This window comes from Pseudomonas sp. ERMR1:02 (genome assembly GCF_002277815.1).
In the GTDB taxonomy this organism is placed as follows: Bacteria; Pseudomonadota; Gammaproteobacteria; order Pseudomonadales; family Pseudomonadaceae; genus Aquipseudomonas.
In genome coordinates this window covers 115343-173013 of sequence record NZ_NKJI01000010.1, presented here as the reverse complement: position 1 = coordinate 173013, position 57671 = coordinate 115343, and the positions used below count along the sequence as shown (strand labels likewise).

The 57671-nt window shown below is 59.6% G+C and carries 43 protein-coding genes and 12 pseudogenes (2 of these 55 running past the window's edge); 35 read left to right on the top strand and 20 right to left on the bottom strand.

Going from position 1 to position 57671, the window contains the following annotated elements:
* The 3 genes and pseudogenes from CES87_RS19050 to CES87_RS19040 form a co-directional block, all read left to right on the top strand.
* Positions 1-552: the 3' portion of an ATP-dependent DNA helicase gene (locus CES87_RS19050; RefSeq protein ID WP_128607321.1), read on the top strand. 1728 nt of this gene lie to the left of the window's left edge; the window shows 552 of its 2280 coding nt (coding positions 1729-2280); its start codon lies off the left edge, out of view; the stop codon is at positions 550-552.
* Between the two features lie 128 nt (positions 553-680).
* Positions 681-1582, top strand: a pseudogene (locus CES87_RS19045) (zeta toxin family protein).
* A gap of 98 nt (positions 1583-1680) precedes the next feature.
* Positions 1681-3596: pseudogene (locus tag CES87_RS19040) on the top strand (PAS domain S-box protein).
* On the opposite strand, the pseudogene CES87_RS19035 reads toward CES87_RS19040, so the two are convergent.
* From CES87_RS19035 to CES87_RS34420, 4 genes and pseudogenes are all read right to left on the bottom strand, one after another.
* Positions 3574-4935: pseudogene (locus CES87_RS19035) on the bottom strand (cation:proton antiporter). The pseudogenes CES87_RS19040 and CES87_RS19035 overlap by 23 nt on opposite strands.
* Before the next feature lie 119 nt (positions 4936-5054).
* A pseudogene (locus CES87_RS19030) lies at positions 5055-5911 on the bottom strand (SDR family oxidoreductase).
* A gap of 133 nt (positions 5912-6044) precedes the next feature.
* Positions 6045-6476 (bottom strand): aminotransferase class I/II-fold pyridoxal phosphate-dependent enzyme, encoded by a 432-nt coding sequence (locus CES87_RS34425; RefSeq protein ID WP_371858229.1) that lies wholly within the window; start codon positions 6474-6476, stop codon positions 6045-6047.
* The gene (locus tag CES87_RS34420) at positions 6473-7195 is read right to left on the bottom strand and encodes an aminotransferase class I/II-fold pyridoxal phosphate-dependent enzyme (RefSeq protein ID WP_371858228.1); all 723 of its coding nucleotides are present in this window, start codon (positions 7193-7195) and stop codon (positions 6473-6475) included. The genes CES87_RS34425 and CES87_RS34420 overlap by 4 nt, the downstream gene beginning before the upstream one ends.
* Positions 7196-8035: 840 nt before the next feature.
* Between CES87_RS34420 and CES87_RS34070 the strand changes: the two genes are divergently transcribed.
* The 5 genes and pseudogenes from CES87_RS34070 to CES87_RS19000 form a co-directional block, all read left to right on the top strand.
* Positions 8036-10051 (top strand): aminotransferase class I/II-fold pyridoxal phosphate-dependent enzyme, encoded by a 2016-nt coding sequence (locus CES87_RS34070; RefSeq protein ID WP_128607320.1) that lies wholly within the window; start codon positions 8036-8038, stop codon positions 10049-10051.
* Between the two features lie 25 nt (positions 10052-10076).
* Positions 10077-10859, top strand: a complete 783-nt coding sequence (locus CES87_RS19015; RefSeq protein ID WP_128607319.1) for a transporter substrate-binding domain-containing protein — start codon at positions 10077-10079, stop codon at positions 10857-10859.
* Positions 10860-11009: 150 nt separating this feature from the next.
* Positions 11010-11722 (top strand): annotated as a pseudogene (locus tag CES87_RS19010) (ABC transporter permease).
* Positions 11723-11740: 18 nt separating this feature from the next.
* The gene (locus CES87_RS19005) at positions 11741-12439 is read left to right on the top strand and encodes an ABC transporter permease (RefSeq protein WP_128607318.1); all 699 of its coding nucleotides are present in this window, start codon (positions 11741-11743) and stop codon (positions 12437-12439) included.
* Positions 12436-13257: pseudogene (locus tag CES87_RS19000) on the top strand (DMT family transporter); the annotation flags it as partial. The gene CES87_RS19005 and the pseudogene CES87_RS19000, both read left to right, overlap by 4 nt.
* A 45-nt stretch (positions 13258-13302) precedes the next feature.
* Here CES87_RS19000 and CES87_RS33320 read toward each other — a convergent pair.
* Positions 13303-13434, bottom strand: coding sequence for a TetR family transcriptional regulator C-terminal domain-containing protein (locus tag CES87_RS33320; RefSeq protein ID WP_256590989.1), 132 nt, complete (start codon positions 13432-13434; stop codon positions 13303-13305).
* A gap of 124 nt (positions 13435-13558) precedes the next feature.
* Here CES87_RS33320 and CES87_RS18995 point away from each other — a divergent pair.
* The 5 genes and pseudogenes from CES87_RS18995 (at position 13559) to CES87_RS18970 (ending at position 17475) form a co-directional block, all read left to right on the top strand.
* Positions 13559-14574, top strand: a pseudogene (locus tag CES87_RS18995) (succinylglutamate desuccinylase/aspartoacylase family protein).
* 313 nt (positions 14575-14887) lie between these two features.
* The gene (locus CES87_RS18985; RefSeq protein WP_128607315.1) at positions 14888-15538 is read left to right on the top strand and encodes a hypothetical protein; all 651 of its coding nucleotides are present in this window, start codon (positions 14888-14890) and stop codon (positions 15536-15538) included.
* A complete protein-coding gene (locus CES87_RS18980) occupies positions 15538-15966 on the top strand; it encodes a phage holin family protein (RefSeq protein ID WP_128607314.1) in 429 nt (142 codons plus the stop codon). The genes CES87_RS18985 and CES87_RS18980 overlap by 1 nt, the downstream gene beginning before the upstream one ends.
* Positions 15963-16786, top strand: a pseudogene (locus CES87_RS18975) (DUF3618 domain-containing protein). Before CES87_RS18980 ends, CES87_RS18975 begins: the two are co-directional and overlap by 4 nt.
* 383 nt (positions 16787-17169) lie before the next feature.
* Positions 17170-17475, top strand: a complete 306-nt coding sequence (locus tag CES87_RS18970; RefSeq protein WP_128607313.1) for a panthothenate synthetase — start codon at positions 17170-17172, stop codon at positions 17473-17475.
* 126 nt (positions 17476-17601) lie between these two features.
* Here CES87_RS18970 and CES87_RS18965 read toward each other — a convergent pair whose 3' ends face one another.
* From CES87_RS18965 to CES87_RS18955, 5 genes are all read right to left on the bottom strand, one after another.
* Positions 17602-18015 (bottom strand): cupin domain-containing protein, encoded by a 414-nt coding sequence (locus CES87_RS18965; protein ID WP_128607312.1) that lies wholly within the window; start codon positions 18013-18015, stop codon positions 17602-17604.
* Between the two features lie 257 nt (positions 18016-18272).
* On the bottom strand, positions 18273-18992 hold the full coding sequence (locus CES87_RS32660) for an amidohydrolase family protein (protein ID WP_256590977.1): 720 nt from the start codon (positions 18990-18992) through the stop codon (positions 18273-18275).
* Positions 18907-19098 (bottom strand): hypothetical protein, encoded by a 192-nt coding sequence (locus CES87_RS34415; RefSeq protein ID WP_371858230.1) that lies wholly within the window; start codon positions 19096-19098, stop codon positions 18907-18909. Before CES87_RS34415 ends, CES87_RS32660 begins: the two co-directional genes overlap by 86 nt.
* A 68-nt stretch (positions 19099-19166) precedes the next feature.
* Positions 19167-19385 carry a hypothetical protein gene (locus CES87_RS32650; protein WP_218196333.1) on the bottom strand — a complete coding sequence of 73 codons (219 nt, stop codon included), beginning with the start codon at positions 19383-19385 and terminating at the stop codon, positions 19167-19169.
* Between the two features lie 265 nt (positions 19386-19650).
* The gene (locus CES87_RS18955) at positions 19651-20034 is read right to left on the bottom strand and encodes a VOC family protein (RefSeq protein WP_128607311.1); all 384 of its coding nucleotides are present in this window, start codon (positions 20032-20034) and stop codon (positions 19651-19653) included.
* 560 nt (positions 20035-20594) lie between these two features.
* On the opposite strand from CES87_RS18955, the gene CES87_RS18950 reads away from it, so the two are divergent.
* From CES87_RS18950 to CES87_RS18935, 4 genes and pseudogenes are all read left to right on the top strand, one after another.
* Complete coding sequence (locus CES87_RS18950) at positions 20595-21632, top strand: isopenicillin N synthase family oxygenase (protein WP_128607310.1); 1038 nt, start codon at positions 20595-20597, stop codon at positions 21630-21632.
* A gap of 28 nt (positions 21633-21660) precedes the next feature.
* Positions 21661-22485 (top strand): MetQ/NlpA family ABC transporter substrate-binding protein, encoded by an 825-nt coding sequence (locus CES87_RS18945; RefSeq protein WP_128607309.1) that lies wholly within the window; start codon positions 21661-21663, stop codon positions 22483-22485.
* Positions 22482-23459, top strand: coding sequence for a methionine ABC transporter ATP-binding protein (locus CES87_RS18940; RefSeq protein ID WP_128607308.1), 978 nt, complete (start codon positions 22482-22484; stop codon positions 23457-23459). Before CES87_RS18945 ends, CES87_RS18940 begins: the two co-directional genes overlap by 4 nt.
* Positions 23456-24126 (top strand): annotated as a pseudogene (locus tag CES87_RS18935) (methionine ABC transporter permease). The gene CES87_RS18940 and the pseudogene CES87_RS18935 overlap by 4 nt, the downstream one beginning before the upstream one ends.
* Positions 24127-24291: 165 nt before the next feature.
* Here the strand turns inward: CES87_RS18935 and CES87_RS18930 are convergent.
* The gene (locus CES87_RS18930; RefSeq protein ID WP_128607307.1) at positions 24292-25152 is read right to left on the bottom strand and encodes a LysR substrate-binding domain-containing protein; all 861 of its coding nucleotides are present in this window, start codon (positions 25150-25152) and stop codon (positions 24292-24294) included.
* A 253-nt stretch (positions 25153-25405) separates the two neighbouring features.
* Here CES87_RS18930 and CES87_RS18925 point away from each other — a divergent pair, with 253 nt between their 5' ends.
* The 15 genes and pseudogenes from CES87_RS18925 (at position 25406) to CES87_RS18855 (ending at position 43131) form a co-directional block, all read left to right on the top strand.
* Positions 25406-26248 (top strand): transporter substrate-binding domain-containing protein, encoded by an 843-nt coding sequence (locus CES87_RS18925; RefSeq protein WP_128607306.1) that lies wholly within the window; start codon positions 25406-25408, stop codon positions 26246-26248.
* A 91-nt stretch (positions 26249-26339) separates the two neighbouring features.
* Positions 26340-27074: an amino acid ABC transporter permease gene (locus CES87_RS18920; protein ID WP_128607305.1), complete on the top strand. Its 735-nt coding sequence runs from the start codon at positions 26340-26342 to the stop codon at positions 27072-27074.
* The gene (locus CES87_RS18915) at positions 27064-27852 is read left to right on the top strand and encodes an amino acid ABC transporter permease (RefSeq protein WP_128607304.1); all 789 of its coding nucleotides are present in this window, start codon (positions 27064-27066) and stop codon (positions 27850-27852) included. The genes CES87_RS18920 and CES87_RS18915 overlap by 11 nt, the downstream gene beginning before the upstream one ends.
* Positions 27839-28675, top strand: coding sequence for an amino acid ABC transporter ATP-binding protein (locus CES87_RS18910; RefSeq protein WP_128607303.1), 837 nt, complete (start codon positions 27839-27841; stop codon positions 28673-28675). Before CES87_RS18915 ends, CES87_RS18910 begins: the two co-directional genes overlap by 14 nt.
* Before the next feature lie 17 nt (positions 28676-28692).
* On the top strand, positions 28693-29289 hold the full coding sequence (locus tag CES87_RS18905) for a cysteine dioxygenase (protein WP_128607302.1): 597 nt from the start codon (positions 28693-28695) through the stop codon (positions 29287-29289).
* Between the two features lie 88 nt (positions 29290-29377).
* Positions 29378-32134, top strand: coding sequence for a cystathionine beta-lyase (gene metC, locus CES87_RS18900; RefSeq protein ID WP_128607301.1), 2757 nt, complete (start codon positions 29378-29380; stop codon positions 32132-32134).
* Positions 32135-32422: 288 nt separating this feature from the next.
* On the top strand, positions 32423-33379 hold the full coding sequence (locus CES87_RS18895) for an ABC transporter substrate-binding protein (RefSeq protein ID WP_128607300.1): 957 nt from the start codon (positions 32423-32425) through the stop codon (positions 33377-33379).
* Positions 33380-33432: 53 nt separating this feature from the next.
* Complete coding sequence (locus CES87_RS18890; RefSeq protein WP_128607299.1) at positions 33433-34758, top strand: LLM class flavin-dependent oxidoreductase; 1326 nt, start codon at positions 33433-33435, stop codon at positions 34756-34758.
* A gap of 180 nt (positions 34759-34938) precedes the next feature.
* Positions 34939-35457, top strand: coding sequence for a hypothetical protein (locus tag CES87_RS18885; RefSeq protein WP_256590975.1), 519 nt, complete (start codon positions 34939-34941; stop codon positions 35455-35457).
* 286 nt (positions 35458-35743) lie between these two features.
* Positions 35744-37267, top strand: a complete 1524-nt coding sequence (locus tag CES87_RS18880; RefSeq protein ID WP_128607298.1) for a CoA-acylating methylmalonate-semialdehyde dehydrogenase — start codon at positions 35744-35746, stop codon at positions 37265-37267.
* A 77-nt stretch (positions 37268-37344) separates the two neighbouring features.
* Positions 37345-37980 carry a TetR/AcrR family transcriptional regulator gene (locus CES87_RS18875; RefSeq protein WP_128607356.1) on the top strand — a complete coding sequence of 212 codons (636 nt, stop codon included), beginning with the start codon at positions 37345-37347 and terminating at the stop codon, positions 37978-37980.
* Between the two features lie 83 nt (positions 37981-38063).
* Positions 38064-39730 (top strand): annotated as a pseudogene (locus CES87_RS18870) (GMC family oxidoreductase).
* A gap of 24 nt (positions 39731-39754) precedes the next feature.
* Positions 39755-40996: a CaiB/BaiF CoA-transferase family protein gene (locus tag CES87_RS18865; protein WP_128607297.1), complete on the top strand. Its 1242-nt coding sequence runs from the start codon at positions 39755-39757 to the stop codon at positions 40994-40996.
* 49 nt (positions 40997-41045) lie between these two features.
* The gene (locus CES87_RS18860) at positions 41046-41915 is read left to right on the top strand and encodes an enoyl-CoA hydratase (RefSeq protein ID WP_128607296.1); all 870 of its coding nucleotides are present in this window, start codon (positions 41046-41048) and stop codon (positions 41913-41915) included.
* Positions 41916-42180: 265 nt separating this feature from the next.
* Positions 42181-43131: a LysR family transcriptional regulator gene (locus tag CES87_RS18855; RefSeq protein WP_128607295.1), complete on the top strand. Its 951-nt coding sequence runs from the start codon at positions 42181-42183 to the stop codon at positions 43129-43131.
* Between the two features lie 205 nt (positions 43132-43336).
* Here CES87_RS18855 and CES87_RS18850 read toward each other — a convergent pair whose 3' ends face one another.
* The 9 genes and pseudogenes from CES87_RS18850 to CES87_RS18810 form a co-directional block, all read right to left on the bottom strand.
* A complete protein-coding gene (locus CES87_RS18850) occupies positions 43337-44113 on the bottom strand; it encodes an SDR family NAD(P)-dependent oxidoreductase (RefSeq protein WP_128607294.1) in 777 nt (258 codons plus the stop codon).
* Complete coding sequence (locus CES87_RS18845) at positions 44113-45297, bottom strand: acetyl-CoA C-acyltransferase (protein WP_128607293.1); 1185 nt, start codon at positions 45295-45297, stop codon at positions 44113-44115. The genes CES87_RS18850 and CES87_RS18845 overlap by 1 nt, the downstream gene beginning before the upstream one ends.
* A 163-nt stretch (positions 45298-45460) precedes the next feature.
* Positions 45461-47571 (bottom strand): annotated as a pseudogene (locus CES87_RS18840) (3-hydroxyacyl-CoA dehydrogenase NAD-binding domain-containing protein).
* Positions 47572-47728: 157 nt separating this feature from the next.
* Positions 47729-49531 (bottom strand): acyl-CoA dehydrogenase, encoded by a 1803-nt coding sequence (locus CES87_RS18835; RefSeq protein WP_128607292.1) that lies wholly within the window; start codon positions 49529-49531, stop codon positions 47729-47731.
* A gap of 234 nt (positions 49532-49765) precedes the next feature.
* The gene (locus CES87_RS18830) at positions 49766-51364 is read right to left on the bottom strand and encodes an arylsulfatase (RefSeq protein WP_178081449.1); all 1599 of its coding nucleotides are present in this window, start codon (positions 51362-51364) and stop codon (positions 49766-49768) included.
* A gap of 40 nt (positions 51365-51404) precedes the next feature.
* Entirely contained in the window at positions 51405-52307 is a 903-nt protein-coding gene (locus CES87_RS18825) for an SDR family oxidoreductase (RefSeq protein WP_128607291.1), read from the bottom strand.
* Complete coding sequence (locus tag CES87_RS18820; protein ID WP_128607290.1) at positions 52304-52744, bottom strand: thioesterase family protein; 441 nt, start codon at positions 52742-52744, stop codon at positions 52304-52306. The genes CES87_RS18825 and CES87_RS18820 overlap by 4 nt, the downstream gene beginning before the upstream one ends.
* Before the next feature lie 4 nt (positions 52745-52748).
* Positions 52749-54032 (bottom strand): histidinol dehydrogenase, encoded by a 1284-nt coding sequence (gene hisD / locus CES87_RS18815; RefSeq protein WP_128607289.1) that lies wholly within the window; start codon positions 54030-54032, stop codon positions 52749-52751.
* A 33-nt stretch (positions 54033-54065) separates the two neighbouring features.
* Positions 54066-55309, bottom strand: a pseudogene (locus tag CES87_RS18810) (MFS transporter).
* 327 nt (positions 55310-55636) lie between these two features.
* On the opposite strand from CES87_RS18810, the gene CES87_RS34410 reads away from it, so the two are divergent.
* From CES87_RS34410 to CES87_RS18800, 3 genes are all read left to right on the top strand, one after another.
* Positions 55637-55846: a hypothetical protein gene (locus CES87_RS34410; RefSeq protein ID WP_322784192.1), complete on the top strand. Its 210-nt coding sequence runs from the start codon at positions 55637-55639 to the stop codon at positions 55844-55846.
* Positions 55847-55947: 101 nt separating this feature from the next.
* Positions 55948-56286 (top strand): hypothetical protein, encoded by a 339-nt coding sequence (locus CES87_RS34405; protein ID WP_322784191.1) that lies wholly within the window; start codon positions 55948-55950, stop codon positions 56284-56286.
* Between the two features lie 171 nt (positions 56287-56457).
* Positions 56458-57671, top strand: the 5' portion of a protein-coding gene (locus CES87_RS18800) for a hypothetical protein (protein WP_128607288.1). The gene runs 217 nt beyond the window's last position; 1214 of the gene's 1431 nt are visible here — the first part of the coding sequence; its start codon is at positions 56458-56460; the stop codon falls past the right edge of the window.

Here is a 57671-nt window from a genome sequence, read left to right as displayed (position 1 = left end):
GTCGCGCCGATTGTCGAGTTGATCGCCAACCAGTTCAGCCAGCGCCCCGGCAACTACCTGGCATTTTTCAGCAGCTTTGATTATTTGCAGCAAGTGGCCCAGTTGCTGGCCGAACGACATCCACACATCAACCTGTGGTCGCAATCGCGTGGCATGGCAGAAGCGCAACGTCAGCAGTTTCTCGATCAATTCACCGAAGGCGGCGAGGGCATTGGCTTCGCGGTGCTGGGAGGGGCATTCGGCGAAGGCATCGACTTGCCCGGTGCGCGGCTGATCGGCGCGTTCATCGCCACCCTGGGGCTGGCGCAGTTCAACCCGGTCAATGAGCAGCTGAAACGGCGCATGGCTGCGATTTTCGGCGCCGGCTACGACTACACCTACCTGTTTCCCGGCGTGCAGAAAGTGGTACAGGCCGCGGGGCGGGTGATTCGCACGCAACAGGACCAAGGTGTGGTGATGTTGATCGATGACCGCTTTGGCGATAGCAAAGTCAGGCAATTGTTGCCGCGTTGGTGGTCGATTGAACCGACGCTTTTTCATTCCGCGACGTAGGATTTTTTACTTTATAAAACAAAAACATACCTTGTTGTAATCGTCGATTTGACCATTTGGCGAAAGAACACTTTATTGAAAGGGCTGGATATTACTTTCACCCAGCTCTTTGATAAGGAAATCAAGGTATGACAGAAGCATCGACTTACAGCTACACCGAAGCGGACGTGACCAAAGCGTTCGAAGAGATCATTGCGACGCTATTCGCCGGAAAAACGCCTGAAAGCCCGCCAAAGCTATTGATCACTGCCGGGTTGCAAGGCTCAGGTAAAACGTACTTGCTGGAAAAAAGCCTGCTGCCCTCAGGGCGCTATGCCAATTATGTTCGCCTGTACTTGCCGGATTACCGGAAAAAACACCCGCAGTACGACGACATGATCAAGCTCGGCGTGTTCCATGCCTACGAGCACACCGAAACCTTCATCAGGGCACTCGGCACGAAAATCTTCACCGAGGCACTCACACGCAAATGCAACATCATCATGGAGTGCGCATTCGACAGCATTGATTTTGCCGCGATTGCGACTTTCGCCCCCAGCTATCGACTGGAAGCCCATATCGTGGGCTGCAATCAGGCGTTCGCTCACCTGTCGAGCATCAAAGAGCGCTGAAAAGCCTGGAACAAAAGGAGCTGGAACGGTTTGTCAGCGCCTCGGCGCTGGAATCGAGCATGAGCAATGCCCAAGCCATCATTCTCGCGTTCGAAACCGCCGCCAAGGCAGTCAGCGGTTCACAGATCTATTTGTATGAACGCGGCCTGGGGGGATTGAAAGAGCGGACCTTGCGAGCCCACAGCACCTATACCAGAGACAGCAAAGGCGAGCTTACGGTCGAATCGACCGGTGGGCCTTATTCGTACAGTGCCTATAACGCCATCATCAACAATCACATCTACTCCATGGATGAGCGCGACGAAATGGTCAAGGAGTGTCATCTGGCGCTGCTGAAAACCGGCACATATGACAAACAGATTCCCGACTTCGTCTACAACGACCTGCACGCCTATATCGTCAAATACGTATACCGTTAACACCGGGCAGCGATAATTGTCAGGCAAACTGCCGAAGTGCTTTCCAATTTGGCAGTTTGTCGCATACTCCTGAAAAGCAATCCTGACGCGAGAACTCAATGAGCGAGGATCGAACCAAAGTGGTCGGGAGCGAGGAAACACGCTTTCGCCTGCTGATCGATGCGGTGGTCGATTATGCGATCTACATGATTGACCCCAATGGCATCATTTCCAGCTGGAACGCCGGCGCCAGGCGTTTCAAGGGTTATGAGGAAGCCGAAATACTCGGTCATCATTTCTCGCAGTTTTACACTGAAGAGGATCGCCGTGCCGGACTGCCCCAAAAGGCACTGGACACGGCGCTTCACGAAGGACGCTTCGAAGGCGAGGGCTGGCGTGTGCGCAAGGACGGCACGCATTTCTGGTGCCATGTGGTGATCGATCCGATTCGCGACCCCTCAGGCACGTTGCTTGGGTTTGCCAAGATCACCCGCGACCTGACCGACCGTAAAATGGCCGAAGAAACCTCAAGCAAAGCGAACAGCAATTCCGCTTGCTGGTGCAAAGCGTCACCGATTACGCCATCTGCATGCTCGCCCCGGATGGACGCGTGTCCAACTGGAACCCGGGGGCTCAGCGCATCAAGGGCTATTTACCCGAAGAAGTCATCGGCCAGCACTTCTCGATTTTTTACACCCCGGAGGACCGGGCAGCCGGCGAACCGCAACGCACGCTCGATATTGCGGTTCGCGAAGGGCGCTTCGAAACAAGGCCTGGCGCCTGCGCAAGGACGGAACCCGGTTTCTCGCCCATGTAGTGGTAGACCCGATCTGGGGTGACACCGGCATGTTGCTCGGATTCGCCAAGATCACTCGTGATATCACTGAAGCGGCGCAAGCGCAGCAGGCGCTTGAGCAAACCCGCGAGGCGCTGTTCCAGGCTCAGAAAATGCAGGCCATCGGTCAACTCAGTGGTGGGATTGCCCACGACTTCAACAACTTGCTGACCGTCATCCTTGGCAATCTGGAAATTGTCCGCAAACGCATGGCAGACGATCCGCGCCTGACCCGTTTACTGGACAACGCCACCCAGGGCGCCCAGCGCGGAGTGTCCCTGACCCAACGCATGCTGGCGTTTGCCCGGCGCCAGGAACTCAAGGCAGAACCTGTGCACATCCCGCGCTGGTACAAGGCATCACTGGTCTCCTGCGCAGTTCGCTTGGGCCTTCGGTAAAATCGAAACCAGTTTTCGCCAGAACCCGAGCCGGTCATGGCCGACGTCAATCAGCTTGAACTGGCGGTTCTCAACCTGGCGACCAATGCCCGTGATGCGATGCCCGATGGCGGGAAAATCGTGCTGGGCACCCGCACCGAGGTCATTCTCGATCAGCCCCGTTCGAAATTGGCGCCAGGGCGTTACGTGTGCCTGACCATCACTGACACCGGTGAAGGCATGGATGACACGACGCTCGCTTCGGCGATGGACCCGTTTTTCACCACCAAGGGCGTCGGTAAAGGGACGGGCCTGGGGTTGTCGATGGTGCATGGTTTTATCGAACAGATGGCGGGCGTTTCGTACTCAAAAGCGAGAAAGGCAAAGGCACCTGCGCCGAACTCTGGTTGCCCGTCGCCAAGGCAGGTTTGGTAACCGAGTTCCCTGTTGCAAAGCCGGCAGCCCCGCAGGTTCCGCGGCTGAACGTGTTGGTGGTGGATGATGACAGCCTTGTGCTGACCAGTACTTGCCTGTTGCTGGAAGACCTGGGACACCGGGTAAGTATCGCGGAGTCCGGTACGAAGGCGTTGCAGATGCTTCAAGGTGAACAACACTTCGACTTGGTCATCACCGATATGGCCATGCCGCAAATGAACGGGGCGCATCTGGCACAGGCCATCCGAATCCTAATGCCAACCCTGCCGATCATCCTCGCGACGGGTTATGCAGAACGCATCGATGGCTTTGCAGCGGGATTGCCGCGATTGTCCAAACCTTTTACTCAAACAATCTGGTGGAAGTCATTGCCGTGGCGCTGAAGTGAGTAGACGGTTGTGCTGCTCATACCGCGCCAGCATCGGCTGGTGCTAATGCCGTGCAGCAGAATGCTCAGAGCCACCACCGACAACGTGATGTCGGTGCACAGGCTGGCTACCGTTGTCGGGAGATCATGGTTCAAGGCGTAGAACAGATAGTAAAAGCTACCGATACCGCGAATCCCGAACCAGCCGATCAACAGTCGTTGCCGGCCGTTGAGCAAACTGCCCCAAGGCACCAGCCCGACGCTCAGGGGGCGAATCACGCAGAACAGCACCAGGGCAATCGCCAGCGCGCGCCAGTCCCAGTGCCCAACCAATACCACCCCGAGCAAGGTCACCAGAAATACCTCCATGGCCCGCTCGACCAGACTGCCAAAGGACAGCATGTCGCCGATCATGATACCGGCAGCGACCTGCGTGTCTTCCAGGTTTCCACATCGCCATGCACGGCATTGTCAGGTTCGACATTCTGGTGACCGACCACTGCTTGAACCAGATGCTCGGCCGGCGGCTGCGAGTATCCCGTTGATTTGACCTCTGCTACACGCAAGCCCAGGCCAGCGGCGAATACCGACAGAAAGCCATAGCCTTGAACCGACTCGGCCGCCACATACGCCAGCGCAATAAGTGCGAACGTCAGGTATCGTTAGGGGAAAGGGTACTGTCGGCATTGCGGATGCGCATCGACAGGGTTACGCGCCCGATGCCGCGTCCCATGCAGTAACCGATCAGCAAACCGGCTGGCACTGCCCACAACAGACGCTTGAGCGCCCACTCATCAAGCCAGGCGCTGGACGAACCCGCACCATGTTGCAAAAACAGTAAACCAAGGATGACGAATGGAAACGCGATGCCGTCGTTGAGGCCGGCCTCGCCGGAGAGCCCGAAGCGTACCGGGTCATCGTCCTGTGCGTCGTTGACCTGCACCAGCGAAGCCAGCACCGGGTCGGTGGGCGCCAGAATCGCGCCGATCAATAGCGATGGCCCCCACGCGAGGTCGAAGGCGTAATGCAATAAAAGACAGACGCCAATGATGCTCAGAAGCATCACTGGCCCCGCTAACCCGAACGCCACCCGCCACTTGCGATCCTTGAATGGCAGTCGCAACTTCAGCCCACAGACAAACAGGGAGAAAAGCACCGCGACTTCCGTCAGGTGCTCCATCCACAATGCCGCTTCTTTCACATCCAGTTTGAGCCAGCCAATGCCCGCCGGGCCAATGACCACGCCCAGTGCCAAACACACGGCCGAGGTGGTCACCGGCATCCAGCGCAGGTAAGAGGAGGTAAGCGCCAGCGTTAGCAGCACGGCGCCCAGCACCGCGACCCAGGCAACGAAGCTCATAGCTGCAAAGGTGCGGACATGGACGATCTCCAGATATCGAAGAGCCCGCCATGGCTGGGCCATAAGGTATGGAGCGAGGTACCTGTCGACAGGTTCCATTTTTCAGCGGCTTACCGTGATCAAAGGATCGGCTTGCCTCCGGTCACGCCAAAGCGCTGGCCGGTGATGTAGCTGCCCTCATCCGATGCCAGCAGCACATAGATCGGTGCTACTTCGACGGGTTGGCCCGGACGACCGAGCGGGGTGTTGCCTCCGAAGTTCTGTACCGTTTCCTCTGGCATGGTCGAGACAATCAGGGGTGTCCAGATTGGCCCCGGTGCCACGCTGTTCACGCGGATGTTCTTCGGCCCGAGCATTTGCGCCAGGCCGGCGGTGAAGTTGGCGATCGCGCCTTTGGTCGTGGCGTAGGCGAGCAGGGTGGGGTTGGGCATGTCCGAATTGACCGAACTGGTGTTGATAATCGAGCTGCCCGGTTCATGTGTTTCAACGCAGCCTGGCAGATCCTGAAAATGGCCGTGATGTTCACGTCGAAGGTCATCACCCACTCTTCGTCGGAGATGTCTTCGAGGGTCTGGTGGGTCATCTGGAACGCAGCGTTGTTGACCAGGACGTCGATGCGACCGAAGCGCTCGACAGTTTTTTCTACCAGTGCCTGGCAATGCACCTTGTGCGCCAGGTCACCGGGCAGCAGCAGGCATTGCCGGCCCGCCTGTTTGACCCAACGGGCGGTTTCCTCGGCATCTTCCTGTTCATCGAGGTAGGCAATGGCGACATCGGCGCCTTCACGGGCGAAGGCGATGGCGACCGCACGGCCAATACCGCTGTCGCCACCGGTGATCAGGGCAATCTTGCCCTCCAGACGTCCCGAGCCCTTGTAGCTTTGCTCGCCGCAGTCGGGATAAGGGTCCATTTTCCGTTGCGAGCCGGGGACAGGCTGGTGTTGTTTGGGGAAGGGTGGTCTTGGATAGTCGGTCATCATTAATCTCCGGGCTCAAGGGTAAGGAGTCAAAGGGTTGACCCCGGTGTTTTGTCTTGAGTTCGGTTGGATTTCGATGACCTACGCGATCCCCTGTAACGTGCTCCTACAGGGGATTTGTGTGGTTATCTTGTCAAGCCTTGAGGTTTCGCAAGCTACGCTCCATCCGGGCAATTCCTTCCTCCAGCAGCGATCGTGGGCAACCGAAGTTCAGGCGCACGAACTGGTTGCAGTCATCGCCAAAATCCAGGCCTGGGCTCAAGCCGACCTTGGCCTGTTCGAGGAAAAACTGCTGCGGGTTCGCAAGGCCCAGCGCCGTGCAGTCGAGCCATGCCAGATAAGTACTTTGCGGCACATTCATGGTGATGCCCGGCAAGCGGGTGCGCACCGCGTCGACCAGATAATCGCGGTTGCTCTGCAGGTAGGCGCTCAGTTCTGCCAGCCAGGCGCCCGCTTCGCTGTAAGCGACACGGGTGGCTTCCAGGCCCAGCGGGTTGACGCTGTCGACCATGCCGCAACGGGCGTGGTTGACCCGCTCGCGCAGGTGGCGATCCTGAATGATCATGAACGAGGTTTCAGCCCGGCAATATTGTAGGCCTTGCTGGCCGACATCAGGGTGATGGTGCGTTGGGCGATTTGCGGGCTCAGGGCCGCCATCGGAATGTGTTTGCGACCATCGAAGCACAGTTCGGCATGGATCTCGTCGGAGATGATCCAGGCGTCATGCTCCAGGCAGATGTCGGCGATGGCTTGCAGTTCTTCCCGAGGGAAAGCCTTGCCCAGTGGGTTGTGTGGATTGCTCAGCAGCAGGGCGCCGCCACCTTGCAGTGACTGGCTCAGGGTATCCAGCGGCGTGGCATAGGTACCGTCTGGTTGGGTGTCGAAATTCAGCTCGACTTTGTGCAGGCCCCAATGACCCGGCGCATGGCGCAGCGGCGGGTAGTTCGGGACCTGCACCACGACATTCTGTTGTGGTTGGACCAGCGCCTTCAGCGCCATGTTGAAGCCTGACTCGACCCCGGCAGGAAGATCAGTTCTTGCGGCTCGACGCGCCAGGCGTACTTGTCCAGAGTCGGCAACGATGGCTTCTCGCAGGTTGTCCGGGGCCACGCTGTAGCCGACCATCGGGTGTTCCAGACGCTTTTGCAGGGCCTGGATGATCATCGGCGGCGCGGCGAAATCCATGTCGGCGACCCACATCGGCAACACGTCGGCCGGGTACCGGCTCCATTTGGTGCTGCCGGTGTTGTGGCGGTCGAACACCTGATCAAAATCGAAAGTCATGCGCGGTCTCGTAACGGCAGGGATGGTTATGACGCCATGATAATCGCCAACCCCCTGTGGGAGCGAGCTTGCTCGCGAAGGACTAAGACACCGCAGTTTTTCAGAAAGGGCAGCAGGCGCATATTTGGATCGGGTGTATATCCATTCGGTGCCTTGCTCCGGTCCTGCTCCGTGGGCCCGCCGCGTAGAACCCCACTCGGCCTCTCGGGCAAGAAGATCAAAAGCCAGATCAAAAGCGAGGCGGCCTGACAGCCGACCTGATTTCGCGGATGTATTCGTACCCTGTATTCGTACCCCTGTAGGAGCGAGCCTGCTCGCGAAAAACGTCCAGACAACGCGGTCATTCAGACAGGGCGCGTTTTCGTTGACGTCCATCGCGAGCAGGCTCGCTCCTACAGGGGGAATGCGTTCATTCAAGATCAGGTCGGCTGTCAGGCCGCCTCGTTTGTTTTTGATCCGGGCGCCCCGTTAAACCACGATGGCCGGAGTGAGGGCATGCCGAGCCTAGGCGAGGCACCGAGTGGTGGGGCAAGAGCCCTTGGTTACTTAGGGCCGGGCGGCGTTCCGTTTTTCCAAGTGACCCGCTGTAAAAGCGGAACCATTAGCAGCCATTACCGCAACAACGGATCCACCCCAATCCAATCCCCATTAGCTGCCAGTTTGTTCAAACGACCAGATGAACAAAAACGCCGCGACTATCGCAAAAACGACCTGTTTACGCTGAACGCGAACCTTCATCAGTTTTCTGTTGAACGAGTGTTCAGCTTGGACTATGTTCGTTCCACCTTCTCTCCCGGCTGGTTGCGGGCTTGCGTTTCTTCATTCGAACGAGGCACTGGCATGCGGTTTTCACCCTTTGTTGAGCGGATCTCAGGTCAAGGCGTTGCCGCCTGGGATATTCACTACGCGGCGTTTGAAGCGCGACACCGGGGCGAGGATGTGATCATTCTTAGTGTCGGCGATCCAGACTTCCCTACGCCCGACTTCATCACCGATGCCGCCATCCAGGCGCTACGCGAAGGTGACACTCACTACACCGAAATCGCTGGTCGCCGGGCCTTGCGTGAAGCCATTGCCGCGCGTTACGGCAAGCTGTTCGACCGCGAGCTGCAAGCAGAAAACGTGATCACCGTGGCCGGGGCGCAGAACGCCTTGTTCGCCACCTCGATGTGCCTGTTGAGTGCCGGCGACGAGGTGATTGCTCTCGATCCGATGTATGTGACCTACGAGGCGACCCTGAAGGCTTCCGGCGCCACTCTGGTGCGGGTGGCGTGCTCGGCGGACGATGATTTCCGCGTCGATGCTGCCGTGCTGGCCAAAGCCATCACGCCGCGGACCAAGGCGATTTTCCTGTCCAACCCCAATAACCCCACCGGCGTTGTGCTCAACGGCGAAGAGCTGCAAGCCATCGCTGATCTGGCCATCGCCCATGACCTGTGGGTGGTGGTCGACGAAGTTTATGAAAGCCTGACATTCGAGCGCGACCACTTAAGCCTGGCGGCCTTGCCGGGCATGGCCGAGCGTTGCGTGGTGATCGGCAGCCTGTCTAAATCCCATGCCATGACCGGTTGGCGTATCGGCTGGATTGTCGCTGATCCGACTCTGATCGCCCATGCTGAAACCCTGGTGTTGAGCATGCTTTACGGCCTGCCAGGGTTTGTCATGGAAGCTGCGCTCAAAGCCGTGCAAGCCCACGATGAAGTGAGTCACGGCATGCGCGATATCTATCGCCGTCGTCGCGATCTGGTGGTGGCGGGGCTGTCGGACTGCCCGGGAATTTGTGTGCTCAAGCCCGACGCCGGCATGTTTGTGCTGGTGGACGTACGCGGTACGGGGCTGACTTCGCTGGAGTTCGCCTGGCGTCTGTTGCGTGAGGCGAGGGTATCGGTGCTCGATGCCGCTGCTTTCGGCGAACCGGCCCAGGGTTTTGTGCGGTTGTCCTTCACCCTCGGTGAAGAGCGACTGGCCGAGGCTTGTCAGCGTATTCGCGATTTTGTCCTAGTGCTCAAGGGCGAAGTGCCCAGCCTTGTAAAGAGCCCCGTCATCAGCCGCGTCACCAGTGAAGCGACAGTCGCACCGAGCGCGGCCCGGACCATGATCGAGGTCGATCAACTGCACAAACGCTTCGGCAATATCGAGGTGCTCAAGGGCGTGTCCCTGACTGCCCGCGAAGGCGAGGTGATCTCGCTGATCGGCGCCAGCGGCTCGGGCAAAAGTACCTTGCTGCGCTGCATCAACATGCTCGAAGTGCCAGACCAGGGGCGCATTCTGGTGGACGGTGAAAGCATTCACCTTAACCAGAATCGTCCCGGCGCACCGCTGGTGTCGGATGCCAAGCAGCTTGTACGCATAAGATCGAGCCTGGGCATGGTGTTCCAGAACTTCAACCTCTGGCCCCATCGCACGGTGCTCGAAAACCTGATCGAAGCGCCGACCCAGGTCTTGCGTGAAAGCAAAGCGGAAGCCACTGAACGGGCCGAAGCCTTGCTCGAACGCGTCGGGCTTGCAGCCAAGCGCAACGAATACCCGGCGTTTCTCTCCGGGGGACAGCAACAACGGGTGGCCATCGCCCGGGCCCTGGCCATGCGGCCCAAGGTCATGCTGTTCGATGAACCCACCTCGGCACTCGACCCGGAACTGGTCGGCGAAGTGCTGCGGGTGATCCGCTCTCTCGCCGAAGAAGGCCGGACCATGATCCTGGTGACCCATGAAATGGCCTTCGCACGTGATGTCTCTTCCAAAGTCGCCTTTTTGCATCAAGGGCTGATTGAGGAAACCGGTTCGCCGGACGAAGTGTTCGTACACCCACGCAGCGAGCGTTGCCGACAATTCGTCAACGCTCATCAGACTCGCTAAAAACAACAAAAGACGGGGAAAAAACATGGGAAATCGACGTTTGGCAAACTGGATCACCGGCGCGGCCTGCGTAATGCTGGCCGGCATGAGTGCGGCCCAAGCCCAACCGATCAGGTTCGCAGTCGCAGCCGAACCCTATCCGCCTTACACCGAGAAACAGGCCAACGGTGAATGGAAGGGCTTTGAAGTCGACCTGATCCACAAGCTGTGCAGCGAAATGAAAGCCGATTGCGAGATCAAGGAAGTGGCGTGGGACGGGATCATTCCGTCGCTGCTGGCGAAGAAGATCGACGTGATTTTCTCCTCGATGTCGGTGACCGAAGAGCGGGAGAAACAAATCGCCTTCAGCAAGGCTTACTACGACTCGGTGATTGCGATTGTCGGTCCGAAGGACGCTTCCGTTAAAAAATACCCTGACGACCTCAAGGGCAAGACCATCGGCGTGCAGAACTCGACGGTCAGCGCCAGCTACCTGAAGACCTACTACGAAAAAATCGCCGACGTTAAGTATTACGACACTCAGGACTCGGCCAACGCCGACCTGATTGCCGGCCGCATCGACTTGATGATGGCCGACGGCACGGCGATGGCGGCCTTCGTCAAGACCCCGGACGCAAAAGACCTGGCCTACCTTGGCGCTGTGCCGTACGACCCGATCTTTGGCAAGGGCGTCGGCGCCGGTTTGCGCAAGGACGACGCCGCACTCAAGGCAAAACTCGACAAGGCCATCCAGGAACTGCTGGCGAGCAAGGACTATGACGACCTGTCCCAGAGCTACTTCGGTACCAGCGTGAAGCCGACGTTCTAATGACCTGAACGCAAATCCTCTGTAGGAGCGAGCTCGCTCGCGATGTACGTCAACGATGACGCGGGAGCCTGAATGAACGCGGCGTCCAAACGACCATCGCGAGCGAGCTCGCTCCTACAGGGGCCGGCGGTGTCTTTACTGGAGACTGAAATGCCAGCAATGTTCGATTTGATCAATTTCAGCGAACAAGGATGGGGCGCAGCGCTGCTCAAGGGGCTTTGGATGACCCTGCAGATATCGGCCGGGGCCTTTGTGGTCGGGCTGGCCATCGGTTTGGTGGTGGCCTGCCTGAAGTTGGGCGCGCCAAAACCGATTGCCGCATTGGCCCGCGGTTACACCACGCTCTTCCGGGCGGTTCCGGAGTTGCTGCTGATTCTGTTGCTGTATTACGTCGGCTCCATGCTGCTCAACTCGTTGATGGCCTCGCTCGGCTACGACGTGTTGAACGTCAGCGGTCCGCTGGCGGCCATTGTGGTGCTGGGCTGGTGCAGGGCGCCTACGCGTCGGAGATTTTCCGCGCGGCGATCCAGGCCATTCCCTTTGGCCAGATCGAAGCGGCCAAAGCCTTCGGCCTGCACGGCTTCGCCCTGTTCCGCCGCGTCACGCTGCCGATCATGGCGCCGTACGCGATGGCGGGGATGGCCAACCTGTGGATCAACCTGATCAAGGACAGTGCCCTGATCAGCGTGGTCGGCACCAACGAGCTGCTGTACACCGCCAAGCAAGGCGCGGGCTCGACGCGTCACTACCTGTTGTTCTACCTCACGGCCGCCGCGCTGTATTACGCAGTGACGCTGGTGTCCAACTATTTGTCGGGACGGCTGGAGCGACGCATTCGTCGCTGGATGCCTCTTGCTGACTAAACCGGCCGAGTGAATGAAATGATTCCAGCGTGGATACTTGAATACATGTCGCTCTTGGTCCGAGGGCTGCAAACGACTATCGCCATTCTGTTGATTTCCAGCGTGCTGGGGTTCGTGTTGGCGATATTGGTGGCACTGGCGCGAATCTCGAAGAATAGGGTGATCGCCAAGGTCAGCCTGTTCTATACCAGCGTGACGCGCGGTACACCGTTGCTGATCCAGATCTACATCTTCTACTACGGCCTTGGCAGCCTGTTCGCGCAGTTTCCGCTGATACGCGGCAGTTTTTTCTGGCCGTACCTGCGTGATGGCTACTGGTACATCGTCTTCGCCCTGGTGATTTCGGTGGGTGCCTATGTTGGCGAAGTGCTTCGCGGCGGCCTGCTGGCCGTGCCCAAAGGCGAAATGGAAGCGGCTTCGGCATTCGGCATGACCCCGCGCCAGTCCCTGTTGCGGGTGCGTTTGCCTCGGGCGTTGCGATTGCTGTTGCCGACCCTGGCCGGGGAAACCGTGATGCTCCTCAAATCCACGGCACTGGCCTCGACCATCGCGGTGATCGACCTGTTGGGCGCGGCCAACGTGGTGCGGGCGCAGACCCTGCAAGTGTATGAGCCGTTGCTGCTGGTAGCCGGTGTGTACGTTTGCCTGACTTTCCTGATCGAGGCGTTGTTCGCCTTTGCCGAACGCCGCGGTACCCCAGTGCGCAGGTCCGCATGATGAACAAGTCACAGGTTGACCGCTCGCTGCAAGGCATTGGCCTGTGCACTTTGGGCTATGCGTTCCTGTCTTTGCAGGACGCGGGCATCAAGTGGCTGGTGGCCGATTATTCGGTGTTCACCATCCTGTTCTGGCGCGCCCTTGTGGTGGTGTTCGCGGTGTTGCTGGCGGGGCGCCTGCAGTTGGTTCGGCGTGCCTGGCGCTCGCCCAGTCGACGTTTACTGGTGGTGCGCGGCTTGCTTTCGATTGCCGCGTGGCTGCTGTATTACACGGCGGCCCGTGACCTGACTCTGGCAGAAATGACCACCCTGTATTTTTCGGCACCGATCATGGTGACGATACTGGCGACGGCGATTCTCAAGGAGCGTGTCACCGGTTGGCAGTGGTTCGCCCTGATCATCGGTTTTGTCGGTGTGGTGATTGCCTGTCGCCCCAGTAACATGGCCGAGCCATTGCCGATTGTCCTGACATTGCTGGCGGCGATGTTCTGGGCGTTCACCTATATCCAGCTGCGTCAGGTGGATGACCAGACCTCGGTGCTGGAGCAGATGCTGATCACCAACGTGGTGTTTGTCATCTGCATGGCGGTGGCGTTGCCCTGGACCCACACTCCGACCCCGATGCCTGCATGGTTGGGCATGCTCGGCGCAGGGTTGATGGGCGGTATCGGGCAGTTTCTGTTGTTCGCCAGTTTCCGGCGGGCCACCGCGACGGTGCTGGCGCCGTTCGAGTACACCGGGCTGATCTGGGCGTTTCTGTTGTCGAGCCTGATCTGGGGCACGCTGATGGATGTGTCGCTGATTATCGGCGCCGGCCTGATCGCGGTCAGTGGCACCCTGGCGATGATCTTCGGTCGGCATCCGTCACAGGACGTCGTCGGTGCCGAATGCTCCGTGTCGCAGTCCCTTTATCCAGCAGCGGCAGATGTGCACGCCGTTGGCCGGGCTGAAGGTCCCGGGGTTCAGGCACCACTCGATCCAGAGACCGTCGAGCATCGCTGATAGACCGATGGCGGCGAGGCGGGTGTCGTCGATCGTGAAACCTTAGTTAACAGACGTTCAATCTCCAGTCTCGACAGCTACGACGTTTTTTTAACAGTCATGAGGGGAGGGCACACACATGGTGCAGGATGTTTCGTTCAACGTTCGTAACAATAACGGCGACACCGTACAGGTCGGTGCCTGGCGCTTCGAGGGCGAAGGCCACGGGCCGAAAGTGCATTTGCAGGCCGGGGTACACGCCGATGAAATCGCCGGGATGCTGGTCCTGCACCTGTTGATGCAACGCCTTCAGGTGGCGCAGGCGCAGGGTCGGCTCAAGGGCAGCGTGACCGTGGTGCCACAAGCCAACCCCCTGGGGATCGGGCAGTTTCGCCAGGGGCGGATTCTCGGCCGATATCACGACGCGACCGGACAGAACTTCAACCGCGGGTTCGACCAGTCGGCCGCGATGGAAACACCCTCAACCGTCGTCCAGCAGTGGCAACAAAAACTGGTGCAACTGGCCGCACCGGCAGATGTGATGCTCGACCTGCACACCGATGACGAAGCGCTGCCCTACCTCTACGTGCACCGCAGCTTCTGGCCCGTGGCCGCGAACTGGCGGCGGCGATGAAGATGGACGTGGCGATCATCTGGGACGACGGCGACGATGGCTCCTTCGAGGAAACCATCATTGCGCCGTGGCAGCGCGCTGGTACGACCGACCAGCACATGGCCGCGACCCTGGAACTGCGCGGGCAGGGCGACGTCAATGATCGATTCGCCGAACAGGATGCCGAGGGGCTGTATGCCTGGCTGTGCGGATATGGGGCGATCGCGGAAGCGGTGACGCCGGCTGACTGGCCCGTCGAGGCTGTGGAAATGGGCCACATGGAAACCATTATTGCGCCGCAGGCTGGGGTGCTGATCTTTGAAAAGGAGTTGGGCGATCTCGTCGAAGAAGGGCAGCGCTTTGCGCGAATCCTGCGACGCCCGGGTGATCCGGCTTCCGAGGTGGTGTTGTATACCGAGCAAACGGGACGGTTGGTCACACGCTATCGGGATCGATTGATTCCTCAAGGAATGGGGGTGGCGAAATTCACCGGTAGTCGTCTGTCGCGGAACTGGTGCGGCGGGTTGCTGGACCCGAACTAGGACTTACGGCGTACACGTGTTGATCGTTCCCACGCTCTGCGTGGGAATGCATCCCGTGACGCTCCGCGTCACCGTAGCGCAAGGCTGAAGTTCCTGCGTCGTCAGCGGAACGCGGAGCGTCCCTGGTGGCATTCCCACGCAGAGCGTGGGAACGATCAGTACAGCAAAAATCGGTCGCACGTCGGATTAATTTCACTGCTCATCATCCCTTTTGAACTCCCTATAAGTCAGTTCCGTCCTCTCCTATGAGGGGCTCAGGGCAAAATGCTGCGAAGTCCCATGACGCGTTTTCAACCAGAAGGCGAGGGAAGACATGAATACTTCAGACAGCATGGCCGGGAATGGAGTTGACAATCCAAACGCCGGCAAACCCGAGCAGGACTTTCAACATCTCAAGGATGACGTGACCGAAGCACTCGGCGGCGCAAGGCAGCAGGCGGATGCGCAGTTCGGTCAATACCGTGACACCGCAGCAGACCAGATCGAGGCCTTGGCGAAGGGCGCAAAGTCTTTTGTTTCCGAGCTCGAAGACAAGGACACGATTGGCATGTCCGACTATCTCACTGACATGGCGGAGTCGATGACCGGGCTCGCAGGCAATCTGCGCGGAAAAACCGCCGAACAGCTGCTGCATGATGCCGCCGACCTGGCTCGCAGCAACCCGACGCTGTTCATTGCTGGAAGCATTGCGTTGGGCTTCGGTCTATCGCGGTTTCTGAAAGCAGGCAGCACTCCCGCTGCGAATGTCGGTGCGGCGAGCGATCCGGCGGCGAGCAGTTCCATGCCTCCTGCAGGTGGTTTTGGCGCCCATCGCCCTTACGAATCCTCCATTGCCCCGCACACTGATCCGAATCCGGGTTTGGCCACCGGCATCACGCCTGCCTCGCCAAATGGGCACGACCATCCCTCCGACTTCGCCAGCCCATCGACGCCGGCTTCACCCAACGTCAAAGGAGATCTGTGATGAACAGAGACGATATAGAACTGCCGGGATCAAGACCGGTATCGATGCCTGATGACGCTTCGGTCGTTGGCCTGCTGCGACAATTGTCCCGTGAGGTTCCCGCGCTGTTCACCAAAGAGCTGGCGCTGGCCAAAGCCGAGCTTCAGACCAGTCTCACGACGCTCAAAGCCGGCATTGCTGCGGTCGCGGGCGGTGCGATTGTGCTGTTGGCGGGCTTCATCATTCTGTTGATGTCCGCCGTCTATGGGTTGAGCACCGTCATGGCGCCCTGGCTGGCCGCCCTGATCGTGGGGGTGGTCGTAGTGATCATCGGTTTCGCCATGCTGCAATCGGGCAAAAAACAGTTCGAGCCGTCCCACCTCAAGCCTGACCGGACTTTGGACGCTTTGAATAAAGACCAGGCAGCGCTGCGGAGTAAAATCTCATGAAAAGCGAAATGGAAATTGAATCGGAAAAAAGCCCCGAACAGATCGAGCGCGAAATTGATGCGCAGCGCGCCAGCATCGGCAACATCGTCGATGCGCTGGAAAGCAAATTCACACCCGGCCAAATGTTCGACCAGGCGTGGAGCATGCTGCAGAACAACGGCGCGACGTTTGTGAGCAACCTCGGCACCAGTGTGCGCAACAACCCTGTTCCCGCCGTGCTGACCTCTGTCGGTTTGCTGTGGCTGATGATGAGTCAGAACCGGCCCCCGGTCTCTTATCCCGTGTATCGAACCGGGCCAGATCAGAACAAGGTCAGCGAGTGGGCCGATGGAGTGGCGGACGGCATCGACAGCGCACGCGACCATCTGCATCAGACCGCGGATTCGATTAAGGAGGGTTACCAATCGTTGAAAGGCAAGGCCACAAGTGTGGCGACAACGTCGGCGCGGCAACAGAAAGCATCAGCCACGCCATGCATGACGCAGGCGATAGGCTTGCGCGCAATACCCAAGCGTTGGGTCTGCAGTTCAATCATCTGCTCAAGGAACAACCCTTGATGGTGGCCGCCGCGGGCATCGCATTGGGCGCTTTACTGGGCGCGGCGTTGCCCACGACCACGACCGAGCAACGCTATCTGGGCCGTACAAGTGCTGGCTTGGTGGACAAGGTGAAAAAGCAGGCGCAGGAAGGCTATGAGGCGGTGCGCGATACCGTCACCAAGACGACTGAGCACGCGGATGAAGGAATCAATCCAGATACGGAGCAACACAGTTCGGTCAATAGCGCGTCTGATCTTTCCCGAGGGTTGGGGACTTCCTGAACTGAAGACGCTTGAACGGGAGGCCCGCAACGGGCCTCTCTTTGATCCTGGGTACGGTCAATCAGGTTTTATCGAGGAGCCGAGTGTCCCGCTGGCCTTGAGCCTCTGTCCTTTGACTGAGCTGGATCAAAGCGCGGTGGCCGAGCTTACGCAATCTTCTGTAGGAGTTGGCTTGCTGGCGAAGACGGCAGTTCAGTCAACGATGCCCATCGATGCTGAATGTGTGGCCGTCTTCGCGAGCAAGCTCGCTGCTGCAAGACCGCCCGTAACCCTACACGATGGTGGATATAGGCTTGGCTATTCTTGATGTGTATGCCTGGCGGCATGGGAGCCAGAAACAAGCGTCTGGCGACAAGGTTGCAAGTTGAATAGAGGATCAAATAATGAAGATGTTACTTATGGTCGAGTGCCCTAACGAACCCTTCAACTCCCTTGTAAGAGCCGGGACGGTGGGCGAGGTGATCGAGCGGATCCTGGCAGGCATCAAGCCGCTGGAGGTGTACTTTACCGAGCAAGATGGAAGGCGCGGTGCGATCTTGCTGATCGACGTGCAAGACCCGTGCGAAATCCCGTCCTTCTCGGAGCCCTTCTTTCTCCACTTCAATGCCACCTGCAAGTTCCGTATCGTGCTGAACCCGCAGGATCTGCAAAAGGCCGGCCTGGAAACGCTCGGGCAAAAGTGGGGGTGAAGGCCGCTATTTCAACTAATTGCGCACTACTGTAGGAGCGAGCTCGCTCGCGAAAAATCTGAGGGCGCCGCCGGGCATCTGGTTTAACGCGCTATCGTTCACGTCCATCGCGAGCAAGCTCGGCTCCTACAAGGCAGCAGGTGGACCGACGTTATATTCTTCGTCGGTGACCTTTTCCATCCACACGACACTCACACCGTTCAACGCTTCCTGAACCCCGATGTGGGTCATGGAGGTGGTAGCCGCGGCGCCGTGCCAGTGCTTGTGGCCAGGTGGGCACCAGATGACATCACCGGCGCGAATTTCCACGATGGGCTCGCCTTCACACTGCGTCCAGCCGCAGCCGGCGGTGACAATCAGCGTTTGACCCAGCGGGTGGGTATGCCAGGCGCTGCGTGCGCCGGGTTCAAACGTAACGCTGACGACGGAAACCCGAGCCGGCTCAGGTGGGGAATTGAGCGGGTCCATGCGGACGGAGCCGGTGAAGAACTGTTCAGGGCCCTTAATCGATGGCTGTGAGCCTACGCGCTTGAGGATCATGGTCACTCCTTTCAAATGAAAAGGGATGGGGGCATGCGCCCGGGTTCGGTCATTGCCGCATCAATTTGCGCCTGCTTACCCATCAGCGCAACTCGACAGCGCTATGATTCGTTGGCCTGCAAAGCACTGTTGTCCAGGAGAAACGCAGCTGGCTCGCGAAAACGTCAGGGCAACGCGATCCTCCAGACCGGACGCGTTATCGTTGACGTCCATCGCGAGCAAGCATCGCTCCTACAGGAGGATGCGTCTTAATCCACTTACAGGCCGGGCAGCACATCAGGAGGCACAATCACTCCACCTTTCATCACTACGGGGAGGGTTTCAAGAATCGAAATATCAGCAATCGGATCCCCGTCGACGGCGATCATGTCGGCGTAGCGACCCGCACTGACAGCGCCGACATCCTGCTGCCAATTGAGTAAGTCGGCGGCGACCACAGTAGCGGATTGGATCGCCTGCATTGGCGTCATTCCATACTTCACCATGTAGGCGAATTGCTTGGCATTCGTGCCAATTGGATAGACACCGGCGTCGGTCCCGTAGGCAATCTTCACCCCGGCCTTGACCGCTTTGCGAAATGCCTGACGCTGTACGTCGGTGGTTTCGGTGTTCTTGCGCAAGTAACTCTCCGGCCAGTTTTCCTTGCGACCGACTTCATCGATGTAGTCACCGTTATAGATGTCCATCACCAGGTAGGTGCCGTTGTCTTTCGCCAATTTGATGCCTTCGTCATCCAGCAGCGAAGCGTGCTCAACCGATCTGACGCCGGCGCGGATAGCGGCCTTGATTCCTTCCGCACCATGGGCATGCACGGTGGCATAGCTTTTGTGAACCTTGGCTTGCTGTACCACCACGCGCATTTCTTCTTCGGTCATTTCCATTTGGCCCGGTTCAGTCCCTTCGGCCAGCACCGAGCCGGTCCCCATCATCTTGATGGTGTCCACGCCATGCAAAAGCCCGGTAGGTGCCAAGGTCATGCACGGTTGTGAAACCCGCGCGCAAGGTTTGATAGGCGTGTTTGGCGCCCATCAGCGCGACGTCTTGCGGGGAGTGCAGGAGCGGTTCGGCCACGTTGTTGGTCATGTCCCAATCGGAGATGTGCGTGTGCATATCGATCAGGCCCGGCAACACGGTTCTGGTCGACCAATCGATCACTTTGCTATCGGCCGCCGGTGCACTCCACGGCTCCACGGCTCCACGGCGACTATCCGATCGCCCTCAACCTTGATGCGTTGATCGGTCAGAACTTTGCCTCGCTCGACATCCACCAGGCGGCCGGCGTGGATGTAGACCGTGTTGGCTTGAGCCGTTAATGCTAACGATGAGAGTGTTACAGCCAACGCAATGCACTTTACTGAAAAATTTTTCATGTAAGACCTCTTGTTTTGAACGCAGGGGTTTCCCTTCAAAATAGATTCAGCGGAAACATACAAATAGACCCAACAGGGGACGCTTCTTCATTAGAGGCCTCAGGGTTTTGATTCTTATTGTTTTATAGAAAACGCCTGTACAGCGAAGTGCCTATCAGACTGCTGAATTCAAGCAGCACTGAAATATATTGAGTGGGTGAACATTGAGATCAATTATCGAATGTTTGATGAGGCCAGCCCGATCAAGGCCAGCCCCATACCGGGCTTAAGCGGGTTTGAAGCAATAGGCAGCCAGTTTGTTACCGTCCAGATCACGGGCGTATGCAGCGTAGGCATCCGGTGCCCAGCCACGTGGCCCTGGGAGGCCTTCACACGTACCGCCAGCGGCCAATGCTGCGGCATGAAAAGCGTCGATTGCGGCACGCGTCGGTGCCTCGAAACTGACGGTCACACCGTTACCGACGCTGGCAGGTGCGCCGTCAGCCGGTTTCAAAACGAAAAAAGACGGTGCGTTCACGCCCCAGATCGAACCATTGTCTGCGAGATCAGCGATACGTTTATGGCCAAGTTTGCCCAGTACGTTGTCGTAGAAATTGCGGGCTTTTTCCAAGTCATTGGTGCCGACTGTAACGTGAGTAAAGACACTCATTTTCATAGCTCTCTTGGGTAGTAACGAGGTGGGTTTGCGTTGCAGTTCCGCCGTTGCAGCAGCGTGGAAGCTGGCGCCAAGAATGTGCCTCGCTCATGTGAAATTACAGTGATGTATCTGCATTAATCCGATGTGAGTAGCGCATAGAAAATGATATGGCTGTAACCCGGGCAACCTGGAAGGTGACCTGGTTGCGGGCGTGCCTGCGATCTAACTGTGAGAGCGAGCCTGCTCGCGAAGACGGCCTGACAGCCAATCTGATTTCGTGGATGTACTCGTTCGACTGTAGGAGCGATGCTTGCTCGCGAAAAACGTCCAGGCAACGCGAACATTCAGAGAGGACGCGTTAACGTAAGTTGTACCCGCAAACAACTAAAAGTCTGCGGTTTAGTTCGTTGCCAATAGGGTGCCTGAACAGCGAACAGACAATAGTCGTCAAGCGATGGAATCCCTTGAAGCGAACCTAAGCTAATGCCAAAAAGGTATTTGTTATCGGTTTTTAAGATCGTTTAGCTTCAAGCACGCATCACCAGATTCCGTTCAGTTTCATGGAGTGAACCATGCCGTACGCACAGGACATCACCACCTTACCGACTCTGGATCTGTCATTGCTGGACGGAACGCCGGCACAGCGCCAAGGGTTTCTTGACGAGCTGCGCCACGCCGCGCGGGACGTCGGTTTTTTCTACCTGACCGGCCATGGCATCGACACTGATGTGTTGAAACAGGTTCAGGATAACGCCCGTCAATTCTTTGCATTGCCGGACAGCGAGAAAGCAGCGGTCGGCATGATCAACTCACCGCATTTCCGTGGTTACAACCGTGCCGCTTCGGAGATCACACGTGGCAAGCCGGATTTGCGCGAGCAGTTCGACCTGGGCGCCGAGCGGGAGGTTTTACCGCAGGATCAGCACAGCCCGCACTGGGCGCGGCTGCAAGGTCCCAATCAGTGGCCCGTCGCGTTGCCGGCGCTCAAGCCTTTGCTGCTGGATTGGCAACAGGCCATGACCGGCATGTCGCTGCGCCTGTTGCGCGCCTTTGCCGAGGCGCTGTCGCTGCCGCGGGAGGCTTTCGACCGGTTGTACGGCGACAAGCCTAATGAACACATCAAATTGATGCGCTATCCGGGGCAGGCGCCAGACGCGAGTCATCAAGGTGTGGGGGCGCACAAGGATTCGGGTTTTCTCAGCTTTCTACTGCAAGACCAGCAGGCCGGCCTGCAGGTCGAGATCGAGGAGGGGCGTTGGATCGACGCGTTGCCTCGGGACAACACCCTGGTGGTGAACATCGGCGAGCTGCTGGAGCTGGCAACCAACGGTTATCTGCGCGCCACGGTGCATCGGGTGGTGTCGCCGCCCAAGGGCATCGAGCGTTTGTCGATCGCGTTTTTCCTCGGGGCGCAACTGGACGCGACGGTGCCACTGTACCCGTTGCCCACGGCATTGCTGCGCGAGGCGCGGGGGCCAGCCAGTGATCCGGACAACCCTTTGTTTCGTGACGTGGGCTGGAACTACCTCAAGGGCCGCCTGCGCTCCCATCCCGACGTAGCCCAGCGTTACTACGCCGACGCACTAATTCCCCAGGCACTCAGCGCCTGACCCCATCACTCGATCAAGGATTACGAACATGTTCAAGAAAACAGGATTGACCCTGGCCGTGCTGGGCTCTCTGGTAACTTCTTTCAACGCCTTGGCCCTGGAGCCGCTACGAGTGGCGGCGGACCCTGTGCCCCATGCACAGATTCTGGCGTACGTTCAGAAGATCGACCCGCAGTTGAATCTCAAGGTCATCGAGATCCCCAACGGCGTGAACTCCAATGAACTGTTGGTGCATGGCGACGTCGATGCCAATTACTTCCAGCACCTGCCGTACCTGAAGTCCCAGGAACAGGCCCTTGGTGAAAAACTCGCGGTGGCGGCGACCGTCCACATCGAGCCGCTGGGCATCTATTCCCATCGCCACAAGAGCTTCGCCCAGGTGCCGGACAAGGGCACGGTAGCGGTGCCCAACAATGTCACCAACCTGAGTCGGGCGCTGTACCTGTTGCAGGACAACGGCCTGATCAAACTCAAGGCCGGCTTCAATGATCCAGCCAAGGATCAGGCAACACCGAAGGACATCGCCGAAAACCCGAAACAGCTGAAGATCCTCGAAATCGAATCGCCGCAGATTCCCCGTGCGCTGGATGACGTCGACCTGGCGGTGATCAACGGCAACTACGCGCTGGAGGCCGGTCTGGTGCCAGCCAAAGATGCGCTGGGCCTGGAAAAAGCCGAGCACAACCCGTACGCCAATATCCTGGTGACCACGCCAAAATTGCAGGACGATCCACGGATCAAACAGCTGGCAAAAGACCTGACGTCGCCTGAAGTCGCCAAGTTCATCACCGACAATTTCTCGGGTTCGGTCATCCCGGTCATCCCGGTGACCGTGGCGGCCAGCAAGCCATGATCGTCGTCGAGCGGTTGAGCAAAACCTACGCGTCAGCGCAGTCACCTGCGCTGGATCAAATTTCCCTGAGCATTCCCGATGGCGCGATCTACGGAATTGTGGGGCGCAGCGGTGCGGGTAAATCGACGCTGCTGCGTTGCCTCAACCTGCTCGAACGACCCAGTGCCGGACGAATCCTGCTGGACGGCGAGGACCTGACGGCGCTGTCCGACCTGGAACTGCGCCGACAACGCCAGCGCATCGGCATGATCTTTCAAGGGTTCAACCTGCTGCACTCGCGTAATGTTTTCGACAACGTCGCCGTGCCGCTGGAAATCGCCCGCATCAGTAAAGAGCAGCGTCATTCTCGAGTAAGAGAGCTGCTGGATCTGGTGGGCCTGAGCGACAAGGCACGGGCGTTTCCCTCGCAATTGTCCGGTGGACAGAAACAACGGGTAGGCATTGCCCGAGCCTTGGCGGCGCGGCCGGCTTATCTGCTGTCGGATGAAGCCACCAGCGCCCTGGATCCGCAAACCACCGCCTCGACGCTTGAGTTGCTGCGCGATATCAATCGCCAGTTGGGGCTGACCATCGTGCTGATCACTCACGAGCTCGACGTGGTCAAGTCCATTTGTGATCACGCGGCTTCGCTGGCTCATGGCCGGTTGGTCGAGGCCGGGCCGATTGCCCGGTTGTTGGCCAACCCCGATTCGCGCCTGGGTCGTTCACTGCTGCCGGGGTACAGCACGCCTTTGGGCCACGATAACCAGGCGCTGGAACTGAGCTTTTTCGACAACCTGCTGGCGACTCCTGTGCTCAACGAGCTGGCGCAGCAGGGCGTGGAGCTGGATCTGCTGGCCAGTGGCGTCGAGTCTATCGGCGGGCAGAAGGTTGGGCGTTTGCGCGTGGCATTGCGTCATTCCCACGTTGAGCCGAAATTGTCGCAGGTCGTGGCTTTCCTCAAGCAGCGTGGCGTCAGGGTAGAGCGCTCATGAACCGGATAATCGACTGGAACGAGATCTTTCAACTGGTGCTCAATGCAACCGGAGAAACCCTGTACATGGTCGCGCTGGCGGGGTTCTTCACCTTGCTGATCGGCTTGCCCTTGGGCGTATTGCTGTTCGTCAGTCGCAGTGGTGGCCTGTACCCGATGCCGCGGCTCAACAAAGCGCTGGGAGGGCTGGTCAACCTTGGTCGCTCGCTGCCATTTGTGGTGATGCTGATCGCCTTGATTCCGCTGACACGGCTGGTGGTTGGCACAACGTTGGGCAGCACGGCCGCCGTAGTGCCCATCACCATCGGTGCCTTTCCGTTCTTTGCCCGAATAGTCGAAAACGCACTGGACGAAGTCGACAAGGGCCGGATCGAAGCGATCCTCGCCATGGGTGGTGATATTTGGCACGTGATTTTCAAGGTATTGCTGCCCGAAGCGCTGCCTGCATTGCTCGCAGGCATCACGTTGACGCTGGTAATGCTGATCGGATTTTCATCCATGGCCGGGGTCATTGGTGGGGGGGACTGGGAGATCTGGCGATTCGCTACGGCTACCAGCGTTTCAACAACCAGGTGATGGTTGCCACGGTGGTGGTGCTGGTGATTCTGGTGCAGAGCGTGCAAAGCCTTGGCGATCGGTTGGTACGCTCTCTTGCTCACCGTCGTTGATTGCGATTTTGCGGGTAGACCCGACCCCTGTAGGAGCGAGCCTGCTCGCGATGGATGTTAACGATGTCGCGTGCTTTCTGAAAAAAACGCGTCAGCCTTGAGTCCATCGCGAGCGAGCTCGCTCCTACAGTTACGGGTGTTTCAGTCCCGGTATGCCCGGTAGATTCACAAACCCTGACTGCTTCTGATCAGTTCATAGGCCCGGCGTACCAGCGGGTTCACGGTGTTGGGCCGAATCCACAGGTAATAGGTCACATCCGGCAGTCGTGGCAGGCCGTCGTTTTCGCCGAGTACGCGCATGTCCGGGCCGAGCATTTCCATGCTGCGGGGCGTAACGCCCAGGCCTGCTCGCGTCGCTGCTTTGATGCCGATCAGGTTCGAGGCCAGATACGCCTGGCGCCAGGCAATGTTGGCGCGTTCCAGCGCCTCCAGTGCATAGCGACGATAGATGCTTGGTTCGTCCACCAGAATCAGCGGCAACGGTTCGCCGGGGGTGTGGATGTATTGGGCCGAGCAAATCCACCACACCGGGGAAGTGCGCAAGGCAAAACCTTCAAGGGTCGGGTCGGCCCGAGTGGAAATCACCATGTCGACCTTGCCCCGGTGCAGATCGTCCATCAGGAACGGGCTGCGACCGACATCGATCTCCAGGCGCAAACGAGGGGCCGAGCGGGCGATGTGGCTGAGCATTGGTGGCAGGATGGTGTCGGCGATGTCATGGGGCGAGCCGATGCGTAACACGCCGCTCAAGCTGCTTTCACGCAGGGAGTTGAGGGCGTCATCGTTCAGCGAGAGCATTTGCCGCGCATGACGCAGAAGCTGCAGGCCCGCTTCGGTGAGCTGCTTTTGCCTGCCGCGCTTCTCGAACAGGCTCACACCGACGATTTGCTCAAGGCGCTGCATGTGTTGGGTGACCGACGATTGCGTGCGGTCGAGTTGCGCGCCGGCCTGGGCAAAGCTGTGGTGATCCACCACGGCAATAAAGGTGCGCAGCAATTCAAGGTCGAGGGTTGGTGATGCTGACATGGCCATTTCCGGTAGCTGTTTTTACATCAATACGGCAAACATTAACATTACATTCGTTTATGTATTTCTGTCGAATTTCTGATTTCACAGGGATAAATGCCAGTGATTACTGGGTATCAAGGAGTTAAGTTGGAAGGGAGACACGCGAAGTTATAACGATATTAGATATTTGAATTTCCGTTACTCCAGCACACTACCTAGGATGCCCACACAGAAGGTCGGGGTTACGCCGATCATCCATTTGGGGAAATCCATGTTGATTCAACGCTCACCTGTTAAACGATTATTGCCTGCGATGTTGGGCGCCTTGATCTCCCTGGCGGCGAGTACAGCGGCTCACGCTGATGCGACCCTGGACAAGATCGAGCAACGCCATGCGCTGGTGGTCGGTGTTCTGCTGTCCGGCGGTCCCTTTGGCGGGATTGATCCCACCACACAAAAACCTCGCGGCTTGAACGTCGACCTCGCTCAGGAGCTGGGCCGGCAATTGGGCGCCGAGGTTCAGCTGGTGCCGGTATTGCCTGCCAACCGTGTGCAGTTCTTGCAGCAGGGCAAAGTCGATTTGCTAATCGCCAACATGGAATGGACTGCCGAACGCGGGGAGATCCTCGGGTTTGTGCCGACACCCTTCTACCGTGTGGGCGGAACTGCAGCGGTGTTGAAGGACAGCAAGATCACCCGTTGGGAAGACTTGAAAAACCAGCCTGTCTGCACCTCCCAGGGCAGCAGCTACATCAAACCGCTCACCGAATTGGGCGTTGAGATCAAGGCCTTCAAGAGCTCGTCCGAATCCTTGCTCGCGCTGCGTGGCAACAACTGCGTAGCGGCGGTGCACGACGCCACGCTGATCAACCCGCTGATTGCCGAGAACGCCGAATGGCAGGGCTATCGTGCGCTCAGCCCGGAACTCAACCCGGCCCCTTCGGTGATCTGGACCCGACCTGGCGAACGCGATACCCAGGCCCGGCTTGACCCCATCGTCAAGGAACTGCACCGCAGCGGCTGGCTGATCGAAGCCCAGACCCGCAACCACATCACCCCCGCGTCACCGGCCTTGGTGGAATTGCAGAAACGGTTCCAGGCCAACGGCGCCTGATCAGTTCATCTCGTCGTTTTCAACCGACCGTCGACGAGTTCGGCGGTCGTACAAGGTAGTCGTGCATGAACCGATATTTGCGGGGTGAAGCATGAGCCAGTGGCTGGAGATGTTCGTTCACCGGACCGCTGGTTTCGGTCTGAATTACAACTTTCTGCTGGACGCTTATCAACGTGGAACCCTGGAGCAGGGCGCGTTGACCACGGTGCTGTTGTGCCTGTTCACCATCGTCGGCAGTTTGCTGGCGGGTGTGGGTTTGGCGGCGATGCTGACCTCAGGTAAACCCTGGTTGGCGAAGCCTGCGCGGGTGTTTGTGGAAGTCACCCGCAATACGCCGACGCTGGTGCAGCTGTATTGCGCGTTCCTGGTGCTGAACATGCTGTTGACCCAGGCCGTCGGCGCGGCAAATCCGCTGACACCGTTTGCGTGGGTGGTGATCGTGATATCGCTGCACAAGGGCGCCTTTCATGCCGAGGCCTTGCGCGCCGGCATCGAGGCCGTGCCGGCGGTGACGATGGAGGCGGCCAGTTCCCTGGCGTTCAACAGCCGTCAGTTGTTGTGGAACGTGCAACTGCCGTTGGCCATGCGCTTTGCCTTGCCGTCATTGATCAACAACCTGATCGATCTGGTGAAGATGACTGCCGTGGCCTCGGCCATTGCGGTTGGCGACATCACCTATGCGGCAATCATGATCTGGACCCAGAGCGACAACGTGCTGGAACTGATGATCCTGATCCTGAGCTTTTTCGGTCTGCTGAGTTTCATCGTCAATTGTGTGGGGCGCTACCTTGAAGCGCGCCTGAGGATGCCCGGTTATGGCCATTGAATCGTCCGTTGTTGCGCCGGTGGCCTGGCCGCGTCGGCATGTCGGCAAGCTTTTGTTGTTGCTCTGCGCCGTGCTGTGGCTGGTGTGGTTCACCCCGCACAGTTCGGTGCTCAAGGCGCTGCTGCAATGGTCACCGGCCCTGGCCGCAGGCTTTGGCCAGAACATTCTGATCAGTCTGGTCGCTATCGCACTGGGTTCGCTGCTGGGGTTGCTGGTGGGGGCAATGGGGTTGTCGCCGGTGCGAGTGCTGCGCCTGCCGGCAAAGATCTGGGTGCAGATCTTCCGCAATGCGCCGTGGCTGGTGCTGATCTATTTCACCACCTACGTGTTCCCGTTCGAGATCCGCATCGGCAGCACTTATGTTTCGTTCCCGGACTGGGTCAAGGTGACGATCGGCCTGGCCCTGCCGGCGAGTGCCAACGTCGCGGAAATCTTTCGTGGCGCCATTGCTTCGATCCCGAGCACCCAATGGGAAGCAGCACGTTCGCTGGCCTTCACCCGCGGGCAGATTTTCCGCTCGATCATCCTGCCGCAGTGCTTCAAGCGCATGTTGCCGCCGTGGATGAACCTGTATGCGGTGATCACCATGGGCACAGCGCTGGCCTCTTTGGTGGGCGTACACGATGTGATCGACACCGCACAGATCGCCAGCAACACCGTCAACATGACTGGCTTCACCGTGGTGATTTACCTGAGCCTGCTGGTGCTGTTCTTCGCTTATTGCTACCCGATTTCCCGACTCACCCAACGCCTGGAGCGACGTTATGCCTTCTACTGAAACCGTCGCCGAGCCTCTGGTCAGCCTGCGCGACCTGCATCTTTCGTTTGGCAGCAATGCGGTGCTCAAGGGCATCGACCTTGACGTGCACCGCGGCCAGGCTGTTTCGATCATCGGCCCGTCCGGCTCCGGTAAATCGACCATCCTGCGCTGCATCACCGGGCTGTTGCAGCCGCAGCGCGGCACCATCCGCGTCGGCGCCACCGAGGTGCACACCCTGGCCCAGGAAGCCCAGCGCATCGAGTTGCGCAAGCGCGTGGGGTTTGTCTTCCAGCAGTACAACCTGTTCCCGCATTTGTCGGTGCTGGAAAACCTGGTGATTGCGCCGCGCAAGGTGTTGGGGCAAAGCCGTATCGAGGCCGAAAAACAGGCCCGCGCGTTATTGGCCAAAGTGCGGATGGAGCACAAGGCCAACGCCTTTCCGGGGCAATTGTCCGGCGGCCAGCAACAGCGGGTAGCGATTGCCCGGGCGCTAGCGATGCGCCCGGAACTGATTCTGTTCGATGAGGTGACCTCGGCCCTTGACCCGGAAACCGTCGGCGAGGTGCTGACGGTGATTCGCGAGTTGACCGAAGAAGGCATGACCTGCGTGTTGGTCACTCACGAAATGCGTTTCGCCGAAGAAATCAGCGACATCGTCTACTTCACCGAAAACGGCGTGATCGTCGAGCACGGCAGCGCCGCTCAGATTTTTCAGCACCCGACCAGTGAACGCACCCAAGCGTTTCTGCGCCACGCAGTGGGTGATCCGGGACGCCGTCTCGCCATATCCAACGATCCGTATTTGCTGAGCAATCTGGGTCGCTACAGCCTGTCCGTCTAATACCGAGGAGCCTGTTCATGAGTACCGTTAACCGTGAAGTCGTCATCGAGGATTTCCTGAAGAAAATCCGCACCATCAACCAACGTGGCGTCGACCGCGCCGCGCTGACGGAAATCGTTGCCTTGCTCGAAGCCCTGGCAGAGCGCCGTGATCTGTTCAATTTCGACGAGTTCCCGGCACCGGTGCCGGGGCAGGGCAGCACGGCGTTCCGCTACCGTCTCAATGACGACGGCGACACGCCGACGCTGTACCTGAACTCGTTGTTGCCCGGCAAAAGCACCATCCCCCACAACCACGAAACCTGGGCGATCATCAGTGCCGTCGAAGGCCAGGAGATCAACTACGTTTACCGCCGTGATGACGAAGGTCGCGAGCCTGGTTTCACCACGCTGCATCTGGAACGGGAAGTGATCGTGCAACCCGGCACGTCGATCTCCTTTCTGGGTGAGGACCTGCACGGCATTCGCGTCGAAGGCAAGCAGGCGACCCTGCATTTTCATCTCTACGGCCTGCCGCTGGAATCGCTCAATGGCCGCTACGGTGTCGAGGCAGACGGGTGCATTCTCAATTACAACGCCTCGCAAATGGAGCCGTCGATCAAGGCCTACGCATGATCGATCTGGGTGACTGGCCCACCGGCAATGAAGTCGCGGCCAATGAGCGCTCTCTGGCGCTTCAATAAATTTTTTTAGCGGGACTCCCATGAGCCAGACCGTAACCCCAGGGCAATTGCAGCAGTGGCTGTTCGACGGGCAGGAAATTGCCCTGTTTGACGTACGCGAACACGGCCAGTATGGCGAAGCCCATCTGTTTTTCGGGGTAAACCTGCCCTACAGCCGACTGGAGCTGGAGGTTCGGCGCCTGGCGCCAAACCCTCAGGTGCGGCTGGTGATCTATGACCAGAATGGCGGGGATGTCGCGGCACGCTGCGCCGAGCGTCTTCAAGCCTTGGGGTACAGCCGCGTGCAGGTGCTCGAGGGCGGTGCCGATGGCTGGCAGGCCGCCGGTTATCAGCTGTTTTCCGGCGTGCATGTGCCGTCCAAGGCCTTTGGTGAGTTGGTGGAAGAGGCCAGTCACACGCCGCATGTCACTGCGCAACAGCTCGCGCAATGGCAGCACGAGGGCGAGCCTCTGGTGGTGCTGGACGGTCGGCCGTTCGATGAGTATCGCAAGATGACCATTCCCGGTTCTGTCTGTTGCCCGAATGGCGAACTGGGCTATCGCGTACAAGACCTGGTGCCGGACGACAGCACGCCGATCGTGGTCAATTGTGCCGGTCGAACCCGCAGCATTATCGGTGCCCAGACGCTGATCAATCTGGGTGTGAAAAACCCGGTCTACGCCCTGGAGAACGGTACGCAGGGCTGGTACCTGGAAGACTTCCAGCTGGAACATGGCAGCACCCGTCGCTATGCCGATGAAGTGTCATCGAAGAACTTGCCGCAACAACGCCTCGCGGCGGAGCAACTGGCCGAACAGACCGGGGTAAAAACCGTTGTGGCCGCGCAGGTAGAGCGCTGGGCCGGGGAGGACGCACGCAGCCTGTTTCTATGCGATGTGCGCACCGCCGAGGAGTTTGCCGCCGGCAGTCTGCCGGGTGCGCAACACACACCGGGTGGGCAGTTGATTCAATCCACCGATCTGTACATCGGCGTGCGTCAGGCACGGCTGGTGTTGATCGACAGCGACGGCGTGCGCGCGCCGATCGTTGCCAGTTGGCTTCGGCAGCTGGGGCATGAGGCTTATGTGCTGGCGGGAGGAGTGAGCAGTGGTCTGGCGTTACCCGCGCGGGAGACGACAGTGCACGAGACGTTGCCTTTGATCACCGCACAAGCCTTGACCGATGCGCTGAAGGATAACGCGGTGGCACTGGTTGATCTGCGCCCGAGCATGAGCTACCGCAAAGCGCATATCGCCGACTCGCGCTGGTCGATCCGTTCGTTGCTGGTCAATGAGCTTCACGGTGAGCAGAGACCTCTGGTGCTGCTGGCCGATGACCCGCGGTTGGCGGCTTTCGCCGCGCAGGAATTACCCGACACTCAGCGCGCACAAACCCGCTTGCTGGAAGGCGGTATCGACGCCTGGCGTGCGGCGGGGTTTGCAGTGCAAGAGGGTGCCAACACACCGCCCGATCAACAGTGCATCGACTTTCTGTTCTTTACCCATGATCGTCACTCCGGCAACAAGGACGCGGCGCGTCAGTACCTGGCCTGGGAAATTGGCTTGTTGGCGCAAATGAGCGCAGACGAAATCGCCAGTCTCAAACCACTGCGCGTGCAGCCTCAAGCGGTTCGTGATGCGCGGGTCCGTACCCGTCTGGTGCACGCGGCGCGTGCTGAAAAGGGCAGTGGCAGCCGGGGAGTCAACCTGCCGGTCAGTCGATTGAGCACGGTGCTGTTCGACAACCTGGCGCAGATGCGCGATGCCCGTGCTCGCCGTGATAGCGAGCGCGTTCTGAGCTATGGCGCCCGGGGCAACCCGACGGCGTTCGCCCTGGAAGATCTGGTGACGGAACTGGAGGGCGGTCACCGCACCCGTCTGTTCGGCACCGGGTTGGCAGCGGTGGCGCAGACGTTCCTGGCTTATCTGCGACCCGGCGATCATGTGCTGATCACCGACGCGGTGTACGCGCCCGTGCGGCGTCTGGCCCGGGAGCTGCTTGAGCCGTTCGACATTCAAGTAAGCTACTTCGCGCCTGATGGCAGCGACTTGCAGGCGCAACTGCAAGCCAACACCAAAATGGTCTACACCGAAGTGCCCGGCTCGCTGCTGTATGAGCTCAGCGACTTGCCGGCCATTGCCGCGCTGTGTAAACCACGGGGCATCCTGCTGGCCGTGGACAACACCTGGGGTTCGGGCTACCTGTACCGGCCACTGACCCTGGGCGCGGACATCTCGATCATGGCGTTGACCAAGTACTTGTGCGGTCACAGTGATGTGGTCATGGGCAGCGTCTGTACCCGGCAAAAGGTCTGGCAACCGTTGGCGTCCATGAGCGACACCTTTGGCATCGCCGTCAGTCCCGACGACGCCTGGCTGGTGCTGCGCGGCGCACGAACACTGGCGCCACGCCTGGAGGTGCACGAGCGCCAGGCCCTGGAAATCGCTCACTGGCTACAAGCGCAACCGCAGGTGAAACGCGTGTTCCACCCAGCGCTGCCCGATCACCCCCATCACGCGTTGTGGCGACGGGACTTCACTGGCAGCAACGGTTTGCTTTCCTTCGAACTGCACGATGCCGACGTCACCTGCGTCGAGCGCTTCATCGACGCGCTGCAGGTGTTTGGTCTGGGGGCTTCCTGGGGTGGCTACGAAAGCCTGATTACGCTTGCTGACACGTCGGATCGCAACAGTGCCTCGGATCGCCTGTTGAATCCGGTACTGCGGCTACACATCGGGCTAGAGGATGTCGGGGCATTGATTGAGGATTTACAGCGGGGGTTTGCCGCTCTGGAATAAAGATCGGTGAATGGTGAGCAGGGGGAAAAACCGACAGGGGGCCTAACTGACGTAGCAAAATATTATAAATGTCACGCATTTATAATGAATTAGGTTATGCGTAATCAGTATTTTACGTGACACGGCTACCGTTTTATCTTGATAAAAGAGGCCGTCGTCGAATTCAGTCGCTTGAAAGCTTCGGCCTACGAATGGACCCCCATCGGTCTTGTCCTTTCCCTGAAAACAGCAACGAGACCGCGCGTGCGGATCGACCCAAACTGCCTGAAAAGGCATCTGGAGACGAACGTGCGTTACCTGACGAAATTGGCGGTCGGCATGGCCGCCGCATTGCTGTGCCTCGCTGCAAACGCGCAAACGCTGGTGGTCGGTGACCAAAGTTACAATGCCCAGGCCGTGATGGAAGCGGCCGGTGTGCTTGACGATTTGCCTTATACCCTTGAGTGGAAGCAATTCACTGCAGGCTCGCCAGTCGCCGAGGCACTGAACGTCGGCAGTCTGGATATCGGGCTGCTCGGAGATGCGCCAGCGCTTTTCCTTGGCGCCTTGGGCGCACCTATCAAGATCATTGCCGTGGGTCGACAGAACCTGGGTGGCGTGGCCATTCTGGTCCGCAAGGACTCCGCCATCCACAGTCTTGCGGATCTTCGCGGCAAGCGCGCCGCCCTCTGGAAAGGCTCGTGGAGCCAGCAATTGCTGCTGACCGCGCTGGATAAAGCGGCTGTGCCACGGGATTCGCTGGACTTGCGCTACCTCAGCGCGCTCGATGCCTCCCACGCGCTGGATGGTGGATCAGTGGACGTCATCGCTACCTGGGAACCCTACGTCACCCAGCAGGAACGGCAGGGTGCGCGGGTGTTGGCCACTGCTGAAGGCTTGATTCCAGCACAGAGCTTTGTTGCAGCCAACGCCAAGGCGGTCGACGCCAAGCGCACGCAGATCAATGATTTTCTCCAGCGGTTGAAGAAAGCCCGTGAGTGGACGCTGCAAAGTCCCGCCAATACCCAGGCATATGCAGATGCCTGGGCCAAACGCACACGGGCCGACGGTGACATTGCGCGCTTCTGGTTTGCCCGAGCCCGAACCAGCATTGAGCCATTGAGCCCACAAGCGACTGTCGAGGCGCAAAAGACCGTGGACTTCTTCGCCGGACTAGGCCTCATCAAGTCCTATCCCGCTGCAAGCCTGTTCGACAATTCATTCGCGGCGTCCTTACAGCCGGCCTCTGCCCAGGCGCTGCCGTAAAGGCGTTTGGCTGACAGTCACAGCTTCCCAGATTGACAAGGAGTACTTCGGACATGAGCAAGAGACAGATCAAGCTGGGCGCCCTGACAATGGGCTGCGGCGGGCCCGGCAGGCATAACCTGTGGCTTGACCCTGAGTTACCGGCAGATGCCAGCGTCAACATCGATTGGTACATCGACATCGCGCGCCAGGCGGAGGCGGCATTGTTCGACCTGATGTTCATCGTCGACAGCCAGTTCATCACCCCGGGGTCGCCTTCACATTACCTCAATCGCCTGGAGCCGCTGACGCTGCTCTCGGCGCTTGCGGTCAGCACGCGTCATCTGGGACTCGTCGGCACGCTGACGACTTCCTACAACTCGCCCTATAACGTGGCGCGGCGCCTGGCATCGCTCGACCTGATCAGCAAGGGCCGCGCGGGCTGGAACGTCGTCACCAGTGGAGATGCTGGCACCGCCGGCAATTACAGTCGCGACGAGCACTACGATTACGACACTCGCTACGAGCGGGCGCAGGAACACGTCCAGGTTGTCCAGAGGCTGTGGAATTCCTATGAAGAGGATGCATTCGTGCGCAACAGGGCGACGGGGCAGTTCCTCGACGCCAGCAAGCTGCACACCCTCAATCACAAGGGCGAGCACTTTTCCGTGGTCGGCCCGCTGAACATTCAGCGTTCGCCCCAGGGCCAGCCTGTGATCTTCCAGGCCGGCGATTCCGAGCAGGGGCGCGACCTGGGCGCCGCCACTGCCGATGTGATTTTCACCCATGCGGCCAGCATCGAGCAGGGCCAGGCCTTTTACCGCGATATCAAGGGCAGGGCGGCGCGCCTTGGCCGCGATCCGGAGCAACTGCTGGTGCTGCCGGGTGCCGAGATCTATGTCGGTGACAGCGACGATCATGCCCGTGAGATCGAGCAGCACTACCATCAGGCCGACCACAGCTTTGCGCTGGCGTTGAAGGAGTTCGGTCGCAACTTCGGGTGGCACGATTTCAGTCAGTACGACCTTGATGCTCCATTCCCTCAGGAGAGTCTGGAGTTTGCGCGCAGCAGCTTCTTTACCAACGCCAAGCGTATCGCCGACCAGGCGCGTGAGAAAAGATTCACCCTGCGTAAAGCCGTAGAGTTCGGACGGCAGCTGCGTCCGGGTGCCTTCGTTGGATCAGCGCAGACGGTTGCACAAAAGATGGCTGACTGGTTTGAGGCTCGGGCGCTGGATGGTTTCAACATCTACATCGGCCACCCAGGACAGTTCGGCCGCTTTACCAAAGAGGTCATACCGCTGTTGCAAGAGCGCGGGGTTTATCGCACGGCTTACGAAGGTACGACCTTGCGCGAAAGCCTGGGGCTGGACATTCCTCGATTCCGTCGGGGAGGTTAGCCGCACGACCGAACGGGTTTGTGACATTAGAGCTTTTGTCGTGGCTTGTCGGCAGCGGCCGGCGGCGTGTGCCGGGGTGTTCGTCATAAAAGGCATGCTCCAGGTATAAATACCGATCAGTTAAAGAGATGAGCGGCCCTTCGTAGGAGCTGGCTTGCCAGCGAAGACCGCCAGAGCGACATGGATAACCAATCTATACGCGTAATCGTTAGCGACCATCGCTGGCAAGCCAGCTCCTACAGTGTTTGCTTAACTGACCCGATTAAAGCTAATCCCATAAAAATCCGCTGTGAAATTCTCTTTGGTCATATCTTCCCGGACCTGGGCGATCTGGGCAGCAATGGTTATCGCGGCTATGCCGAACACATCAAGCGCGTCGCTCGTGACCACGGGCTGACGCTACGCCAGACAGCCTTGCGTTTCGCCGCGCCGTTTTCGAATTTTGTCGGCTCGCCGAAAACCGTCGCCGACGAGATCGAACGCTGGTTTGTCGAAGGGGCCGTCGATGGTTTCAACATCCGCGTCGGCGCGCCAGGCGAATTCGCCCGCTTCACCGACGAAGTCCTGCCGCTGCTGCGCGAGCGCGGCTTGTTCCGCAACGAATACAGCCACAGCACCTTGCCCGGTCATCTGGGGCTGCCGGTGCCAGTCAATCGCCACACTGCTGCCCGTGAACTTTTACAGGCAAAGAGCGCGTAAGCCTCGCGTTGCCGTTGCCCCGCCCCTGTAGGAGCGCAGCTTGCTCGCGATGGACGTCAACGATGACGCGTCCTTTCTGAATGATCGCGTTGACGGACGTTTTTCGCGAGCAGGCTCGCTTGTAGGAGCAAAGCTTTGCTCCTACAAGGGAATTGCGTACAGCATTTGAAGTGTCGATTGTTCGCCACAGCAAACAATCAATTCAGGTTTTTGCCGTAGTCAGGGCTATAACCGCTGCTTACTCTGGGGGTGAAGTTCAAATTCATTCACCGCAGCGAGACCTGTCATGACCGATGCTAGCGACAACAAAGAAATTGCCCAGTACATCCACGGCGCCCATGTCGCCGGCAGCGGTGTGCGCACTCAACCCATTTACAACCCGGCCACCGGCGCTGTCAGTCGCCATGTACGACTGGGGAACCAGCAGGACGTAGACGCCGCAGTGGCTTCTGCCGAGGCTGCCTTTCCTGCCTGGTCGAACACGCCACCCATTCGTCGCGCCCGGGTATTGTTCAAGTTTCTGGAGCTGTTGAACCAGAACAAAGACGCGCTGGCGCACCTGATCACTGCCGAACATGGCAAGGTCTTCACCGATGCCCAGGGCGAAGTGGCCCGGGGTATCGACATCGTCGAGTTCTCTTGTGGCATTCCGCAGTTGCTCAAGGGCGACTTCTCCGATCAGGTGTCCACTAACATGGACAACTGGACGCTGCGTCAACCATTGGGTGTCGTCGCAGGCATCACGCCTTTCAACTTTCCGGTGATGGTCCCGATGTGGATGTTCCCGGTCGCAATCGCGGCGGGCAACACCTTCATTCTCAAGCCAAGCCCAACCGACCCTAGCGCCAGCCTGTTCATGGCTGACTTGCTGAAACAGGCCGGTCTGCCTGACGGCGTGTTCAACGTGGTGCAAGGCGACAAAGAGGCTGTTGATGCCTTGCTGGTACACCCTGATGTGAAAGCGGTGTCCTTCGTCGGCTCCACGCCAATCGCCAATTACATCTACGAGACCGGCGCTCGCCACGGCAAGCGCGTGCAGGCCCTGGGCGGCGCGAAGAACCACATGGTGGTCATGCCTGACGCTGACGTCGATCAGGTGGTTGATGCACTGATCGGCGCGGGCTATGGCTCGGCAGGCGAGCGCTGCATGGCGATCTCGGTAGCGGTGCTGGTGGGCGATGTGGCTGACAAAGTCATGCCAAAACTGCTGGAGCGTACCAAAGCGCTGAAGGTCCTCAACGGTAGCAACCTGGCTGCTGAAATGGGCCCGATCGTCACGCCGGCCGCCCATGCCCGTATCACCGGCTATATCGAGCAAGGCATCAACGAAGGCGCGCAATTGCTGGTTGATGGTCGTAACTTCAACAGCGCAGACGCCGGCGAAGGTTGCGAGGAAGGCTTCTGGATGGGCGGCACACTGTTCGACCACGTCACCCCGGACATGCGTATCTACAAAGAAGAAATTTTTGGCCCGGTGCTGGCCTGCATGCGCGTGCCTGATTTCGCCACCGCCGTGCAGTTGGTCAACGACCACGAATTCGGCAACGGCGTGGCCTGCTTCACCCGCGATGGCAACGTGGCGCGCGAATTCAGCCGTCGCATCCAGGTCGGCATGGTAGGCATCAACGTGCCGATCCCGGTACCCATGGCCTGGCAAGGCTTTGGCGGCTGGAAAAAGAGCCTGTTTGGTGACATGCATGCTTACGGAGAGGAAGGCGTACGGTTCTATACCAAGCAAAAATCCATCATGCAGCGCTGGCCGGAAAGCATCGGCAAAGGTGCCGAGTTCGCGATGCCGACTGCGAAATAAAACTGCCGTTTCGATGAGGGGATGCAGGCGTGATAAATCAGTTGATTAATAAAGACGATCAGTCTAATAATCGGCGCATGACGAATATTACTGCTACCCCTCGCAAGCGTGGTCGCCCGGCGAAAGTCGCAGGCGACTTCCGGGAAACACGTGAGACCCTGTGCCGAGCCGGCGTCGCCGCCTTGACGGAGAAGGGGTTTTCAGCCACTGGCATTGACGAAATCCTCAAGTCAGTCGGCGTGCCCAAAGGCTCGTTCTATCATTTCTTCGCGAGCAAGGAAGCTTACGGCAGTGAGTTGATCACGCTTTACGCCCGCTATTTCGTGCGCAAGCTTGATCGGTTCCTGCTCGACGAAAGTCTGACACCGCTCAAACGCATCGAAGCCTTTTGTGAGGAAGCAGAGCGCGGCATGCAGCGGTTCGATTTCCAACGAGGTTGCCTCGTCGGTAATTTGGGACAGGAGATGGGAGCACTGCCGGAATCCTTTCGTGCACAGCTTACCGATGTACTACTGGATTGGCAGGCCCGGTTCGAGCGCTGCCTGGAGGAAGCCAAGGCAACCGGTGAAATTTCCAGCGATGCGGATTGCGCGCGCTGGGCGGCGTTTTTCTGGATTGGCTGGGAAGGTGCTGTTCTGCGCGCCAAGCTTGAACGCAACGGGGAGCCGTTACGGGTATTTGCAGATCTGTTTTTGACGAGCCTTGGGTCTTAGGCTCTTTTTTTTCACCTTTAATATACGATCGGTCTAATTAATATTGCGGCCTGTGCATCGTTCGTAAGAAGTGAGGCGTCCCAATGAGTGAGCCAACTTTCGACTACATCATCATCGGTGCCGGCACGGCCGGTTGCTTGCTGGCCAACCGGCTCAGCGCCGATCCGAACCACCGCGTGTTGCTCCTTGAGGCCGGCGGCCCGGACAACTATCCGTGGATTCACATTCCCGTGGGCTATCTGTATTGCATCGATAACCCCCGTACCGACTGGCGGTTCCGAACCGCGCCATCGGCCGGACTCAACGGCCGTGAATTGCTCTATCCACGGGGCAAGACACTGGGCGGAAGCTCAAGCATCAACGGCATGATCTACATGCGCGGCCAGGCTCAAGACTACGAGCACTGGGCACAAGTCACCGGCGATGAAGAGTGGAATTGGGAAACCTGCCTGAAGGACTTCCGTGCCCACGAGGACCACTATCGCCTCGATGCGGCGATAAGCGAGGGCGAAGACAGCCAGGCCGCACGCTTTCGAACCTTGCACAGCAACGGCGGCGAATGGCGCGTTGAAAAACAACGGCTGCGCTGGGACATCCTTGATGCCTTTGCAGAAGCGGCAAAGCAGGCAGGCATTGCGGCAACCGATGACTTCAACGGCGGTGACAACCGCGGTGTTGGTTACTTTGACGTCAATCAGCGCAGCGGCTGGCGCTGGAACGCATCCAAGGCGTTTCTCAGGCCGATCCTCAAACAACGCCCGAACCTGACTGTCTGGACCGGTGCGCAAGTCTCTCGCCTGCGGTTTGAACAGCGTGAAGACGGGCAGCAAGTGTGTTGCGGCGTCGAACTGATTCACGAAGGCGGGCACCGTAAAGTCCGGGCCAACCGTGAGGTGGTGCTCAGCGCCGGCGCCATCGGCAGTCCGCAGTTGCTGCAGCTTCAGGTATCGGCGATGCCGCCTTGCTGAACGATCACCAGATTGCGGTGGTGCGGCATTTACCCGGCGTGGGTGCAAACCTGCAGGACCATTTGCAGATCCGTTCGGTCTACAAGGTGCACGGTGCGTCGACCCTGAACACCAAGGCGACCACGCTCATGGGCAAGGCCGCTATCGCCCTTGAGTACGCACTCAAACGCAGTGGGCCGATGAGTATGGCGCCTTCGCAGTTGGGTATTTTCACCAGCAGTGATGAATCCTATATCCAGCCCAATCTGCAGTACCACGTACAACCGTTGAGCCTGGAAGCGTTCGGACAACCGCTACACACGTTCCCCGCCATTACCGCCAGCGTCTGCAACATCCACCCGACCAGTCGCGGCACGGTATCGATTCGCAGCGCGGATTTTCGCGACGCTCCAATCATTGCCCCCGACTACCTGAGCACCGACGAAGACCGTCGCGTGGCGGCTGATTCGCTGCGTGTGACACGGCGCATCGCCTCACAGCCGGCGATGGCGCACTTCGTCCCGGAAGAATACAAACCGGGCGTTCAGTACCAGACCGATGAACAACTGGCACGCCTGGCAGGCGACATTGGCTCGACAATTTTTCATCCAGTAGGCACGGCAAAAATGGGCAAGGCGTCCGATCCGATGGCCGTCGTCGACAGTCATCTGCGCGTACACGGCATCCAGGGTCTGCGGGTCGTCGACGCGAGCATCATGCCGACCATCACGGGCGGCAACACCAACAGTCCGACCCTGATGATCGCCGAGAAAGCGGCGCGCTGGATCATCGCTGGCAACTAATCCATCCAAAGAGGAAATAATTACATGGATAACTCGCAAGGTCTGCCTGCCAAGAAGGGGCCGTTGGACGGCATCACTGTCCTGGATTTCTCACGCGTGCTGTCAGGCCCGTATTGCACGATGGTGCTCGCCGACCTCGGCGCCCGCGTGATCAAGGTCGAACGACTCGCCACCGGCGACGACACACGTGCCTTCGGCCCCTTTGTCGAGGATGACTCCGCGTATTTCACCTGTTTCAACCGGGGCAAGGAAAGCATCGCGCTGGACCTGAAAAGTCCACGAGACCGTGAGCTGGTCGAGCGCATGCTTGCCGAGGCCGACGTGCTCGTAGAAAACTTCCGACCCGGCGTGATGGACCGCCTGGGCTACGGTGCTGAACGGCTCGCGCAAACTCATCCGCATCTGGTTTATGCCTCCATTTCGGGCTTCGGCCAGACCGGCCCCATGAGTGACCTGCCGGGCTACGACATGGTGGTCCAGGCCATGGGCGGCATCATGAGCCTGACCGGCTGGCCCGATGCACCGCCAGCCCGCGTCGGCACCAGCTTTGGCGATCTCAGCGCCGGGCTGTTTGCGGTGATCGGCATCGTCTCGTCGCTGTACAAACGCACCCGGGACGCACAGGGCTCTCGCGTGGATATCGCGATGCTGGACTGCCAGGCGGCACTCATGGAAACCGCCTTGGCGACTTACGACGTGGAAGGGAAGGTGCCAACACGTACGGGCGATGCCCATCCCTCGCTCTCGCCGTTTGAAGCGTATGACGCGCAAGACGGCCGCTTCATCATTGCCGCGGGTAACGATCAGCTGTTCATGCTCATGGCCGACGCGCTGGGCAACCCGCAAATGGCGCTGGAGCCGCAGTTCCTCAGTAACGCCCAGCGTTGCCGCAATCGACCGGCGTTGATTCAGGCGATCCAGGCAATCACGCTGACCGCCCCCGCAGCACACTGGATTGACCGCCTCAACGAAGCAGGGGTGCCGTGCTCACCGATCAACACCATCGACAAACTGTTCGAACATCCGCAGTTGCAAGCACGCAACATGATCATCCAGGTGCAGGGCGAGGGCGGGCGCGCGTTCCGTACTGCCGGCAACCCGATCAAGCTCAACGCCTATGCCGACATCGATGTCGCCACGCCGCTGCGCGCACCCGGCCTGGATGAGCATCGTGAACGCATCCTTTCGCAGCTGATGTCGCACACCGGGGACTACGCGCCCGCCACCGGCACCTTCGATGAATCGCTGCTGCAAGAAGTTATCTAGAACATCTTCCAACTTTTCGATCCTGCCCATTTAACCAGGAGAATCCTCCATGACAGCCGCAACTGCTCCGACCACCCAAGACAAAAAATCGGCAATCACCAACGTCAAATCCAGCAACGAGACACAGACGAGTAACGCATCGGCACCTCGCTACGAATCGATTCTGGTCGAACGGCGCGAACGCGTCGGGCTGATCACGTTGCACAGACCCAAGAGCCTCAATGCACTGAGCGTGGCCATGTCCCGCGAAGTCGTCGCAGCGCTGCACGACTTCGATGCCGATGACAACATCGGCGCCATCGTCATCGCCGGCAGCCCACGGGCTTTTGCCGCAGGCGCGGACATCGAGGAAATGGCTGACAAGACCTTGGTAGAACTGCAGCAACACGACGTTTTCGCTGCCTGGTCGCAATTGCTCACCGTGAGCAAACCGATCATCGCGGCCGTCAGCGGCTATGCGCTGGGTGGCGGTTGCGAACTGGCGATGATGTGCGACTTTATTATCGCTTCAGAAGACGCACAGTTCGGCCAGCCGGAAATCAAGCTGGGCATCCTGCCCGGCATCGGCGGCACGCAACGCCTCACCCGATCGGTTGGCAAGGCGCTGGCGATGGACATGATCCTCACCGGTCGCACCATCAACGCCACCGAAGCCAAGGCTGCCGGGCTGGTTTCCCGAGTCGTACCCTCAGCTGACCTGCTGCAAACCGCACTGGAGGCCGCACACACCATCGCCGGCTACAACGCCCCCGCAGTGCGAATGGCCAAGGAAGCGATCAATCGCGCACTGGAAGTGGGCCTGGCCGAAGGCATGCTGCACGAGCGCAGACTGTTCCAGGCAGCATTCGCCACCGATGGCCAGAAGGAAGGCATGCAGGCTTTTCTCGCCAAGCGGGCGCCTGTTTTTCGGCATCGTTGAAGCCGCCTGACAGCCGACCTGGTCGGTAGCTCGTACGCAAATTACCTGTAGGAGCCGGCTTGCTGGCGAAGGCGGTACACAGGCAGTGCACTGTTGACTGGACTGCCGCCTTCGCCAGCAAGCCGGCTCCTACGGGGTCACGTGTTTTCCAATGCCTTGCGCAGGGGTTAACTCGCTTCCGCTCTGCTTTGGCCTGAGCTTTTGCTTTGTTCATGGCGAGGTGAAAAAATAGACTCCATTGTTTCCATGCGAGAACAATCAAATCATGCCTAAAGTGGAAGTCGAACGACTCTGGACCCATGTGCACTGGCTGGCGATCCTTGCGGAGCAGGGCACCTACACCGCGGCAGCGGCCAGACTTGGGGTGAGCAAGTCAGCGGTGAGCCAGCGAATTGTCGAGCTGGAAAAGGCCACGGGACTGAGTCTGGTATTGCGCACCACTCGCAGTGTTCGATTGACTGATGCGGGAAACGCGTTGGTCCGTGACGTGCGCAGTGCGTATGAGCAAATTGCCCACAGTTTTGCCGATGTTCGCGACTCGGCAGGTGTAGCGCGGGGACTTCTACGGTTGACGGCTCCGGTAGCATTTGCCCGCCAGCATTTGGTTCCGGAACTGGCCGGTTTCCTCAACGAATATCCCGAAGTCAGAGTGCAGCTTGACGTTTCCGATCAGATTTCCCCCATCGCTTCGGAAGGTTTTGATCTGGCTATTCGGCACAGTGATCAGATCCCGGATACCCATGTCGCCTGGAAATTATGCGCGACGCATTCGGTGCTTGTTGCGACCCGCAGCTATCTGGATAGATACGGCCAACCTCAACGTCCGGAAGATCTTCTGGAACACAACTGCCTGTACTACCCGCGAGGCAACGACACACCGGCCTGGGCTTTCGAGGCCCTCGATTCCTCGCAAGTGGCGGGGAAACGGCTGACTGTTCCTGTCAAAGGCACATTCGCAACCAACAATAGCGAAGCATTGCGTGATGCGGCTTTGACTGATTTGGGCATCGCGCTGTTGCCCGATTTCAGCGCTCAAGCCGGACTGAAGAGCGGCGCCTTGGTGCAGGTGCTGCCAACGTGGAAATCAGCAGGCGCCTTCCCGGAGAACATTTATCTGGTGCGCCCTTACTCCGCACATGTGCCCAGAGCCGTCAGCGTTTTTGTCGACTACCTGCGAGGGCGATTCGCGGCCGGATTTACCTACAAGAACCAGTAGAAGCTGGCTTGTCAGCGAAAGCGGCGGTTCAGACACCTCACTTATCGACTGGAAGACCGCACACCTCTCCCTTGTTGGAGCGAAGCTTGCTCGCGATGGACGTCAACGATAACGCGCCCTGTCTGAACGATCGCGCTTGTCGCACGTTTTTTAGCGAGCAGGCTCTCCCACAGAGATTCAGCGTGATTTCTGTGGGAGCTCGCCCTTACAGGCTGCCGACCAGATGGCCACCGTCCACAGCCAGTACCGCGCCGGTCATGAACGCGCCGGCCTCGCTCGCGAGCAGAAGGAACGGGCCTTCCAGTTCCTGCAGGCTTCCAAGTCGACGCATCGGCACGGTTTCGCGTATGTACGCCTGGCCCTTGTCGCTATCGAAATAGGCGTCGTTCATTTCGGTCTTGAAGTAACCCGGCGCAATCGCATTGACCCGGATCTGGTAACGAGCCAGTTCCAGCGCCAGCGATTTGCTCAGCTGCACCACGCCAGCCTTCGCCGCGCAGTAGTGGCTGTACCCGGTGCCCACGCGCACACCGAGCATCGAGGCGATGTTGACGATGCTGCCGGGGCGCTGCGCCTTGGCGAGCCGTTGCGCGGCGCACTGGGCAACGCGCCAGACGCCATCAAGGTTGGTCGATAGCATCGCGCGCCAATCGGCCTCACTGATCTCCAGCACTCTTTGTCCATTGCCGATACCGGCATTGTTGAGTACCACGTCTACCACACCGAAAACGATCTCGGCTGCGTCAAACGCTGCTTCAACACTGTCCCGATCCGTGACGTCCAAAGCCACGGCAAGCGCTTCGCCGCCGGCCTCGCGAATGTCTTCAGCGAGCTGCTGCAAGCGCTGGACACGTCGGGCGCCGAGCACCACACGAGCCCCGGCACCACTGGCCACTCGCGCCAGGTGTGCACCAATGCCGCTGGAGGCGCCAGTGACAAACACCGTCTTGCCCGTCAGAGAAAAACTGTTGAGAACGTCCATCACAGCACCTCAAATAAGCCGGCTGCACCCATGCCACCGCCGACGCACATGGTCACCACCACGTATTTAACCCCACGGCGTTTACCCTCCAGCAAGGCATGACCCACCATGCGCGAGCCGCTCATGCCATAAGGGTGACCGATTGAAATCGCGCCACCGTTTACGTTGAGCCTGTCGTTATCGATACCCAGTCTGTCGCGGCAGTAGATCACCTGGCAGGCGAAGGCTTCGTTGAGTTCCCAGAGGCCGATGTCATCGACTTTCAGCCCATGCTGCTTCAGCAGTTTTGGTACAGCCAGCACCGGACCGATGCCCATCTCCTCCGGCGCCAGGCCCGCCACTGCGATGCCCCGGTACAGGCCCAGCGGTTGCAGGTTGCGCTGTTCGGCCAGTCGCGCGTCCATCAACACGCAGGCACTGGCGCCATCGGACAATTGGCTGGCGTTACCGGCGGTGATGCAGCCGCCTTCGATCACCGGTTTGAGTTTGCTCAGGTCGTCAAGGATTGTCTGTGGGCGGTTGCCTTCATCCAGGCTCAGGCTGACCTGTTCATGGCTGACCACACCGCTGGCCTTGTCCACCACCTGTTTGGTGACCGTGACGGGCACTATTTCTTGCCTGAACAAACCTGCCTGTTGCGCAGCGGCGGTTCGCTGTTGCGATTGCAGGCTGTAGAGGTCTTGCGCTTCACGGCTGATGCCGTAGCGCTTGGCGACCAGTTCGGCGGTTTGCAGCATCGGCATATAGGCGAGGGGGACGTTGCGCAGGACGCTTTCGTCATGCTGGCTACCGACCCATTCCATATGACGGTTTTGCACCAGGCTGATGTGTTCCTGCCCCGCGCCAACGGTCACCTGCATGCCGTCGACCATGATTTGCTTGGCGGCGGTCGCGATGGCCATCAGACCCGAAGCGCACTGGCGGTCCAGGGTCTGACCGCTGACGGTCAGCGGCAGGCCTGCGGCCAACGCGCTCATGCGGCCCAGGTTCCAGCCAGCCGTGCCGGCGGGCATGCCGGTGCCCATCACCAGGTCTTCGATTTCACCGGTCTCGATACCGGCTCGCTCGACGGCGGCGCGAATCGCGAAGCTGGCCATGGTCGGGGAAGTGGTGATGTTGAAGGCACCGCGAAACGCCTTGCCGATCGGCGTGCGGGCAGTGGAAAGGATAACGGCTTCTTTCATTTTGTTGTTCCTGTTCAAGAGATGCTAGGTCCCAGGGCCTGCCCCTGTAGGAGCCGGCTTGCTGGCGAAGACGACCGTTCAGTCGATACATAAGCGGCTGGTCCACCGCCTTCGCCAGCAAGCCGGCTCCTACACGGGATTGGTGTAACGCCAAAATCTGGTCTTAGATTCGTTCGATACGGGTCTTGCCGGCAGCAACCAGTCGTTCCAGTAATGGGGCAGGGTGGAACCACATCTCGCCGTATTCACCGAGCGCCTGGCGGTAATGGGTAATACCGGCCAATACAGTGTTCAGGCCAATCTGCTCGGCATAGTGCAGCGGTCCGCCAAGCCAGGCCGGGAAGCCGTAACCGTTGATCCATACCAGATCAATGTCGCCAGCGCGTTCGGCGATGCCTTCGTCGAGCAGCTGGATGCCTTCGTTGATCAGCATGAACAGGCAGCGATCATGAATTTCCTGGGTGGTGATCGGCCGTCGCGCGATATCCAGTTCGCCGGCGATGCGTTCAGCCAGCGAGATAACCTCGAAGTCTTCCTTGCGCTCGCGGCCTTCATAGATATACGCGCCACGCTTGGTCTTCTGACCGAAGCGACCCAGCGCGTTCAGCTCATCGGCGATCCGGCAGTAGCTCGGATCATGGGCAATCGCCTCACGGCGGGATTCGCGCACCAGGAAGCTGACGTCGATCCCGGCCAGGTCGTGCATTGCCATCACGCCATGGCCAGGCCCAGGTCGGTAAGCACCTGGTCAATCTGCGCGGGAGCCGCACCCTCCAGCACCAGACGATGGGCCTCGCGGGAGTAGGGCTCGAGCATGCGGTTGCCAATGAAGCCGAAGCACACGCCGGATACCACAGGGATCTTGCCAATCGTCTTGCCCAGTTTCAGTACGGTCGCGAGCACCTCGGGAGCGGTGAGCTCGCCGCGTACCACTTCCAGCAAACGCATTACATTGGCCGGGCTGAAAAAATGCAGGCCGATGACGTCTTGTGGCCGACGCGTAACGGCGGCGATCTGGTCAACATCGAGCGTGGAGGTGTTGCTGGCCAGAATCGCGCCCGGCTTGCACACCTCATCGAGGGTGCGGAATACCTGTTGTTTGATTGGCAGGCTCTCAAATACCGCCTCGATCACCAGGTCGCACGCGGCAATGTCGGCATAGTCGAGGGTGCCGGTCAGCAAGGCCATGCGTTGGTCCAGTTCGGCCTGGGTGAGCTTGCCGCGTTGCAGGCTGATCTCGTAGCTGTTGCGGATTTGCCCGAGTCCACGTTCAAGGGCGTCGGGTTTGAGTTCCAGCAGCGTGACTGGAATGCCGACGTTGGCGAAGTTCATGGCGATGCCACCGCCCATGGTCCCCGCGCCGATTACCGCGACACGGGCTATCGGACGCAGGGCTGTGGATGAGCTGACACCGGCCACTTTGCCGGCTTCGCGCTCGGCAAAAAACACGTGACGCAAGGCCTCGGATTGCGATGAGGCTTCGGCTTCCTTGAACAGTGCGACTTCGCGCTGCAGCCCGGCGTTCAGCGGTAGCACGCAGGCGGACTCGACGGCCGCCAGCACCAGGCGTGGCGCCAGGCGATTTTTCCAGCGAGGTTCGTGGCTGGTGCGATAGCGGGCGAAAAAGTCTTCAGGCAGGGCGGCGGCCGGATTGGCATGAGGGTCTGCGGGGCGCGCCGCTGCACCCATGTCAATCAACTCCCGGGCGAAGCTACGTGCGCCATCGAGCAGGTAATCGCCTTCGTTGATCAAGCGGTCGATCAGGCCCAGGTCAAGGGCACGGCTGGCGCTGACCGGCTGGCCGGACATCATCATTTCCAAAGCAGGTTCGGCACCGATCAACCGCGGCAAACGCTGCGTCCCGCCCGCACCGGGCAAAAGACCCAGGTTGATTTCCGGCAGGCCGAGACGGCTGTTGGCCGCGCTGATGCGGTAACCGCAAGCCAAGGCCAGTTCCAGGCCGCCACCGAGGGCGAAGCGGTCGATGCAAGCAATCATCGGCTTGTCGATCTGGGTGAAACGCACCAGGAGGTCGGGCAGGGAAGGGGCGGCGAAAGACGCAGGGAGACCGAATTCAGTGATGTCGGCGCCGGCGCAAAACAAGCCGTTTTCACCGTGCAGAATGATCGCGGACACCGCAGGGTCGCTGGCGGCGCGATCACAGGCTTCGAGAATAGCCGCACGCAGGGGTTGTCCGAGTGCGTTGACGGGCTTTGATGCCAGGCCGATCAGCGCGAGGTTGTCTTCGACGTGGTAGGTGACCAGAGTACTCATGATGCTTTCCTGAAGTTCGTTAAAGGAGTACCGCAAACCCTGTAGGAGCGAGCTCGCTCGCGATGGACTACAAGACACCGCGTTCACCCTGAAAACACGCGTTATCGTTGACGACCATCGCGAGCAAGCTCGCTCCTACAGGGGGCATTTGGTTCATCTAGAACCAGCTGTCCTGCATGTAGTAGGCGACATGGTTGGCGTCTGTGAGCAGACGCGCCTGGGATTGCAGCGAAGCCAGTTCCCAGGTCATGAAGTAGTGCGCCGCCTGCAACTTGCCTTGGTAAAAATCCACATCGCTGCCATTGGCGCCAGCGCTGAGGGCTTGGTTAGCCAGCAGTGCCTTGCGCAGCCAGATCCAGCCGACGACCACGCGACCAAAAATGTCCAGATAAGGCGTGGCGTTGGCCATGCCGAGAGTGGCATCGGCAGCCACTTGCGCTTGCAGGCTGGCGGTGACTTGTTCCAGGACACTCAATGCGTCCGCCAGCAGCGCCGCCAGAGGCGCGCAATGGCTGTCACTGTTGGCGACAAGCAGAGTGGCAAGCACTTCGGCGATGAACAGTCGATAACCGTCACCACCGCGCGGCCCAAGTTTGCGACCCAACAAGTCAATCGCCTGGATGCCTTCGGTGCCTTCGTGGATCGGGTTCAGGCGATTGTCGCGGTAGTATTGCTCCAGCGGATATTCGCGGGTGTAACCGGCGCCGCCAAGAATCTGGACGCCAATCTCCGAAGCCAGCAAGCCATAACGCGACGGATACGACTTGACCACTGGCGTGAGTACGTCGAGCAGTTCGGCGGCATTGCTGCGCGCAAGCTCAGTGGCGGCGGTGTGGGCATCTTCCACAAGACTGCTGGCGTACAGACACAACGCCAGACTGCCTTCGGCGTAGACCTTCTGTTGCAGCAGCATCCGCCGCACATCGGCATGTTCGACGATGCGCACCTGGGGCGCTGCCGGGTTCTTGTTGCCCGGCAGACGACCTTGTGGGCGCTGACGGGCGTAGTCCAGGGCGTGAATGTAGCTCTGATAGCCCAGACACGCAGCCCCCAGGCCGACACCGATGCGGGCCTCGTTCATCATCTGGAACATGTAGCTCAGCCCCTGATGCGCCTCGCCAACCAGGTAACCCACGGCACCGTCGTGTTCACCGAAACTGAGCACGGTGGAGGTGGTGTTGCGATTACCCATCTTGTGCAGCAGGCCGGCAAGCGCCACGTCGTTGCGCGTGCCGACACTGCCATCCGCATTGACCAGGAACTTGGGTACCAGAAACAGCGAAATACCCTTGGTACCGGCCGGCGCACCATCGATACGCGCCAACACCATGTGCACGATGTTCTCGGTCAATTCGTGATCGCCACCGGAGATGAACATCTTCTGGCCGAAGATCCGGTAGGTGCCGTTTTCAGCCGGGCGTGCCAAGGTGCGCAGGTCACCCAGCGCCGAACCCTGGCCGGGTTCAGTGAGGGCCATGGTGCCGCTGTAGCGACCATCGAGCATGGGCGCCAGGAAACGTTCGCGCAGTTCAGTACGGGCAAAGGCCTTCACCAGATTGGCCGCGCCGATGGTCAAAAAGGAATAGGCGACCGTGGAGATGTTGGCCGCGTCGAAATAAGCCATGCAGGCACGCAGCACCACTTCCGGCAGTTGCAGGCCGCCATCGGCAACGTCGTGGTGAGCGGCAAGGAAGCCGGCCTCGGCAAACGCATCCCAGGCGGCCTTGGTCTCGGGAATCATGTGAACCCGCTCGCCGTCGAAGGTGGGTTCATTGGCATCGCCCTTGTGGTTGTACGGGGCGAACAGTTCAGCGGCGATCTGGCGGGCGGTGGTGAGAGAGGCGTCGAACACGCCGCGATCGTGGTCCGCGTAACGCGGGCGTTGCAACAACGCCTCGGTATCGAGCAGCTCGTAAAGCTGGAAGCGCAACTCGCGCTCGTTGAGCAGCAGGTCAGTCATGGCATCTCTCGTCAGACAGTGTCCAAGGGGGGGCAGTGGAAAAACCCATGGCCCGTTCAGGCCTCCACAATAGAGAGATGTGCCGGGTATCTATCCCCCTCCTTTGGGGTAGGCCGGAGCAGTCCGGCGCACGGGGCTTTGCTGCGCAGAACCTCCACCTTACCCAGTTCCACCGTAGGAGCCGGCTTGATCGTTCCCACGCAGAGCGTGGGTACGATCACAAAGGGCCGTCAGTTATTGCGGTGCTTTCTGCTGGCTCCTCAGGAAATCCTGTACCAGGTTCGATCGGTCGAACGACTTGGCTGTTTGCACCGGCGGGTACTCGGCCAAGGACTTGAGGTGCGCGCCGATCAGCTCGCCCATCGGCGCGGAGATCCACGATGATTTCTGGATCATGTGGCCGTAGGAATCATTGCTGTCGTAGCTTTCGAACGGGTCACTGCGCAGGTTGAACATCAGCGGCGCAAACAACGGTTTTATCGGCGCGTAGTAGTCTTCCTTGGTTGAGAAGTGCAACTTCCAGGGGCCCATGCGCACGGCGGTCAGGTTGCTCTCGATGTAATAGAGCATGCTGGTGCGGGCGCTTTCCGGCGATTTTCCAGTCCAGTAGTCGAGGTTGTTGACGCCATCGATGTACTGTTTCTTCTGGACCTTCATGCGCTCAACCACATCCGGCACGCCACCCGCGGCCGCCAGGGTGGTGAACATGTCCTGGTGCGCCTGGATGCCGTTCTTGATCTGCCCCGGCTTGATCACGCCAGGCCAACGCAGCATCGAGGGCACACGCACGCCGCCTTCGTAGGTGGTCATCTTCTCGCCACGGAAGGGCGAGGTGGAGCCATGCGGCCAGGAGGAGTGTTCCGGGCCGTTATCGGTGGAGTACCAGACGATGGTGTTTTTATCGAGGCCGCTCTGCTTGAGGAATTCGAGCACCTGACCAATGTCGTAATCGTGCTGCATCATGCCGCCGCCTTGCTTGTCACCCTCGTGGGTGTACTTGTCGGCGGCATGTTTCCACTTGTCGTTGAGGTGGGTGTACAGGTGCATGCGGCTGGTGTTGAGCCAGACGAAGAAGGGCTTGTCGTCGCTCTTCGCCTTACGCATGAAGTCCATTGCATGGGGGATCACTTCGGCGCCGTCGAAGTCTTCCATACGCTTCATTGTCAACGGCCCGGTGTCCTCGATGGTCTGCTTGCCGACCACACCGAAGCGTGGGTCTACCGTCGGGTCGTCCTTGTCGGTGGCGAAACTGTGCAGCACGCCACGGGTGGCGAACTTTTTGGCGTAGGCTTCAGGTCCGCCGGGGTACGTCTTGGCGAAATTCTGGTAGTCGGCGTACTCCGGTTGCTCCTCGGTATTGAGGTGATACAGGTTGCCGTAAAACTCGTCGAAACCATGCACCGTCGGCAGATTGGGGTTGTTGTCGCCCAAGTGGTTCTTGCCGAACTGACCGGTGCTGTAACCGGCCTCTTTCAACACTTCGGCCAGGCTCGGCGAAGCGGCTTGCAGGCCGAGCTTGTCGCCCGGCTGGCCCACGGTGGTCATGCCGGAACGAATCGGATACTGGCCGGTGATGAAAGCCGCGCGCCCGGCGGTGCACGACGGCTGCCCGTAATGATCAGTGAAGCGAATGCCCTCCATGCCGATCTGGTCGATGTTGGGCGTGGTGTAGCCCATGGTGCCCATGCCATAGGCACTCACGTTCTGCCAGCCGATGTCGTCGCCCCAGATCACCAGGATGTTGGGTTTGGCTGTCTGGGCTTGTGCCAGCGGGGCGGCGAGCACAGCGCAGGCCATGCCAGCCATGACCAGCCGTTTGATGCTTTCAATCATGAACTGTCTCCTTATCTTGTCAGTGCCGGTTGCGGGTCAGTTAGCCGCGCAAACTTTCTACCAATTGAGCACGCAGTTCCGGCTTGCCCGCATAGGGATCGGGTGGGTTGCGCTGTTCGACAATCGCATCGAAGCGCTCGCGCACGGAGCCCATGGCGTGGGGATGCGAGTAGATATAGAAACTGCGCTCGCGAATGGCCTCGAAGGTCATCTGAGCGATCTGCTCGGCACTGACCTTGGCCGCGCCAGTGGCCTTCTGGTTCTGCGCCTGGGCCGCCGTCTGTGAGCGTGTCGGTCCGTCGGCATTGGCCAAATCGTTCGGGCGATGCCGCGCGGACAGGCTGATACCGGTGGGCACGAAGTAAGGGCACAGGACCGAGCAGTGCACCTGCTCGCAAACCAGGGCGAGGTCGTGGTAGAGCGTCTCGCTGAGCGATACCACCGCCTGTTTGGTGAGGCTGTAGGCACCGAGCGTCGGCGCGTTGAGCAACCCGGCCATCGAGGCGGTATTGATGATGTGCCCTTCGTAGTCCGGGTCTTGTGCAGCGGCCGCCAGCATCAGCGGGGTGAAGATGCGCACCCCGTGGATCACGCTGCGCACGTTGACACCCAGTACCCAGTCCCAGTCCTTCTCGCTGTTCTCCCACACCAGGCCGCCGGCGAGCACGCCGGCATTGTTGAACAACAAATGCACGGCACCGAACTCTGCCATTGCCGCATCGGCCAGTGCCTGCACCTGCGCGGACTGTGAGACGTCGGTGCGAAGGCCGATGACCGAGGCTCCGCAGGCGCGCAGCTCGGCGACGGTGGCCTCGAGGGCGTCAGCCTGGATATCGGCCAGCACCAGCTTCATGCCTAGCTCTGCACCCATCTCGGCAAAAGCCTTGCCGAAACCTGACGCTGCGCCGGTAATCACCGCTACGCGACCCGCGAAGTTCTTCATGACGCCACCGCTATGGATTCCAGCGCGCGGCGCAATTCAGCCGGCAACGGCACCGGCCGGCGCGTCACGCGGTCGACGTAGACATGGACGAAGTGACCTTGCGCAGAAGCCTCGGTGTTGTCGTTGGCGAACAAACCGACTTCATAGCGCACGCTTGAGGTACCCAGGCTCGCCACGCGCAAACCAGCGCGCACCAGGTCGGGGAAGGCGATGGAGGAAAAATAGCTGCAGTGGGTATCGACCACCAGGCCGACGGTCGGGCACTGCTCGAAGTCGAGCACGTTCTGCTCCAGCAGCCAGCCGTTGACCACGGTGTCGAACCAGCTGTAGTAGATGACGTTGTTGACGTGACCGTAGACGTCGTTGTCCATCCAGCGTGTGGTGATGTCGCGCAGGTAAGGATAGGCGCTGCGTGCGTGGGGTACGGGTTTGCTCATGTCTTCAGGCCTCCTGCTTCAGGCGACGCACGCGGATGTCCGCCTGCTCTTTGTGGCCGGACATGTGTTCGTAGCCACACAACCGCGAGCAGTACTCGCCGATCATCACGCTCGCCTCATCCGTCAGCACGCGCTGATAGGTATGGGTCTTGATGAACTTGCCCACCCACAATCCGCCGGTGTAACGGCCGGCGCCCATGGTCGGCAGCGTGTGGTTGGTACCGATGACCTTGTCGCCATAGCTGACGTTGGTGCGGTGGCCGAGGAACAGCGCGCCGTAGCGGGTCATGCGATCGTGGTACCAGCTTGGGTCCTGGGTCATCACCTGCACGTGTTCCGAGCACAGGCGCTCGGCGACTTCCAGGGCTTCTTCGTCGGTGTCGCACAGGTAGATCTCACCGAAGTCGTTCCAGGCCACGCTGGCGACCGGCGCGGTGTCCAGGCGCGAAAGAACCAGGTCGATGGCGGCCGGCAGCTCTTCTGCGATTTTTTTGCTGGTGGTCACGCAATAGGCGGGGGAGGTCGGGCCGTGTTCGGCCTGGCCCAGCAGGTCGACAGCGACCAATTCGGCATCCACCGTGTCATCGCAGATCACCATGGTTTCGGTCGGGCCGGCGAACAGGTCGATACCAACGCGGCCGAACAGCTGACGTTTGGCCTCGGCCACATAGGCGTTGCCCGGACCGACGATCATGTCCACGCCGACAATGCTCTCAGTGCCGATGGCCATGGCGGCCACGGCCTGCACACCGCCAAGGCAGTAGATTTCGTCAGCACCGGCCAGATGCATCGCCGCCACGATCTCGGGGCATGGCTTGCCTTCGAATGGCGGTGCACTGGCGATCACGCGCTTGACGCCCGCGACCTTGGCGGTGAGTACGCTCATGTGCGCGCTGGCAATCAATGGGTACTTGCCGCCGGGGATATAGCAGCCCACCGAGTTGACCGGAATGTTGCGATGACCGAGGACGATGCCGGGCAAGGTTTCGACCTCGACGTCGTGCATCGAATCCTTCTGAATCTGGGCGAAACGACGAATCTGCGTCTGGGCGAACTTGATGTCCTCGAGCGTTTGAGGGGACAAGCTGGCGATGCACGCGTCGATCTGTTCCTGGCTCAAGCGCATGTTTTGCGGCGCCCAGTTGTCGAATTTCTGGGAGTATTCGCGCACCGCTGCATCACCGCGTTGCTCGATGTCGGTGAGGATACCTTCCACAGTGGCGCGCACCTGGGCTTGATTGCTTGCTTTCACCTGGGCCGATTGGCCCTTTTTGAGTTGTTGAATCACGGGATATTCCTTTGGATTTCAGGGATTGCCGCTTCAGGCGGACTGGAAAACCGGTGCTGGTCTGCGAGCAGCCAGCAGAATGATGAAACAGGCCAGCAGGTACAGGCTCATCACGAAGTACATGCTGTAGGTCGTGCCTCCTGTGGCGGTATTGATGGCGCTGGTCAGCGAAGGAATGATCGCGCCGCCCAGGTTGCCGATGCTGCTGATCAGGGCAATACCGACCGCCACTGAGGTACGGGGCAGATATTCGGAAACCAGGGCGAAAAACACCGGCGTCACTGAGGCGATACCCGTCACGGCCAGACACAGCCCCGTCATTGAAATGATGAACTGCCCTTGACCCAGGGCGATGGTTGCCAGACCGCACGCAGCCAACAGCGCGCCAGCGGTGAAATGCCAGCGGCGCTCGCGCAAACGGTCGGAACTGCGTCCAAGCAGAATCACACCGGCCACCGCGCCCAGTTGCGGCAGGGTGGCGTACAGGCCGATATCCATGAGGTCGGAAACTCCCCAGCCCCTGATCAAAGTCGGGATCCAGAAGGCCATGGCATAGGTGCCCGCCACCATCACCACGTAAACCAGCGCCAATGTCCAAAACTTTGCATCGCACAGCAGATCGCGCAGGGAGCCATGGCTGGCCTTGGTCGACGATTGGCTCTCGGCGTCCAGTTGCTGGCGCAGCCGGGTCTTTTGCGCGGTGCTCAGCCAGGTGGCCTGTTCAGGACGGTCGACCAGTACGCGCCAGGCCAGCAGACCCAGCAGCGGTGCGGGCAGACCTTGCACCAGGAACAGCCACTGCCAGCCATGCCAACCGTTTAGACCATCGAGAAACTTCATGATCGCGCCGGACAGCGGACCGGCAATCAGGCTGGCGACAATCGCGCCGAGCAGGAACACCCCGATCATTCCCGCACGTCGGGCTGGTGGTACCAGAAGGTCAGGTAAAGCAACGCGCCGGGGGTGAAGCCGGCTTCGAAAGCCCCGAGCAAAAAACGCAAGACATAGAACTGTGTCGGCGTCTGCACGAACATCATGGCCACGGCGACGACGCCCCAGCAGACCATGATGCGCAGCAGCGTTTTGCGCACGCCGATTTTCTCAAGCATCACATTGCTCGGCACCTCGAACAGCAGGTAGCCGATAAAGAAAATACCCGCGCCCAGCGCATAGACCGCATCGCTGAAGGCCAGGGTTTCCTTCATCTGCAATTGCGCGTAGCCAATGTTGATTCGATCGAGAAACGCTACGACATAGGCGGTCAGCAATAGCGGCATGATGCGCCAGGCTATTTTCCGGTACATCGCGCGATCGTCCTTGGTCTCTATAAGGTCATTCCGGTCTCCTTGTTTTTGTTGTCGTGATGAAGCGAATCATCAGTCGCCCCGGTAACTTGTGCCGGGCCTGGATAGCACTGGCGTCCGGGCGGCCTTCGTCGAGCAGGCGAAATGTGCACTCATGAGCTGAAGGTTATTCGCGCTTCGCAGAGCACAGACCCTCCCGAATGGAGGGGGGGACCACAAAGGCTCGCGCATAACCTGAGGTTGCTACTGCGGCAAGCCCGGTCAAATGAGGTCGCCGCAAATACACCTACAGGAATTGATATGCGCAATGTTTTGGTGGAACTGCCGGCCAGGCCTCGCAAGCAACCGAAACAGGCACGCTCGGTGGCCCTGGTCGATGCGTTGAAGACAGCTGGCTGTGACATCCTTGAACGAGAGGGGCGCGAGGCGTTGTCGATCTATCGTCTTTCCGATTATTCCGGGGTGGCGATCAGTTCCATCTACGATACTTCCCCACGATCGAATCGCTGATCGCCGCCATTTTCGAGGATTACCGGGCCAATATCCGCCAGCAAATCATCGCCAACATCCACGCGCTACCGGCATCGGCGACCCTGTATGACGGCATCGAAATGGTCTTGCGCACCGGCCTTGCAGCCTTGCACCGCTGGGTGCAGATCGATTCAGAGTTGAGCATCAAGAGCGCTTATTACGGCGAGCTGGTGCGCCTGGAGATCGTCAAGCCGGAGCGTTTCTGGATCGCGATGGTCATTCCGGCTCTGGTGCAACGTTTTTCCGACGAGGTTCAGGTGCGTGATCGCGCGAAGGCGGGCTTTCTTGCCTATCAGGCCGTCACTGCGTTGCCCCGTGCGCTGTTGATCGAAAAGCCGGCCTATCTGCTTGAAGAGGACACCGTTCGCATGCTGGCGCGCATGCTCCATGCGTTGCTGACGACGGCGAATGCGGAGTAATGCCTCCAACACAAACCGAAAGTCGACAATAAATCCTTTAGAAACAGTCGCTTAGTCGGTAAATCAGGGTTGCGGAATCCGGAAATGTTTTTGCCCCCGGTGCCCCTAAACTGGCTCAGCCATGAAGGCCGTTGCACATCGACGGCCAGGTGAATCCCAGGAGACTGACCCTTGAAAACAACAACAGAAGAACAGGTCGAGCTGCTGCTGACCGACCCGGCGGCCCTGGTCGAGCATAGCTTGCAGAACTGGAAGCAATTGTCTGCCGAACAGATCGACACGCTGCAACTGGCCGGACTGAAACGACGTTTCGGCGAAATGCGCGAGCGTATCGCGATGCTGAAGAAACTGGCGGACGGCGAGGGCATCGAGTACATCGAGCAACTGGACGACGTGGTGCCGCTGCTGTTCGAACACACGATGTTCAAGTCGTACCCGCCATCGCTGCTGGAAAAGAACAACTTCGCCGCCATCAACAAATGGCTGGGCAAGCTGGTGATTCCGGAATTGGCCGAGAGGATCGTCGCCGTCGACGTCAGCGCCTGCAAGGGCCTGGACGACTGGTTCGAAACCATGGACCGTGAAGTCCCAGAGCTGTGCCTGAGCCACACTTCGGGCACCTCCGGGACCTTGTCGTTCTTGCCGTGCAGTACCCGCGAGTTCGAAAAGGCGGCCGAGATTCGCAAGCTCTACGCGTGGAACATGACCGGCGCGGACACGCCGGACCCGGATCTGCACACGGCTTATCCGTACTACCGCAACGGCTACCTCAGCCATTTGCGCGGCATGAGCGCGCTGACCAAAGTGCTGCTGCCGGATCTGTCGCATTTTCACCCAGCCTATCCGTCGACCCTGTCCAGCGACGTGCTGCGCTTGGGCGCCCGGCTTCGTGCTGCCCACGCCAACGGCACGCTGGATCGCCTGGTGGTGGCGCCTGAACTGTTGGCCAAGAAAAAAGCCTTCGACCAGCAACAGGCCGAGATGCCGCAGCACTTGGCGGCATTTTTCGATGACATCGCCATGCGCCTGAAGGGCAAGCGCGTGTACATCGGTGGTACCTGGAATCTGTTGCACAACATGGCCATCGCCGGCCTGGAGCGTGGTCTGGAAGGCGTGTTCCATCCCGATTCCTACATCGCCACCACGGGCGGTGCCAAAGGTGTGGTGCCGCCCGAGAACTGGCGTGAAGACGTCATGCGCTTCATGGGCGTGAAGGTTGTGCACGAGTCTTATGCCATGTCGGAAGTGGTCAGCGGCTCGCACATTCGTTGCGAGCAGGGGAACTACCACTTGGCCCCTACGGCGATTGCGTTCCTGCTCGATCCCGAAACCAGCAAGCCGCTGCCACGCCACGGGCGCCAGACCGGGCGCGCGGCGTTCTTCGA

Excerpts from the sequence above, each read along its gene's own strand:
- CES87_RS34425 (WP_371858229.1), bottom strand. The coding sequence starts at position 6,476 with ATGATCATTCAGGATCGCCACCTGCGCGAGCGGGTCAACCACGCCCGT.
- CES87_RS34420 (WP_371858228.1), bottom strand. The coding sequence starts at position 7,195 with ATGACTTTCGATTTTGATCAGGTGTTCGACCGCCACAACACCGGCAGC.
- CES87_RS34070 (WP_128607320.1), top strand. The coding sequence starts at position 8,036 with ATGCGGTTTTCACCCTTTGTTGAGCGGATCTCAGGTCAAGGCGTTGCC.
- CES87_RS19015 (WP_128607319.1), top strand. The coding sequence starts at position 10,077 with ATGGGAAATCGACGTTTGGCAAACTGGATCACCGGCGCGGCCTGCGTA.
- CES87_RS19005 (WP_128607318.1), top strand. The coding sequence starts at position 11,741 with ATGATTCCAGCGTGGATACTTGAATACATGTCGCTCTTGGTCCGAGGG.
- CES87_RS33320 (WP_256590989.1), bottom strand. The coding sequence starts at position 13,434 with ATGCTCGACGGTCTCTGGATCGAGTGGTGCCTGAACCCCGGGACCTTC.
- CES87_RS18985 (WP_128607315.1), top strand. The coding sequence starts at position 14,888 with ATGAATACTTCAGACAGCATGGCCGGGAATGGAGTTGACAATCCAAAC.
- CES87_RS18980 (WP_128607314.1), top strand. The coding sequence starts at position 15,538 with ATGAACAGAGACGATATAGAACTGCCGGGATCAAGACCGGTATCGATG.
- CES87_RS18970 (WP_128607313.1), top strand. The coding sequence starts at position 17,170 with ATGAAGATGTTACTTATGGTCGAGTGCCCTAACGAACCCTTCAACTCC.
- CES87_RS18965 (WP_128607312.1), bottom strand. The coding sequence starts at position 18,015 with ATGATCCTCAAGCGCGTAGGCTCACAGCCATCGATTAAGGGCCCTGAA.
- CES87_RS32660 (WP_256590977.1), bottom strand. The coding sequence starts at position 18,992 with ATGACCTTGGCACCTACCGGGCTTTTGCATGGCGTGGACACCATCAAG.
- CES87_RS34415 (WP_371858230.1), bottom strand. The coding sequence starts at position 19,098 with ATGACCAACAACGTGGCCGAACCGCTCCTGCACTCCCCGCAAGACGTC.
- CES87_RS32650 (WP_218196333.1), bottom strand. The coding sequence starts at position 19,385 with ATGAAAAATTTTTCAGTAAAGTGCATTGCGTTGGCTGTAACACTCTCA.
- CES87_RS18955 (WP_128607311.1), bottom strand. The coding sequence starts at position 20,034 with ATGAGTGTCTTTACTCACGTTACAGTCGGCACCAATGACTTGGAAAAA.
- CES87_RS18950 (WP_128607310.1), top strand. The coding sequence starts at position 20,595 with ATGCCGTACGCACAGGACATCACCACCTTACCGACTCTGGATCTGTCA.
- CES87_RS18945 (WP_128607309.1), top strand. The coding sequence starts at position 21,661 with ATGTTCAAGAAAACAGGATTGACCCTGGCCGTGCTGGGCTCTCTGGTA.
- CES87_RS18940 (WP_128607308.1), top strand. The coding sequence starts at position 22,482 with ATGATCGTCGTCGAGCGGTTGAGCAAAACCTACGCGTCAGCGCAGTCA.
- CES87_RS18930 (WP_128607307.1), bottom strand. The coding sequence starts at position 25,152 with ATGTCAGCATCACCAACCCTCGACCTTGAATTGCTGCGCACCTTTATT.
- CES87_RS18925 (WP_128607306.1), top strand. The coding sequence starts at position 25,406 with ATGTTGATTCAACGCTCACCTGTTAAACGATTATTGCCTGCGATGTTG.
- CES87_RS18920 (WP_128607305.1), top strand. The coding sequence starts at position 26,340 with ATGAGCCAGTGGCTGGAGATGTTCGTTCACCGGACCGCTGGTTTCGGT.
- CES87_RS18915 (WP_128607304.1), top strand. The coding sequence starts at position 27,064 with ATGGCCATTGAATCGTCCGTTGTTGCGCCGGTGGCCTGGCCGCGTCGG.
- CES87_RS18910 (WP_128607303.1), top strand. The coding sequence starts at position 27,839 with ATGCCTTCTACTGAAACCGTCGCCGAGCCTCTGGTCAGCCTGCGCGAC.
- CES87_RS18905 (WP_128607302.1), top strand. The coding sequence starts at position 28,693 with ATGAGTACCGTTAACCGTGAAGTCGTCATCGAGGATTTCCTGAAGAAA.
- metC (WP_128607301.1), top strand. The coding sequence starts at position 29,378 with ATGAGCCAGACCGTAACCCCAGGGCAATTGCAGCAGTGGCTGTTCGAC.
- CES87_RS18890 (WP_128607299.1), top strand. The coding sequence starts at position 33,433 with ATGAGCAAGAGACAGATCAAGCTGGGCGCCCTGACAATGGGCTGCGGC.
- CES87_RS18885 (WP_256590975.1), top strand. The coding sequence starts at position 34,939 with ATGGATAACCAATCTATACGCGTAATCGTTAGCGACCATCGCTGGCAA.
- CES87_RS18880 (WP_128607298.1), top strand. The coding sequence starts at position 35,744 with ATGACCGATGCTAGCGACAACAAAGAAATTGCCCAGTACATCCACGGC.
- CES87_RS18875 (WP_128607356.1), top strand. The coding sequence starts at position 37,345 with ATGACGAATATTACTGCTACCCCTCGCAAGCGTGGTCGCCCGGCGAAA.
- CES87_RS18865 (WP_128607297.1), top strand. The coding sequence starts at position 39,755 with ATGGATAACTCGCAAGGTCTGCCTGCCAAGAAGGGGCCGTTGGACGGC.
- CES87_RS18860 (WP_128607296.1), top strand. The coding sequence starts at position 41,046 with ATGACAGCCGCAACTGCTCCGACCACCCAAGACAAAAAATCGGCAATC.
- CES87_RS18855 (WP_128607295.1), top strand. The coding sequence starts at position 42,181 with ATGCCTAAAGTGGAAGTCGAACGACTCTGGACCCATGTGCACTGGCTG.
- CES87_RS18850 (WP_128607294.1), bottom strand. The coding sequence starts at position 44,113 with ATGGACGTTCTCAACAGTTTTTCTCTGACGGGCAAGACGGTGTTTGTC.
- CES87_RS18845 (WP_128607293.1), bottom strand. The coding sequence starts at position 45,297 with ATGAAAGAAGCCGTTATCCTTTCCACTGCCCGCACGCCGATCGGCAAG.
- CES87_RS18835 (WP_128607292.1), bottom strand. The coding sequence starts at position 49,531 with ATGACTGACCTGCTGCTCAACGAGCGCGAGTTGCGCTTCCAGCTTTAC.
- CES87_RS18830 (WP_178081449.1), bottom strand. The coding sequence starts at position 51,364 with ATGATTGAAAGCATCAAACGGCTGGTCATGGCTGGCATGGCCTGCGCT.
- CES87_RS18825 (WP_128607291.1), bottom strand. The coding sequence starts at position 52,307 with ATGAAGAACTTCGCGGGTCGCGTAGCGGTGATTACCGGCGCAGCGTCA.
- CES87_RS18820 (WP_128607290.1), bottom strand. The coding sequence starts at position 52,744 with ATGAGCAAACCCGTACCCCACGCACGCAGCGCCTATCCTTACCTGCGC.
- CES87_RS34410 (WP_322784192.1), top strand. The coding sequence starts at position 55,637 with ATGCGCAATGTTTTGGTGGAACTGCCGGCCAGGCCTCGCAAGCAACCG.
- CES87_RS34405 (WP_322784191.1), top strand. The coding sequence starts at position 55,948 with ATGGTCTTGCGCACCGGCCTTGCAGCCTTGCACCGCTGGGTGCAGATC.